Annotated in this window: 32 protein-coding genes (1 of these 32 only partly in view); 5 read left to right on the plus strand and 27 right to left on the minus strand. The window is 46.6% G+C overall.

Going from position 1 to position 44,929, the window contains the following annotated elements:
* From AB1K83_RS08250 to AB1K83_RS08265, 4 genes are all read right to left on the minus strand, one after another.
* A protein-coding gene (locus tag AB1K83_RS08250; RefSeq protein WP_413057701.1) for a TAXI family TRAP transporter solute-binding subunit crosses the window boundary here: on the minus strand, positions 1-49 show its 5' portion. The gene continues 950 nt to the left of window position 1, outside the view; 49 of the gene's 999 nt are visible here — the first part of the coding sequence; the start codon lies at positions 47-49; its stop codon lies off the left edge, out of view.
* Positions 50-121: 72 nt separating this feature from the next.
* Complete coding sequence (locus AB1K83_RS08255; RefSeq protein ID WP_413057702.1) at positions 122-1,504, minus strand: aspartate aminotransferase family protein; 1,383 nt, start codon at positions 1,502-1,504, stop codon at positions 122-124.
* 354 nt (positions 1,505-1,858) lie between these two features.
* Entirely contained in the window at positions 1,859-3,142 is a 1,284-nt protein-coding gene (murJ, locus tag AB1K83_RS08260; RefSeq protein ID WP_413057703.1) for a murein biosynthesis integral membrane protein MurJ, read from the minus strand.
* Positions 3,135-4,241: a glycosyltransferase gene (locus AB1K83_RS08265; protein ID WP_413057704.1), complete on the minus strand. Its 1,107-nt coding sequence runs from the start codon at positions 4,239-4,241 to the stop codon at positions 3,135-3,137. Before AB1K83_RS08265 ends, murJ begins: the two co-directional genes overlap by 8 nt.
* Positions 4,242-4,750: 509 nt before the next feature.
* On the opposite strand from AB1K83_RS08265, the gene AB1K83_RS08270 reads away from it, so the two are divergent.
* A complete protein-coding gene (locus AB1K83_RS08270; protein WP_413057705.1) occupies positions 4,751-5,650 on the plus strand; it encodes an NlpC/P60 family protein in 900 nt (299 codons plus the stop codon).
* 157 nt (positions 5,651-5,807) lie between these two features.
* The gene (locus AB1K83_RS08275) at positions 5,808-7,514 is read left to right on the plus strand and encodes an N-acetylmuramoyl-L-alanine amidase (protein ID WP_413057706.1); all 1,707 of its coding nucleotides are present in this window, start codon (positions 5,808-5,810) and stop codon (positions 7,512-7,514) included.
* Positions 7,515-7,956: 442 nt separating this feature from the next.
* Here the strand turns inward: AB1K83_RS08275 and AB1K83_RS08280 are convergent, their stop codons facing one another.
* From AB1K83_RS08280 to aceA, 3 genes are all read right to left on the minus strand, one after another.
* Positions 7,957-9,123, minus strand: a complete 1,167-nt coding sequence (locus AB1K83_RS08280) for a pyridoxal-phosphate-dependent aminotransferase family protein (RefSeq protein WP_413057707.1) — start codon at positions 9,121-9,123, stop codon at positions 7,957-7,959.
* Between the two features lie 120 nt (positions 9,124-9,243).
* Positions 9,244-9,372 carry a protein YhfH gene (yhfH, locus tag AB1K83_RS08285; RefSeq protein WP_413057708.1) on the minus strand — a complete coding sequence of 43 codons (129 nt, stop codon included), beginning with the start codon at positions 9,370-9,372 and terminating at the stop codon, positions 9,244-9,246.
* A 77-nt stretch (positions 9,373-9,449) separates the two neighbouring features.
* Positions 9,450-10,733, minus strand: coding sequence for an isocitrate lyase (gene aceA, locus AB1K83_RS08290; protein WP_413057709.1), 1,284 nt, complete (start codon positions 10,731-10,733; stop codon positions 9,450-9,452).
* A 221-nt stretch (positions 10,734-10,954) separates the two neighbouring features.
* Here aceA and AB1K83_RS08295 point away from each other — a divergent pair, with 221 nt between their 5' ends.
* Positions 10,955-11,605 carry a LytR/AlgR family response regulator transcription factor gene (locus tag AB1K83_RS08295; protein ID WP_413057710.1) on the plus strand — a complete coding sequence of 217 codons (651 nt, stop codon included), beginning with the start codon at positions 10,955-10,957 and terminating at the stop codon, positions 11,603-11,605.
* A gap of 239 nt (positions 11,606-11,844) precedes the next feature.
* Here the strand turns inward: AB1K83_RS08295 and AB1K83_RS08300 are convergent, their stop codons facing one another.
* From AB1K83_RS08300 to AB1K83_RS08310, 3 genes are all read right to left on the minus strand, one after another.
* Positions 11,845-12,990 carry a polysaccharide pyruvyl transferase family protein gene (locus AB1K83_RS08300; RefSeq protein ID WP_413057711.1) on the minus strand — a complete coding sequence of 382 codons (1,146 nt, stop codon included), beginning with the start codon at positions 12,988-12,990 and terminating at the stop codon, positions 11,845-11,847.
* 103 nt (positions 12,991-13,093) lie between these two features.
* Positions 13,094-15,349 (minus strand): S-layer homology domain-containing protein, encoded by a 2,256-nt coding sequence (locus tag AB1K83_RS08305; protein WP_413057712.1) that lies wholly within the window; start codon positions 15,347-15,349, stop codon positions 13,094-13,096.
* A 136-nt stretch (positions 15,350-15,485) separates the two neighbouring features.
* The gene (locus AB1K83_RS08310) at positions 15,486-16,949 is read right to left on the minus strand and encodes an O-antigen ligase family protein (RefSeq protein ID WP_413057713.1); all 1,464 of its coding nucleotides are present in this window, start codon (positions 16,947-16,949) and stop codon (positions 15,486-15,488) included.
* Positions 16,950-17,137: 188 nt separating this feature from the next.
* On the opposite strand from AB1K83_RS08310, the gene AB1K83_RS08315 reads away from it, so the two are divergent.
* Complete coding sequence (locus AB1K83_RS08315; RefSeq protein WP_413057714.1) at positions 17,138-19,141, plus strand: S-layer homology domain-containing protein; 2,004 nt, start codon at positions 17,138-17,140, stop codon at positions 19,139-19,141.
* Positions 19,142-19,501: 360 nt separating this feature from the next.
* On the opposite strand, the gene AB1K83_RS08320 is transcribed toward AB1K83_RS08315, so the two are convergent.
* From AB1K83_RS08320 to AB1K83_RS08375, 12 genes are all read right to left on the minus strand, one after another.
* The gene (locus AB1K83_RS08320; RefSeq protein WP_413057715.1) at positions 19,502-21,769 is read right to left on the minus strand and encodes an S-layer homology domain-containing protein; all 2,268 of its coding nucleotides are present in this window, start codon (positions 21,767-21,769) and stop codon (positions 19,502-19,504) included.
* A 95-nt stretch (positions 21,770-21,864) separates the two neighbouring features.
* Positions 21,865-22,278 carry a hypothetical protein gene (locus tag AB1K83_RS08325; RefSeq protein WP_413057716.1) on the minus strand — a complete coding sequence of 138 codons (414 nt, stop codon included), beginning with the start codon at positions 22,276-22,278 and terminating at the stop codon, positions 21,865-21,867.
* 67 nt (positions 22,279-22,345) lie between these two features.
* Positions 22,346-23,299 carry a hypothetical protein gene (locus AB1K83_RS08330; protein ID WP_413057717.1) on the minus strand — a complete coding sequence of 318 codons (954 nt, stop codon included), beginning with the start codon at positions 23,297-23,299 and terminating at the stop codon, positions 22,346-22,348.
* Positions 23,300-23,449: 150 nt separating this feature from the next.
* Positions 23,450-24,034 (minus strand): 3-isopropylmalate dehydratase small subunit, encoded by a 585-nt coding sequence (leuD, locus tag AB1K83_RS08335; RefSeq protein ID WP_413057718.1) that lies wholly within the window; start codon positions 24,032-24,034, stop codon positions 23,450-23,452.
* An 18-nt stretch (positions 24,035-24,052) separates the two neighbouring features.
* The gene (gene leuC / locus AB1K83_RS08340) at positions 24,053-25,462 is read right to left on the minus strand and encodes a 3-isopropylmalate dehydratase large subunit (RefSeq protein ID WP_413057719.1); all 1,410 of its coding nucleotides are present in this window, start codon (positions 25,460-25,462) and stop codon (positions 24,053-24,055) included.
* A 15-nt stretch (positions 25,463-25,477) separates the two neighbouring features.
* Positions 25,478-26,578 carry a 3-isopropylmalate dehydrogenase gene (gene leuB, locus AB1K83_RS08345; RefSeq protein WP_413057720.1) on the minus strand — a complete coding sequence of 367 codons (1,101 nt, stop codon included), beginning with the start codon at positions 26,576-26,578 and terminating at the stop codon, positions 25,478-25,480.
* Positions 26,579-26,713: 135 nt separating this feature from the next.
* The gene (locus tag AB1K83_RS08350; RefSeq protein ID WP_413057721.1) at positions 26,714-28,252 is read right to left on the minus strand and encodes a 2-isopropylmalate synthase; all 1,539 of its coding nucleotides are present in this window, start codon (positions 28,250-28,252) and stop codon (positions 26,714-26,716) included.
* A complete protein-coding gene (gene ilvC / locus AB1K83_RS08355) occupies positions 28,239-29,273 on the minus strand; it encodes a ketol-acid reductoisomerase (RefSeq protein WP_413057722.1) in 1,035 nt (344 codons plus the stop codon). The genes AB1K83_RS08350 and ilvC overlap by 14 nt, the downstream gene beginning before the upstream one ends.
* A 32-nt stretch (positions 29,274-29,305) precedes the next feature.
* Complete coding sequence (gene ilvN, locus AB1K83_RS08360) at positions 29,306-29,827, minus strand: acetolactate synthase small subunit (RefSeq protein ID WP_413057723.1); 522 nt, start codon at positions 29,825-29,827, stop codon at positions 29,306-29,308.
* Entirely contained in the window at positions 29,824-31,548 is a 1,725-nt protein-coding gene (gene ilvB / locus AB1K83_RS08365; RefSeq protein WP_413057736.1) for an acetolactate synthase large subunit, read from the minus strand. The genes ilvN and ilvB overlap by 4 nt, the downstream gene beginning before the upstream one ends.
* A gap of 462 nt (positions 31,549-32,010) precedes the next feature.
* Positions 32,011-33,678 (minus strand): dihydroxy-acid dehydratase, encoded by a 1,668-nt coding sequence (gene ilvD, locus AB1K83_RS08370; protein WP_413057724.1) that lies wholly within the window; start codon positions 33,676-33,678, stop codon positions 32,011-32,013.
* Positions 33,679-34,644: 966 nt separating this feature from the next.
* On the minus strand, positions 34,645-37,437 hold the full coding sequence (locus AB1K83_RS08375; RefSeq protein ID WP_413057725.1) for an S-layer homology domain-containing protein: 2,793 nt from the start codon (positions 37,435-37,437) through the stop codon (positions 34,645-34,647).
* Between the two features lie 378 nt (positions 37,438-37,815).
* Between AB1K83_RS08375 and AB1K83_RS08380 the strand changes: the two genes are divergently transcribed.
* The gene (locus tag AB1K83_RS08380; protein WP_413057726.1) at positions 37,816-39,135 is read left to right on the plus strand and encodes a DUF6612 family protein; all 1,320 of its coding nucleotides are present in this window, start codon (positions 37,816-37,818) and stop codon (positions 39,133-39,135) included.
* A 44-nt stretch (positions 39,136-39,179) separates the two neighbouring features.
* Here the strand turns inward: AB1K83_RS08380 and AB1K83_RS08385 are convergent, their stop codons facing one another.
* The 5 genes from AB1K83_RS08385 to AB1K83_RS08405 all read right to left on the minus strand — a co-directional run bounded on the left by AB1K83_RS08385 (position 39,180) and on the right by AB1K83_RS08405 (position 44,381).
* Positions 39,180-40,241 carry a hypothetical protein gene (locus AB1K83_RS08385; RefSeq protein ID WP_413057727.1) on the minus strand — a complete coding sequence of 354 codons (1,062 nt, stop codon included), beginning with the start codon at positions 40,239-40,241 and terminating at the stop codon, positions 39,180-39,182.
* 17 nt (positions 40,242-40,258) lie between these two features.
* The gene (gene menC, locus AB1K83_RS08390) at positions 40,259-41,371 is read right to left on the minus strand and encodes an o-succinylbenzoate synthase (RefSeq protein WP_413057728.1); all 1,113 of its coding nucleotides are present in this window, start codon (positions 41,369-41,371) and stop codon (positions 40,259-40,261) included.
* Positions 41,368-42,204, minus strand: a complete 837-nt coding sequence (locus AB1K83_RS08395; RefSeq protein ID WP_413057729.1) for a GNAT family N-acetyltransferase — start codon at positions 42,202-42,204, stop codon at positions 41,368-41,370. Before AB1K83_RS08395 ends, menC begins: the two co-directional genes overlap by 4 nt.
* On the minus strand, positions 42,201-43,061 hold the full coding sequence (locus AB1K83_RS08400; RefSeq protein ID WP_413057730.1) for a MurR/RpiR family transcriptional regulator: 861 nt from the start codon (positions 43,059-43,061) through the stop codon (positions 42,201-42,203). Before AB1K83_RS08400 ends, AB1K83_RS08395 begins: the two co-directional genes overlap by 4 nt.
* Positions 43,062-43,244: 183 nt before the next feature.
* Positions 43,245-44,381 carry a M20 peptidase aminoacylase family protein gene (locus tag AB1K83_RS08405; RefSeq protein ID WP_413057731.1) on the minus strand — a complete coding sequence of 379 codons (1,137 nt, stop codon included), beginning with the start codon at positions 44,379-44,381 and terminating at the stop codon, positions 43,245-43,247.
* Positions 44,382-44,929 lie beyond the last annotated feature (548 nt).

Raw genomic sequence — 44,929 nt, forward strand, 5'->3', positions numbered from 1 at the left:
TGAGCATCAGGGCAGCCAACACCAGCACTATACTTCCTATTTTTCTCATTTATGGAACCCCCTCTTGTAATGAAAAACTTATAACCTTATTCTTATTCGATGGCTAGTACAAGCATGTTGTTCATCCAAATAGCGTTGTCAAGACAGTTTCATAGGCTTCCAATGTCCGGTCGATTTCTTTTTTTCCGTGAACAGTGGCCATGCTGTAGCGATTCAGCGGTTTCGTATAAATGCCATGCGCTAATAAATGATAGTCCACTTCTTTCCGCACTTTAAAATTCGCCGCCTGTAGATCACGGTAATCCCGGATGTCGCTCTGTTCTGTGATGACCGGATTGAAAATGGATCCTTCCCCAACCATCAATGCTGGCACCCCTTTGGCAGCAAATAAATCTGTGATCCCCTTCTTCAACCGCTCTGTGTTCTGAAGAACGGATGCCATTTCCTGCTCCAGCAACTCGATCGTCGCCAGACCTGCCGCCAAAATCGTCGGGTGCCCATTGTATGTCCCACTATGAAATAGGACATCTTGGGCGCGGGATTTTTTGCTTTGGCTACTGTCAAATACATCCGATGCCGCCGAAGGAGCGCTGATTTCCATGATTCCCTTCTTCCCGCCGACCATGCCGATCGGAAAACCGCCTCCGACCACTTTACCCAATGTCGTCAAATCCGGCCGGACACCATACACTTCCTGGGCCCCTCCCAGCCCTAAGCGGAAACCGGTTTTCACCTCATCGAAAATGAGAAGAATTCCTAACTCGGCGGACAATTTGCGAAGGTTCTCGACAAATGGCCGTTTGGCGGGAATGAAACCACTTTGGATCGGCTCCATGATGACCGCCGCGATTTCACCTTGTCGGTTGTTCAAAATCTCTTTCGTTTCGTCCCATTGATTGAACGGCAAAATGACGGTGTGCTCAGCGTGGTACGGATGCATACCTTTTGATTCCGGCACGGCTGTAGGATTGCTCTGCGGTCCCGCTAAATCCAATGGCGGGTTAACACTAAGCAACATCTGATCGTAGCCGCCATGATAATGCCCCTCGAATTTCGCAATTTTCGCTTTGCCTGTGTACGCGTGAGCAATCCGGGTGGCGAGCAATGTCGCCTCCGTACCGGAATTCGTATAGCGCACTTTTTCCATACTCGGATATAATTTCTGGATCTTCTCCCCCATCACCACTTCCCATTCATGCGGTGTCCCGAATAAGTACGTACCATCCTGCGACAATTGTGCCTCGATCGCTTCCGTGATTTTCGGATGCCCATGCCCCGTCATCGAGGCACCGTAGGATAGCAGATAATCGATATATTCATTGCCATCGACATCCGTCAAATACGCACCCGATCCGGATTTCATTACGATGGGATATGGTTCAAAAAACTTGATATTCGCCGTCACACCACCCGGCATCACCTGCTTCGCCCGCTGAGAAAATGTGTATGAGGTCTGTGTCTTCTTCTTAAATGCGTCCATTCCCGAAATATTCTTCATTTGCATCGGCCGTCCCACCTAATTCATATTTCATTGCCTATCCCATTCATATGAGAGGCGAGGGTGGATTATCACTTTAGGAGAAACGTTGGGAAGTTGGAAGGAACCGTTATGAGGTTAAATCAAATGTGGTGAAGTGCGATGGTGACGTGTGGAAGTTCATTCAACATATTGTGAAGTTCGATGAAAACGTTGTAAGGTGTTGAAACGTTGGGAGGATTATTGAAAACGTTGCAATGTCGTGGCAATATGTTTCGAGGTTCGTCGATAGCATTACGAGGTGTGTGGAAAATATTGAGAGGTCCATTAAAAATAACCCCCATCCGCTGGAAAAATACCGAGGGATGGGGGTCAAACAAATTATAGTTTCCATTTCCATCTCGCATACGCTGTGAGCATGAGAAAGTTGACAGCGGCACTGATGACGGTGCCATAGGCGATGGCTGTCGCGCCGAATGAGTCGATCATTAGGTAAATAACGGCGAGGTTGATGCCGAAAACGTTGATGAGGCTAAAGATGACGGGCGTCATCGAGTTGCCTTTCGCATAATAAAACCGAGTGACATACGTCGTGGCAGCCAAGAAGAACATGGACCAGTTGAAGGCCTGGAACACTGGAGTTGTGGCCATGATTTCCTCGTGGTCAAATTCCCCGCGCCCGTATGCGAGCGTTATGAGCGGCTCGGCGAAGAAATAGGCGATCAAGGTTGTCGGCAGGAACAAGGCGACCATGTAGAGCAACCCTTTTCGATAGAGCGACCGCACTGTCTTATCGTCTCCCTCCCCTTCCTTCTTGCTAAGGAGTGGATAAATGACAGTCGTTACGGCGGTCATCATGATCGCTTGAGGGAACGCGCTCAGCTTGGAGGCGTAGTTGACGACGGAGATAGCTCCCCCTCCAAGCGGTGATGCCGCTATCCGGTAAATGACATTGTAAAATTGCAGCGAGGCGCCGCCGAAAAGAATCGGCAAGGCGATGACCCACAGACGCTTGACGTCATCCGACATGGCAAACGACGGCTTCAATGAATAGAACTTCGATTTCTGCAACCCGGCGAAAAGGAAAATCCCCATAAGCAATGCGGAGACGAACGCGCCAATTCCATAAGCCTGGACGCCGAACGTACTCGTCAGGGCGACTGCAATGCCGACAAATGCTGCATTGTAAAGCAGGATGGCCATGCTTGATAAATTGAATTTGCCATTGATATTGAACAGCCCGCTCATCCACGTCGACAATACTAGGACGATGGTCGAAGGCATCATCCATAGGTACAGCTCCCGCGTCAAAGTGAATTCTTCTTCATTCATATCTTTGAAAAATGTATGCAGGACCGGGTCTGTCAATAATAGCAATACAACCGTAATTCCGACAGCTGCAAGAAGGACTGTTCCAAATGCCTTCCGGACGTATTCCCCTTTATCCGATTTGGAGGAATGATAGACGGAGATGAAGGCCGTCGTCAGAGCTCCTCCGACTACTAAATAGATAAAGTTCGGGATTGTGTACGCGGTGAAAATGGCGTTGGCAGGACCTGTTGCTCCATATTCATTTGCGATTGCCACTTCCCGCAGAAAGCCAAAAAGACGTGCCACAATATTGATGACCGCGACGGCTCCGATGATTTTCAGGAATTTATTCACGGTCGTTCTCCTTCCCGACAGCCTTATAGATTGACAGCAAGTTATGTAAGATATTGTCATAGGAATGCTGTGCGACAGTTTCCCGCATTTTATTTTCATCAATCGGGCTCGGACCATCTGCCAATGCCTTCCGCAAACCATCCGCTAACGAATCGGGTTGTTCCGGCTGGACAAGGATTCCGGCTTGATTTGCCAATAAATAAGAGAGTCCCCCGACATCCGTACCGACGACTGTTGTTCCCGCGGCCATCGCTTCGAGCGCGACTAAACCGAACCCTTCATGATGCGACGGCAAGGCGAGTACATCGGCCGCCGCCATCCATCGTGCCAGAACCGGCTGGCTCAAGGGGCCTTTGAATTGGACATCTTTAATCGCCTTTTCTTGAATGAATTGCTGCAGCTCCTCTGTAAAGTTTTGATCCTTCTGGGAGCCGGCGATGAACAGCACAGTGTCCGGAAAGTCCGGTTTGATCTTTCCGAATGCCTCGGCGAGTTCCAATAGCCCTTTCGCCCTGATGACATTGCCGACAAACAGGATAATCCGCTTGTCCGCTTGAAAACCAAGCGTTTCCTTCGCCTCGAGTTTTGGGATCGGCTTAAAAACGTCCGTATCGACGCCCATGCTGATCAGATGAACACGGCTGTCCGGAACACCGAACCGGTCGATGACTTCTTTCCGTAATTTTTCCCCAACGACGATGACCGCTTGTGCTTGTTGTAAAATCGATTTGGTCATCTTAGCGATGCGCGCATTTTTCGCAGCCATCTTGTCGATATCTCCACCATGCACGGTGACGACATATGGCAGCCCGAGCCACTTCTTCCCGATCAATGAAAGAAGGCCTGTCGGAAACGCATAATGAGCATGCGTCAACGAAATCTTCTTCTTATTTTTCATCAAGTTGGCAAGCGAACGAAAAAACCAGCCTGCATACTTTTTCAACGTTTGAATTTTTCCTTTTCCCGGTTCCTCGATTGCAATAACGTCTACGTCGAGTCCCGCTGATTTCAGGAGATTAACCTGATTTTTGACAAAAATTCCGTACGTCGGATGGTCGGACGACGGATACATATTGCTGAATACGACGATTTTCTGCATAACACATTCATCCCATCTTTTATTAAATGCCAATCGAACAGCGCAGGGTTCGATTTGCCGTATTTCCGTGCATTTTGCGGAAATTAAGGCACCGCTCTCGAACAGCGCAGGGTTCGATTTGCCGTATTTCTGTGCACTTCGCAGAAATTAAGGCACCGCTTTTGAACAGCGTAGGCTGAACAAAGATAAATTGGCATTTTTCACATTGCATCATTTTAACACATATCTCGACAGAACGCTTTTTCTGATTTGAATCTACCGAACTCGTAATGCCTCTCACATCCTTGTAATCTCGTTATCCCATCTACAATTTTCTCATAAGAAAAACCGCCACCCGCAAGGCTTGTGGCCTGCTTGATGACGATTTCATAATTCGCTCAATTCTAGCATGTTTCATTGTAATAGTTTTGTAATGTAACTGTAACCGAGTTGATAGTATTGCTATGCTAATATGTTCTCATATAAAGCACAGCGTACGTATATGTGCGAAAGGGGAATTTGAGAACCGCATGAAACGATTTTTGTTTTTTGTCTTGGCAAGTTTAATCATCTCGTCGTCACTTCCGTCCATGGCTTCCGCAAATTCTGCGACTTCGCTCGTAAGTACTGCGAAATCTTATATAGGTGTGCCTTATTCTTATGGAGGGACAACCACTTCCGGTTTCGACTGCTCAGGGTTTATCCAATATGTATTCAAAAAAGAAGGTACTTCGTTACCTCGTACAACCGGGCAACAGTATAATATGGGAAAAGCTGTTGCTAAAAACGCACTAAAAACTGGTGATCTCGTATTCTTCAATACGAATGGCCGCGGCGTATCACATGCCGGCATCTATATCGGAGCGAACAGCTTCATTCACGCCTCTACTAGTAAAGGGGTCATGATTTCTTCCATCTACGATCCGTATTATTGGGGTAAACGTTATATCGGCGCCCGTCGAGTGACAGATATCACTCCTGAAAAAGCGGTTGCCGCAGCCGATACAGTGAAAAAAGTTAAGTATGCAACTCGTGCTGAAATTGCTGAAAACATTGCCAAAGAAGTCGGATTATCTGTTCCGGAAGGACAACCTGTATTCTCTGACGTTCCTGCTAACCACCCGCAAGCCAATGCAATCGGTGCTGTGGCGGAAGCTGGTATTTTTTCAGGCGATAATGGAGAATTCAATCCCGACGGACTCTTGACTCGGGCTCAAATGGCGAAAGTACTTGTAGAAGCATTCAACTTGGAAGGTACTTCCGATGCCAACTTCAAAGATGTACCAAGCAACCACTGGGCTGCAGAATATATTAACATTCTCGCCCACAACAATGTCACTTCAGGGTATGGTGACGGAAACTATGGATTGAACGACAATGTTACAGCAGCACAACTTCAAAAGTTCATGAATAAAATTCAAAATCAATGACCCTACTTAACCGGATGTGCCGATCGAAACGGGCATCCGGTTTTATGATGCAAAGGAAATTAAAAATAGTAACATATCATTATGGAAATGGACAAGTATTATTGGTAAACTAAACCTAGAACTCTAGTAAAAACTAGAAGAAACAAGGGAGGACAAAATGAGAATATTTAAGTGGGCAGCAGTTTCCCTGATGCTCTTCACTCTGTTATCCATAGTCCCGGGCCAATCATCAGCACAATTCAAGTTCTCTGACGTCAATGCCAATGATGAAGCTTTTGAAGAGGTTCATTACATAGCAGACCTAGGCATTATTAATAAAGTGGCGAAATTCAATCCAAGCAACAATCTGACACGCGCCCAAGCCGCCAAAATGCTTGTCATCGCTTCAAAGAAACAAAATATCCCGACTCCGGCCATTCAATTCAATGATCTGAAACCCGGAACGGAACAGTATGACTATGCGAGCCGCGCCGTTTCACTCGGCTATTTTAAAGTCGATTCGGACAACCGTTTCAAACCGAACGAAAAACTGAAACGCGACGAAATGGGTTATGCGCTGGCCGTCGCCTTTAATTTGAATCAACCGATCACAATCGACTACCCAATGGTATTGACCGATATGGCAAATCATACATATGCGGAACGCATTAACGGTTTGTATTATGGCGGAGTCACGCAAGGTGATGCTGGCAAATTCTTGCCGAATGATTACCTGACACGCAAGCAATTTGCTTTGTTCGTTGCACGTGGATTGAATGATAAATATAAATTACCCGTAAAGCCACCTGAGCAAACCTCGAGAACCTACTTTGTCAAAGTCGACACGAAAGGCGACACATTGAATGTCCGCTCCCTCCCCTCCATTAATGGTGCAATTTTAGGCAGCCTACAAGATGGAGCGGTAGTGGAAGTTGTCGGCCAATCCGGCGACTGGCTACTCGTTCTTCTTGAGCAAGGTGAAGGATATATTAATGGAAAATACACAACCGAACTTGGCGCGGACAAGCCAGAGCCAGATGTTCCGGGAGACAACGATGTTTCAGAGGAACCGAAACCAGTGGAACCAACTGAACCTGTTAAGCCGGAACCACCTGCTGTTACAGGCAACTTAATCGGGAAAGCGACAGTGAACAATTTGAATGTCCGGTCAGCTGCTAGCGGTACTGCAAAAGCCGTCGGAAAGTTGAACCGTGGACAAAAGGTCGAAGTCATTTCAATCGATGGCTACTGGGCAAAAATAAAATTCAACTCCCAAACGGCGTATGTCCACAAATCCTATTTGAAATTAATCAACACATCCGGTAATCCTTTGAAAGACCGCGTAATCGTGATTGATCCAGGACACGGAGCACATGACCCGGGTGCAACTAGAAGCGGATTAACCGAAAAGGGTGTCAACTTGAAAGTCGCGAAGTTGGTTGAAGCGAAGCTGAAAAAAGCAGGAGCCAAAGTGTTAATGACACGCTCCACCGACACTTTCCTGTCCCTCGAACAGCGGACGGAATTCGCGAAAAAGCATTACGCAGAAGCCTTCGTCTCAATCCATGTCAACTCGGCGGGATCCAGTTCAGCGAAAGGTACGGAAGTCTTCTTCGACTCCTCTGTTAATGAAAACTCGGCCGAAAGTAAACTACTCGCGACCGCAATTAAAAATAACATCGTGAAACGAGCAAACATGAATGACCGCGGTGTGAAAGACCAACGTTTCTATGTTATTCGAAACAACAACGTCGCAGCGGTTCTAGTGGAGCTAGGCTTCATCTCCAACTCAGAAGACTTCAACAAATTGGCAAGTGATAAATATATTGAAATCTTCGCAGAATCCATTTACCAAGGACTCGTCCAATATTATTCTGCAGAATGATTCAAAAAACCGGAAAGAATGGTATGCCATTCTTTCCGGTTTTTGTTTTAGATAAGGAGCGTTCCCCCCCCATCCCCTGCTTGCGGCAAGATATAGCGGCTGTACTGAGTTATGATCCCTTGCGCAAAGTTATGGGCGTTTGCACGGAGTTATGATCGCTTGCGCAAAGTTATAAGCGGTTGCACGGAGTTATGATCGCTTGCGCAAAGTTATGGGCGGTTGCACGGAGTTATGATCGCTTAACGGGAATTATGAGCGATTCTCGTAATATATGATCGCTTGCACCATACGTTATTAGCAACCGGCTCTTAATTCACCAAATGTAATAGTTGTGTAAAATTCAGGGGATTCTTTTTATGAGACGGAAACGTTACAAGCTCAATTAATTTCCTCACAAATAAACCAGCCGCACCGTTGCATCCCGGGAAGGCTGGTTTCTGGCTTATACGACAACAGATACTTCTTCTTTGAATCGTGCTACAGCTTTCTCGATACTTACTTTAACTCCAAGTTCGTTCAGAGTTTCACCAATCTTCTCAATGGCTTGTCCGAGCATGATATCGGTCGTATTCCCCATGTGGCCGATGCGGAAAGCTTTGCCCCCTAGATGGGCGAGCGCTCCTGCGACGATGACCCCTTTTTTGGCGAGGGCTGCTCGGAAAGCTGCGTCGTCTACGCCATCCGGATAGAGGATGCAGCTTAATGTCGAAGCGGCCGCTTCTTCATCAGCCAACGCGGACATGCCATATTCGGATAGTGCCGCACGGACGGCTTTTCCGAATGCGTTATGACGGATAACCCGCTTTCCCATTCCCTCTTCGAGAACGAGGCGCATTCCTTCATCATAGGCATAGATCAGGTTCACCGGCGGGGTCGCGAAATATTTGGACGGATCGTGCATGATTGGCAACCAATTGTAAATATCGCAATAGTATGCCGGCACCCGTTCGATTTTTTCACGGGCTGCCAAAGCGGTTTGATTGAACGCAACAATGGCAAGGCCCGGCGGCACTCCTATCGCTTTTTGTGAACCGGTCAGCACGACGTCGATCTTCGCATCCGAATCCCCGTATGTTTTGCTCATATCTTCGTCCATTGCAGCAGTTGCACAAACGCCATCCAGAATTACGAGCGCCCCATGTTTCTTGATGACCGGAACAAGCGCATCCAAATCTGCCGCCACACCGGTCGATGTATCGGCATGTGTCAAGGTGACCGCTTTATAGCCGCCTGCAGCCAATTTCCGATCGACTTCATCCGGATCGACTTGCCGACCCCACTCCGATTGAATAACATCGACTTCAATACCGAATGCTTCCCCCAGTTTAATGAACCGGTCGCCGAAATACCCTTGGCTGACAATTAAGATCTTCTCCCCGGCCGCCACTGTATTAACGAGTGCCATTTCCATCGCAATTGTCCCGGAACCGGAAATGACGAACACCTCGCCATCCGTGTTCAACATCTTCCGTGTATTTTCAATCGCATTTTTATAAATGGCGACGAAACGCGGATCAGTGTGCCCTCTTGTTTCACTGGCCATCGCATCGTAGATGGAATCCACGACAGGTGTCGGTCCAGGTATGAGGAGCATTTCTTCGTTGCGCATCTTTCATCCCCCTTATTCAAGTATGTTACCTATTTCAATAGAAGAAAGTTAAACTCCTTCATTTTAGGACTAAATGAAGAAAACGGCTTACTCTCCTAGGAGAATAAAGCCGTTTCCCTCTCACTGCTCAGTTGTGCCGATGCAACGTTCACATTCATATAGATAGGATTCGACCTGCTCTACAATTACGCATCCGCACTCCCGGCAAATCTTTTTCGTATATTCTTTCTCATTTTTCATTGTGTGCATAACGATCTCCTCCAGTTTTTTATATTTTATCCCTTGCTTAATAGGTGATCCCTTCACCCATTCCCCTTATCACCGAATCAAACGAATTGAGCTGTTTCTGTAGAACCTGCCATTGCTGTTGTGGAAGATTGGCCTTCTGAAATGACTTGTGCCACTTCGTCAAAGTATCCTGTACCCACTTCACGCTGGTGACGAGTTGCTGTGTAGCCTTTTGCTTCGTTGTCGAATTCTGCTTGTTGAAGCTCGGAGTACGCACCCATTCCGCGCGTTTTGTATCCGTGTGCCAATTCGAACATGCTGTGGTTCAATGTGTGGAAACCTGCAAGTGTAACGAATTGGAATTTGTAACCCATCTTGCCAAGCTCGACTTGGTACTTTTCAATCGTTTCGTCATCCAAGTTCGCTTTCCAGTTGAATGAAGGTGAACAGTTGTATGCCAACATTTTTCCTGGGAATTTTTCGTGGATTGCATCTGCGAATTCTTTCGCTTCTTCCAAAGATGGGTGAGATGTTTCACACCATACAAGGTCAGCGTATGGAGCGTACGCAAGGCCGCGAGCGATTGCTTGCTTGATGCCTGGTTTTGTTTTAAAGAAACCTTCTGGAGTGCGCTCACCTGTGATGAAATCTTTATCCGCCGGATCGATGTCGCTTGTCACCATGTCCGCAGCGTCCGCATCCGTACGAGCGATGATCACTGTGTCAACACCTAGAACGTCGGCAGCTAGACGAGCAGCAGTCAAGTTGCGGACTGCGTTTTGTGTCGGAAGTAGAACTTTCCCGCCCAAGTGTCCACATTTTTTCTCGGAAGCGAGCTGGTCCTCAAGGTGAACACCTGCAGCACCTGCTTCGATCATGCCTTTCATCAATTCGAAAACGTTCAATGGTCCACCGAAACCAGCTTCCATGTCTGCTACGATCGGAGCGAACCAGTCAAAACCGTCTTCGCGCCCTTCTGCATGGTCGATTTGGTCAGCACGTTGAAGCGCTTGGTTAATGCGTTTTACAACAGCCGGCACAGAGTTTGCCGGATATAGGCTTTGGTCAGGATACATTTGGCCAGCGAGGTTTGCATCCGCTGCCACTTGCCAACCACTTAGATAGATTGCTTGAAGGCCTGCTTTGACTTGTTGAACTGCTTGGTTACCAGTGAGTGCGCCTAGTGCATTGACGAAATCTTCTTCATGAAGAGATTTCCAAAGGCGAGCCGCACCTTTTTCAGCCAATGTATTTTGAATTAGAAGCGATCCACGTAACTTGACAACATCCTCAGCTGTGTAATTACGTTTAATCCCTTTCCAACGACTATCTTCCGCCCAGCTTTTTTCGAGTTGTGCAATTTGTTCTTGTCTTGTTGACATTCCAATCCCGCCTTCCAAAATAGTTGACTTCATTTAGAATTAAAAATAATTCTTTCGGACTGTTTCACAACAGTTGAAGTTGTTATACAGTAATATATAACAGGTTGTTTTAAAAGTCACAACATTTCGATGAATGGCGGTAAATTAAGGATGAATTGGAAATAGAAGTGACGAATAAGAATTTTTCAGACTAGTAGAAATGTTGAAAAGGGGAGTTTAAGATGGAGAAGAAGGTTTTGCAACAATACACTGTGCTGATGGAAGACTGGATTCCAAAGGATGCATCCCTTGCTATCGCGGCAGGCGACCGTTATATCTACTATGCTTCAGGCATCCATGACATCCGACTGAAAGAGGGGCAAGCAGTGCCGCCTAACAGTCTAGCGGAGCGGACCATCCGAAAAGGGACCAAAATGGAAGATTTGATGGATGATACATTGTTCGGCGTCCCCTATTACGGCATCAGCTATCCGATTGATATCCAAGGAACGCCCGGTGCTTTGATCGTCATCCTGCCGCCCAACTATCATGTGTTAAAAAGCGAGCCGTATCGGTTTCTGACGGGCAAGCAGGAGGACGAATGGTGTCCGATCGCTATCGAACAGGTCACCCATATTGAAAGCATGCAGAAGAAAACATGGTTTTATGCAGACGAGGAGCAGTACAGCACCAATCGAACATTGAAAGAATTGCATATGCGTCTTCCAAACACTTTTCTGCGCATACACCGTTCCTATATCGTTAACATTTCATATATCGAAAAGATTACGAGAGACTTTTCCTCCAACTTTGTCATTCAGCTGAAGAACGGTACAGAATTACCTGTCAGCCAGAAGTATATGAGCGGCTTGCGGATGACGCTTGGATTTTAATGAGAATTAAACTTAAGGGAATGGGGACAGGAATGGAAATGCAGGAATTGGAAGGGAGTTATGGGCGGTCCACGAAAGATATGAGCGCAGACCAGGAGTTATAGGCGGTCCGCGGAATATATGAGCGCGAATCAGGAGTTATAAGCGCTTCACGAAATATATGAGCGTAGACAAAGAGACTATATCTCCATCCAAATGAAAAAATCCGGAACAGCACTCACCTGCTGTTCCGGATTTTTTCATTTTTTAATAGCATTTCGAAATTGGTCGGTTCCCTTCATCGCTTCCTCATAGAGTCGGATGGACAGCTCTTTTGTGCGGTCTGCAGTCTCTGTCCAGCTCCCTTTCATTTCATTGAAAGCCTCCAAAAATAAAGTACGATCTTGATTCATTTCTGAAATTGGGAAAGCGAATCGCTCCAAGTCTGCCAGTTTCATGAAATCATGTACTTTCGGATGATAGGAAATCGCCATGACGGGCGTTTCCGTGCAGGTAGCCAATATTAAGGAGTGCAGGCGTGTCCCGATGACGATATCCTGCTGTGCCGTTATCTCCAAAATCTGATCCGGCAATAAATTCTTATCGAGGATCGACGTTTTATCCGCATGTGTCATCTTGGCTTGGATATCCTTCGTCACGTCGGCGTCCTGTGGAAATTTCGTAGCGAAAAAATTGATGTTCACATTATGGTGCTCTGCCAAGTGGTCGAGGTTTTTCGCCATTCCTTCCACATAATCTTCATATCTCGAAACATCCTCTTCCGGCCAATAGCCGGCGTGATAATAAGGAACAGCTGTCACACCGATATTCACCGGCGCTTTCGACGGCTCTCGGGAGTTCTCTCCCCTTAACGAGAAGGCCGGATCACCAATAATCCGAACAGGCTCCTTCACGCCGATAGAGCGCAGCAACTCCATCGATTCGGGATCTCGGACCGAAACGCTATCGGCGTTCTTGCACATATAGCGGATGAACCATTTCCCTAGCCCTGTATGCAGAGGGCCGGCACCACAGCCATAGACGATATACGGTACCCTGCTATTTTTAGCCATCATTGCATAGGATCCGAAGAGCGGCGCTTCCCGTCGATACAAATCCATAAGAATCCCGCCACCTCCGATGATGAGCAGGTCAAAGGTTTTTACAATTTGCTTATTATTCGAGTACGTTTTCATGAAAGTCTTCACAGCGTTCCCATTTTTATAATAAAGAGGAAAGCTGGTCACGCCATAGCGCGTTGCCGTCTGCTTCGGATTATTGCTGAAGACAGTCAAATCACTGTGACTGATATCGAACGTGGCTGTCACCTGCTTGATGATGCTGAGCAGGATCGCTTCGTCCCCATTATTGTCATTTCCATAATTTCCGACAATCCCAATTTTCATTGAAAAACTTCCTTCATCAAATATTTCCTTGATTATACCACAGCTTAAGGCATCCATATAAACAGGAGGACCGCTGTCTTCAGCAGTCCCCCTTCTATTTTTCTTATCGATTCATCGCACGGTAGAGGAAAGCGCTGAACTGGGCTCGGTTGACCGGCTTGTTCGGTTCGAAATTGCCTTTTTCATTCCCCGTCGTAATATTATGGTTTGCTAGAATATGAACTTGCTTGTGTGCCCAGTGGCTCGATGGGACATCTTTGAATTTCTTCGCAGACTCGCCTTGCAATTCATAAGCTTTGACGAGGATAGCCGCCATTTGGGCCCGTGTCAATTGTCCGGTTGGATCAAATGTGCCATCCCCTTTACCGCCTACTAAATTAGCACTGGCAATCGCGTTGATTTCATTGAAATAGCGATGCGTGGTAGGGACGTCTTTAAATCTCTGGGCTCCTGCTTTCGTTGTATCCAAATTGAATACCCGGCTCAGGATGACAGCCGCATGTTCACGCGACAATGTTTGGCCCGGATTGAATTTTCCGTCCACATCCCCCTTAATGTAGCCAAGCTCTTTCAAATAACGAATCTCGGTATAGTATGCGTAATCAGCCGGAATATCTTTGAAGGCTGGTGTCCCGTCCCGTAACTCGACCGGGATGCTCGTCGTTTTCGTTCCGAGTGTCACGTTTACTTGGCCTTTGCCAGGCTTGGTGGAAGCTTTGAAACTGCCATTCTGTGAAATCGTTCCGATATCGCCCGTGACACTCCATTTCAATTGTTCTGGTGAATAAATGATTGGTTTTCCTTGGGCATCGGACGCCGTTGCTTTGAATGTCACCGTTGCTCCCGGTGCAATATTGGAAGAAGACGGTGTCACAGTCAAGCGGGCCGGCGCATCCACGACGTTGATCGGGAATGATTGCTCCGCGTTTTCATAACGGACGAATAGGCGGTCAGAACCTGCTTTTGTCGCTGTATACGTGAGACCGGATCCCGTCAAGTTGCCTTTATCCGATTGGATGACGACCTGATTGGCATCCACTTTCAACGGGTTATAATACGCATCCAACACATGGTTTACTTTAATAGAAGCTTTCGATCCGACCAACATATCCCCGATCTGGGAACGGGATACGCTGAGAATCGCTGGATCGCTCACCGGCGCCGTGCTAATTGCCTCGATAATAGCTGAAACTTGCCGTTCCGCTGAATTCGTTGTTCGATTTGCAAGGACAACTGTATTGCTTCCGTGATTTCGGACGCCCATTGCCGTCGATCCGCCGCCGTCGAAATTCAATGCCCGATCATATCCTTGTGCGGCCAAATAATTGGCAAATTGGGTCAGCGACATGCCGTTGCTGTAACCGCTTCGGTTATCTACCGTTACGAGATGAACCTGCTTTTTATCTTTGCTGATCGCAACGGCCGTACGGGCTGTCCGTGCGGTCGAACGTGAATTGGACGTGTTCATTGTAATATGCGGCTTGCCATCTTTCAACAGCATCGGACCGCTCGCCAACATGAACTGGGAATCCTTCCATTTGTCATCGATGGATAGGGAGAGGGTCACTTCCTCTCCAATCTGCATACCCTTAAATCGATCAAGTCCCGGTTTTCCGTGGACTGAGAGGACAAATCCCGTTTTCGGAATTTCCAGTTTCTCTTTCGATCCATAATCCCGTACTTTGACTACTTTCCCGGTTACCTGTTGCCCGTAATGAGTGGATGTGATCGGTTGTCCTGTGTCGACAACCACTTCCATTCCAAATTGGTTGGAGTTAGTGTATTTATCAATATATTGCGGCGTGAAGATGATCATTTCATTATCTTGCCGTTGGCGGTTCAGCCCCGTCAACTGATAGTTTGTCCCTTTGTAATTCAAGTGGACGTTAAAATTGAAATGATCGATTTCAGCGAGCCCATCCTTCGTGACACCGAAAGCGATCGGCTGGCTCACGTAATAGCTCGAGGACTTGGAAATGACACCACCGTTGATAATTTCATTCCCTTGGGAAATCAAATACATCGGCAGGCCAGTCGTCATATCGAAAAACGAAGCGTTGATCGCACCGACCACGCGATGGCCGTCCTTGGAATCCCGGTTTGCCAATGCCGTAGTGGTTGCCCGTTTAGCGATTGGCGAAGGCAATCCGATACCTAATTTTGTATAGGTATCGCTTAGATCCACCGTGATGTGATTCATATAACTCGATCCCGAATATGTATATTGAGAATAGGTCACGCCGGAGGAAACCGGGTAACTTTTCGTCGATTGCTGTTTGGCAGATGCTCCTGTCGGTATGGACAAGAGAAGAGAGGCAGCAATCGCGGCCGTGGCTATTTTTTTCCCTAAACCTTTCAATGAAACTGCTGTAGTAGTGATAATGGTGCACCTTCCTTTCCTATCAAACTACAGCTTAACAAAAGAGGTTGGACAATGCCATGCTCCATAAGAAGGAAAAAGCTGTCCAAGGAAATTAATTCCCAGGACAGCTTGTTCATTCTTTTGTTCGATAAAGTTTAACATATTGGCCTGTTTGAGAAGCAAAGGCACCGAATAGGAGAAAATAAAACATCGTGTACAACTTTAACTCCCAAATATTATAGTAGAATCCGGAAAAGCCGGTTGCGAACCAGAAAGCGAGCATGAATTTCCCGAACACGGTCTTCCGCTCTTTCCAGAACATCGCCAACATCCCGAGGAGGAACGCTGCAAATAGCACTACCCCGATGACGCCCGTTTCTGTTATGACCTGGATGTATTGATTATCAGAGTAGAAATATTTACCTCCGTAGATATCCGAACGAATGCCGTAGTGATTGTAAATCGGCGAGCCGTAGGAAAGCGTGGCGGAACCGCCGAATGAACCGAAGCCAGTCCCCATGACCGGCGAATCCTTAAATATCTCAAATCCTTTTTTAATATAGAAGAAACGTCCGCTCTCCGTCATGAGCGCCAAGTTCTTCTCATCAAACGTTTCGCCAAATCGTTCCCCGATACTTCCCGGCCCTGTTTGTGGTGCTGTCACTCCAAGCGACTGAACGAGTTGAACTCCCCAGTTGACTGGATAATAGATTAAAATGACAGAGGCGATTCCCGCGATGACCAGCTTCTTTAACATCGGCCAGCTCTTCGTGGAGAGAATGAAGATCGCTCCGAAAATAAATGCTGAAATCCAAGTCCCCCTTGAATAGGTGAGAATCAAGACGCCCATGAACAGCATCAGGTTGATATTCAAAAACCATTTATACTTTTCGGTCTTATAAACGGATTGCAAGAAGAAAATTGCGAGAATCCCGAAGAACAACAGCAACGCAAGCGAATTCGGATTTCCAGGCAATCCATAGATCCTGACAAAGTTTGTGGCGGATAATGTTTTATATTTCCAGGCTTCCGGCAAGAGAAGCTGGCGCATCGATAGTTTCTCGATCAGTCCATGAATCGATGATATCAAGCTTGTCCAGACAACGACCCAGGCAAATTGCCGATACCAGCTTTCCGGCAGCAGCATGCGTGAAACGATATAGTACAACATGTACATGATGAGGAATGTCCGAATCTGGAAGATGACGGATGCCGGTATCACATTTTGCAGCATCCCACTCACCGAACCGAAGATCAGGAAGGCAAATAATGCCCATTCAAACCACTTGAACGCAAAGAGCGATTTCCAATTCCTCCCGCTAGAGACGACCAATCTAATGAATGCTATAAACGTAATTAAGTCTCCGATCAGCTTCAAGCCCGAATTCATTTCCAATAAAAACGGCCGAATGCTGACATAGACGACTAAAAAAAGAAGGCTCTGCTGAGGTTTGACAAACGCGTAAAATAAAAAAAACAGCGACGTTACGACAAGTGCAATTTTAGCTGGCAACACCATCGCAACGAGGACAACTGCCAGTGCAACAATGAAAAACAATGTATCTTTTTGTTTCATTTTCTCTTGTAAGGTAGACATGAACAAAATTTCCCTTTCTACGACTACTCGCTTCTTATATGGTGGATCAAGTCCTCCATCATTATAGCATTTTATCTGACGCTCGGGTGTCTTGTTTTGTTTCATTATTATTAAATGGACTATTGCACCTTATGAAATCGTTCCCTTTCTGGTACTATAGAAGAAGATTACCAGAAGGGGGTTACTAGGTGAAAAAATTAGTAACGTTCGCTTTGATCACCATGCTTCTCTTTTCCCCGCTCTTCCAAGCCAAAGTGCAGGCGAGCGATATTAACGGACATCAGATGCAAAGCGAATTGGAATATTGGATAGCAAAAGGTGTCATCCGCGCGGATAGTAAAGGAAATTACCGTCCGAATAAAGCAGTGACGCGAGGAGAGTTTGCTTCGTATATTGCCCGAGCCTTGGATTTGCCGGTTTCAACCAAGTACACGTTCAAAGATATGCCGAAAAACTCCAGCTTGACGGTTGAAATACAGAACGCGGCAGGCGCTGGAATATTAGCCGGCTACCCCGACGGCACCTTCCGGCCAAATGACAAGATCACCCGCCAACAGATGGCAGGGATGATGTTTAAGGCAATGCGCCATATGAATCTACCGGCGTCCACGGCAACATTCACTTTCAAAGATTCGAAAAAGATCTCTCCGAACTTTGTTAACGCCGTCTCTGCCGCAGTGAATTTGAATATTATCCGGGGGGATCACCGGAAAGATGGGGTTTATTTCAACCCACAGGATCATGCAACAATCGCTCATGCATCCGCGTTTCTATTCCGGATGTTTGCGGCTGCGGAAGTGCTGAAGCCGACAGAGCCAAGCACGCCAGGTACGCCAACTGTTCCGGATGTCGACCCGGAAGTGTACAAAGTGAGCACGATTTCCAATGGACAAGTCATCCCGACAACGGCTCTGTACAAAACTTACGAAGAAGCATTGGCAGTGTACAATGCTTCTTCGTCCATCCGGGCCATCCAAAAGAATAACAAGATCATTAAGATGAAATCGGGGCGGGCATTCGGCTCGGAAAATCCAAGACAACTGACGTCCCTTTACGATAACTCCAATATGCGGAATGAAGTGACCTATATTCAAAAAGGACGCGAAATGAAATATATCGGCAGCAGTGCCGACCATGTTATCGTAGAAGTAGCCGGCTCCACATTTTACGCGAAGCAGAACGAAGTGGACCTCGTACCAACGGAACTCGTCACCGGCTATGATTATTACGAAGTCCAGGGAGGCCTCCTCGTTCACCATACGTACGATAATTTGAGGAAAGCCCGCGGGACTTACACGGTAGGTCCCGCCGCGAACTCGATGCGAAATGGAAAACGCTACACTAGTTTGGATGGCGTGCATTTTTCAGAAGTCGGAGCGAACAACGTAGTTACGTATTATCCATATTTCCAATTCCAATCGGTGCGTCAACCGACTTCCTATAGCGGAATCGAACTGGAATACTATATTCAGGAAATCTTAAAGGATCGCGAGAATACGGGAATCGCCCGCTATAAGGACGCCACGCTGAAGTCCAAATTGATCGGTCTTGGCAATTACTTGAAGTTGATGGAAGAGACACATCATGTGAATGCGATGTTCATCTTGGCAACCGCCATTCACGAAAGTGACTACGGCATGAGTGTCAATGCCCAGACGAAAAACAATATTTTTGGAATCAAAGTCTTTGATTCTTCACCGGAAATGGGAGAAATCTATATCCATCCGACGTACAGCGTTGACGCCTTCATTTCACGTTACATGAATTTGAATTACGCGAATCCGTTCGGTGCCCATACCAACGGCGCAGTGCCAGGCAATAAAGCGGTCGGGTTCAATGTGAAATATGCGTCTGACCCGAACTGGGGAAGCAAAATTGCGGGCCATATGTGGCGCATCGATTCCCTCCTAGGCAAACGCGATATCCATCAAGCAAACCTAGCTGTCATCTCATACAAGGGATCGACCGGCGTCAATGTCCGGACAAGCCCGGACACAACCAGCACGAATAAACTATTCACGTACAAACCAAAAGATCCTGGCTACAACGCTGCATTCGGCTATCCACTCGTCATTGTGGACGAAACGAAAGGCAGCGACGGCTATATCTGGTACAAAGTGTTAGCGGACATCAATCCGCCCGCCGACTACGGTTGGATCCGGTCCGACCTCGTCAAAAAGATAACATATTAACCAAAACCTCCCTGGGCTCTTTGAGTGGCCAGGGAGGATTTTTTGTTGAGGTCATAATTTATGAGACGCGCTCATATCTCCGCGCAAGCGATTATAACTCTCGAGAAACGCCCATATCTCCACGCAAGCGATCATAACTTATGGCAACCGCTCATATCTCCACACAAGCGATCATAACTTCCGACAACCGCCCATTCCTCTGCTCAAGCGATCATAACTTCCGACAACCGCCCATATCTCCGCGCGAGCGATCATAACTTCCGACAACCGCTCATATCTCCGCGCCAGCGATCATAACTCCATCCGAACAAAAACACCATCTCTCCAGGTTTCCACCGGAGAGATGGCGTTTTCACGATATTAAAGTGCGTCCGTATGCTCGGTCCCGGCCGGTAGTAGCTCCGGCAGGCCGATGCGTTCCAGGCCTTCTTTGATTTTCGTCGTATAGCCTTTTTGATTTTTGTCCATGTATCCGGCTTTGGAACGGATCATTCGCTCGAAGACCGGAAGTTTCGACTCGTCGATAGCGGACCACATTTCATAGGAATGGATCAGATCCTCCAATGTCAAATGCGTGTAATCTCGTCCGACAAATGTATGGTCCGGATCTACTTTATACCAGATATCCCCGTCCGGGCGAATCCACTTCTTCTCGTCCTTAACTACCGCAGATTGAATGCTCGTCGCGGTCTGCAAGTAAACCGGATCGCCAAATTCCTGGTAGGCGAGCAACAGGATATTCATTCCACCTAGCAAATGGTTCATGGACGTGTGGGTCTTCACCTTTTGCTTAACCGGGAAATAATCCGAAATGTAATACGAATCCTTGTCGACAGAAATGATATTCCCTTTTGCTTTTTGCGACACAAGGAGGTCTGCATAATTTTTCAACCCCACATTATAATCCGAATGGCCGAATGCTTTCCCTCCATTATAAAGGAACAGCGCAATCTGCTCGTTGAATCGCGTATCCACGAAAGGAGCGGTAATGCCGTACAGATGTTTCAAATACGTGCTCGTCACTTCCGTTTTCCAATACGTCGAATCGCCGCGGAAAATATCCAAGTTGGCAAATGAATTATAAAGCAGATTCTCAAAATAGCGTTCCTTCGTTTGGTTATACAGCAGCATCACTCGGTCTTCTTTAACTAACAGAAGGTTCCGGCCGTACCCTCTACCGGATTTCGGCATTGGTTCAATGGTGGTGGCCATTTTGTTGTAAGGCCCTTTTGCCGTGTACCATTTGTTTCGCTTCTTATAGTACACCGCTGATTCCCACATCCAGGAATCCATGTTTTTTCGATCCGCGAAGAGTCGATCTTCAGAAGAGAGGAACCATTGGTCAACAACGTCAAATCCACGAGATTGAAGACGATAAACCGATAGCTGCGTCTCCCCGAGTTTAATTCCACTAAATGCTTCTATTTCCGCATCAAGTTCTCTCGTATAGCTAGCCGCGCCGTTCGGATAGGTCTGACTCAGTTCCCGCGACCGGTACGCTTTGCCGATCATTCGCTGCTCCGTTTTCCCATCCGTTCCAATTTTCTCTAAGATGCCCGTCGGATACGTCGTCAAATCAAACCCGAACGTATCATCCACCTCTTTTTTGATCTGGTGTTTACCATAAGAATGAAGTACGGTTTTCTGCAATCCATTTTCCGTCTGAATCAAATCGATTGTCAGAGGCATCCGCTGTGGATTCCGTAGCTCCGTAAACACGAAATAATCGCCGTTCGGCAATTCCCTCTTCGTCACTTCCACTTTCGCAGGAGAATAGCCACCTACTGCATACGTGTAAACGATATCGGTCGCGTGAGGATGTGGAACTTCTTTCTTTCCGGTGAATTGTAAATAGTAGTTCGAGCGTAAATAAGTCTTGCTCGTCGAAGATAGTGGTACTTCCGTAAATTGCTGTTCATGCCGGACTGATTTATAGTCGCCCAATATTTCGGCTGATTTGAAAGCCGTAGGGGACCGTTTCTCAATCAATCCTTTTTCCGCCATGGCCCGATGGAGGAATACGACGTATGTTGCGCGATTGACAGGCGTTTTCGGATCGAATGTCCCGTCTTCTTTCCCCGTTGTAATACCATGTTGGGCCAACACCTTCACCCCAAATTTATGGGAGTCGCTTATCCGATGATCATCTTTAAATACGATGTCCTCACCCGTATCCTTCAGCTCAAACGCACGGACGATAACCGTCGCCATCTGCTCACGGGTCAAATAATCACCGACTCCAAAAGTTCCATCTTCCTTCCCTAGGAAAATCCCGGCTCCATATGTAGCCATTGCGCCTTTCAAATGGGACGACTTCGAACTGACATCTTTGAAAATCGGCTGATAAGGGGTTTCCGGCAAACCGAGCGCATTGGTCATCAAGTTTGCGGCCTGCCCTCGCGTCACTTCCAAACTTGGCCGGAATTGCTTGTCCGGATAGCCGTTTATGATATTCATATCTACGAGCTGGGTCACTTCATCTTTCGCCCAAAATTCATTATGTACGTCGGAAAAACTTGGATCAATCGGATTGGCGCTTACCGCCTGTGTTCCAAAACCGAAAAACGTCAGAGCGATGGAAAGGCCGCCTGCCCTGAGCAAGTCGCTCGGTTTTCGTTTCGTCAGCATTGCATCGGTTCCCCCTCTTCCCAAACTATTGTTATATTATTATCATATCATATTCCGCGAATAAAACCCCTCCCACAAAATGGAAGAGGTTCCTTTCAGTCTATTGTTTTTTGGGCGAATGTTTCACCATTCTTACGAGCTTGTACATCAATCTTGTACTCACTATATTTTTCTTTAATTTTGTCCGCAAATTGATCGGCCAATTTCTGGGCTTGGTCTTCCTTCATATCCTCCGTGACGGTGAAGTCAACTAGGACAAAGCCGCCCGCATCCTCTGTCACGATGATGCTGACCGAGGAAACTCCTTCTTCTTTGCCGAGCTCTTCTTTCAATTCATCGTCCGATTTGGCAGTATCCGATTTATCAACCGCCCCTTGTTCCTCCAAGTTATTCGCCGTTTCTTCTGTTTCGGTCTCGACTGCAGGCTCGTCCTTCTTCTCCTTATCTCCACAGGCTCCAAGTAAGAGAGCTGACCCTAACAATGTTGCGAAGATGATTGACCTTTTCATGAGCAGGTCCCCTCCTTTGTTCCGGAATATGTCTCATCCTAACAAAAAAAAGTGCGAGCTGCAAGGCTCACACTAGCTGATATTTTCGTTGTTTCGCATTTTGCGAGAGTTGGTCTAGCAATATATCTTGCACTTTATTTGTAGTCATTTGCTCGCGATGTTCAAGTAAAGAACGCCCCAACGTTGGGACATCCGGGACTCTGAAAGTTTGTCCGACCCGAGTGGAAACCCGTTCCGTGTCGATGACATCTGGTCGTGACACACCAATGTCCTTCTCCGCTTCCTTCACTGTCTCTTCTATGACTGATTGGGCTATTGTTTTGGTAGCTTCAGCAGCAAATGTGGTCGATGCCACACTCCGCTCGTAAGCCCCGGCGTTCACTTTAGCCGCGATTTTTGCAATATCAGGCCGGACCTGCTGGACAGCCTCCAATGCAAATGCCAATTCTTTTGGATGGTCAATAAAATACGCATTCTCATACCAATATTCATCTTGGAAACGGCCTTGCGACGCGACTAGCGCATTGTTGTAAGGTGAGTTATACCAGTCCGTGGATGGTTTCCCAATACCATGCCCGGCAGCGAGCTCTGGATCCTTCGCAAATGCTACGACATGAGGCACCTCACCAGGCGCATTTTTGAAATCGGCAATTGATTCTTCCAAACGTGCCTTCCGCTTTGCAATTTCTCTTTCATCATTGCCGGCAATCGCCTCTTGTAGCGAACGATGCTGTGTATCTATCAAATTTCCATAATAGACTTTATTCGGCTTATAGTCGCCGTTCACCTTATCGTACCAGGCCGGATGCTGCTTTGCCTGGAAATTATGATAAGCGGACCAGTCATTCGTCCGGATCGCTTCCTGGATTGATGCGTTGCGCGCCTGGTTGACTGCCGCAAGCGGATTGATTGCTGCCGCCTCTTTTCCCCACACACTGCGCCAAGTCTCATCTGACGTACTCCCCGCGTCCCGGGTTTTCATCACAAACGTCTCCCGGTCGTTCAATGCTGAAACAAACACTTGCCCACCTCTTTTTCAAATCTCACTATCCGACAGATGTTTCCTCTATTATATAGGATAATCATGACAAACGAAATGGGTTTTTCGGCATGACTAAAATCAAAACCGTCCTAACTTCCCGATATTCGGAAAACAGGACGGTCCATTTGATCAAGCATGTTGTTTTTCATAATTGGCGATATGCTCTTCATATTGAAAGGTCAATGATATTTCATCCCAGCCGTTCAAAAGCATTTGCTTATAGTATGGGTCGATATCGAACGAATAGGTTTTGCCGTTTTGCCCTTTCACCACTTGCTGTTCCAGATTCACTTCGACAGTGTACGGTTCTTTTTGGCCGTTCGCCAACAGTTCTTCCACTTCTGCGACACTTAACCGGATAGGCAGGATGCCGTTCTTCATGCAGTTATTATGGAAGATATCTGCGAAGCTTGGCGCGATGACGACCTGAAAACCGTAGTCCAGAATAGCCCATGGTGCGTGTTCCCGTGAGGAGCCGCAGCCAAAATTATCATGGGCGACGAGGATTTTGGAATCTTTGAATCGTTCATCGTTCAGGACGAAATCTTCCCGTTCCGATCCATCGGCATTGAAGCGCCAGTGGTAGAATAAATACTGTCCGAAACCTGTGCGCTCGATGCGCTTCAGGAACTCTTTCGAAATGATTTGGTCGGTGTCGACATTTTTATGGTCCAGTGGTGTAATGACACTCACTACTTCATTAATCGGTTTCATATTAATATCCTCCCCTCATTACGCCTCGATGGATTGCATTTCTCTGACGTCTACGAAGCGGCCCGCAATGGCGGATGCAGCTGCCATGGCAGGACTCATCAGATGCGTACGGGAACCTGCCCCCTGCCGTCCTTCGAAGTTACGATTGGACGTGGAAGCACAGCGCTCTCCTGCTGGTACGACATCATCGTTCATCGCAAGACACATGCTGCAGCCCGATTCGCGCCATTCAAAGCCGGCTTCCAGGAAAATTTTATCGAGTCCTTCTTCTTCCGCTTTCTGTTTCACAGCATAGGAGCCTGGAACGACAATAGCTGTCACAGATGGATCGACTTTCTTCCCTTGGATGACGTTTGCTGCTGCGCGCAGGTCGCTAAGACGGGCATTCGTACAAGAACCGATGAAGACATGCTGAACTTTGATATCCGTCAGCGGCATCCCTTCCTCCAGTCCCATATACTCCAACGCTTTCCGTAAAGCATCCTTATCAGATTGCTCTTCGAAATCAGAGGCATATGGAACTCGGGAAGAGATTCCGGATCCCATGGATGGATTCGTTCCCCACGTGACAAACGGTTCGATTTCATCCGCGTCAATTTCTACAACGCGATCATACGTCGCACCTTCGTCTGACGCAAGAGCCAACCATTTGGCTGCCGCTTCTTCAAAAGCTTCGCCTTCCGGCACATAACGACGACCTTTCAAATAATTGATCGTCGTTTCATCCGGGCTGATCAAACCTGCTTTCGCACCCGCTTCAATGGACATATTACAAATGGTCATCCGTTCTTCCATCGTCAGATTACGGATCGCTTCACCCGTATATTCCACGATGTGGCCGGTTCCCATATCGATGCCGAATTTCGCAATGATTGCCAAGATGACGTCTTTTGCCGTCACGCCGAAACCGAGCTTCCCATTGACTCGGATTTCCATTGTTTTCGGTTTGTTTTGCCAGAGTGTCTGAGTGGAAAGGACATGTTCCACTTCACTCGTCCCGATACCAAATGCAATTGCTCCGAACGCACCGTGTGTCGATGTATGGCTATCTCCGCAAACAATTGTTTTTCCCGGTTGTGTCAAGCCGAGTTCAGGTCCGATGATGTGAACGATTCCTTGGTCGGGATGATCCATATTCGCAAGCGGAATGCCGAACTCATCGCAGTTCTTTTGAAGTGTATTGATTTGATTCCGGGCAATCGGGTCTTTGATTTCATCTCGGTTGCGTGTCGGAACGTTATGATCCATTGTTGCAAAACAAAGGTCTGGTCGACGGACCTTGCGATTTGCCAGCCTCAATCCTTCAAATGCTTGGGGAGAAGTCACTTCATGTATGAGATGAAGGTCGATGTAGAGCAAATCGGGCTTCCCTTCTTCTTCGTACACGACATGCTGATTCCATATTTTTTCGATAATGTTCTTAGCCATATGTCTCTTCTCCTTTCACACGTATGAATACATAATGCTATTTGAAACGAATTGCAAATCCAATTCATCGACAACTTTTGCAGTCCAATCCGCCGTGGATAGGGCACGTGTGCCTTCCGTTGCAAGGTCACCCGTGAAATGGCCGTCTTCGAATACAGTATTGACCGCTTTCTCAATGGCAGCCGCTTCTGTTTCCATGCCGAATGAATATTTCAACATCATCGCAGCGGATAGAATCGCAGCAGCCGGATTCGCCAATCCTTGACCCGCAATTTCAGGCGCTGTCCCGTGAACCGGCTCGTATAGTCCGAACCCGTCGCTCCGGACGCTTGCGGAAGGCAATACGCCCAGGGAACCTGTAATGACGGACGCCTCATCGCTTAGAATATCGCCGAACATATTCTCCGTTAAGATTACGTCAAAGGCGGCCGGATTGGTGATCAATTTCATCGCAGTAGAATCTACAAGCATATGCTCCACTTCGATATCCGGATAGCTCTTTTTCTTCTCGTCTACGATTTTACGCCAAAGTTTACTCGTTTCTAATACGTTCGCTTTATCGACGGAAGCCACTTTTCCTCGGCGTAATCTGGCCAGTTCGAATGCTTTCTCGACGATTCGCTCAATTTCTTCGCGAGTATATAAAAGTGTATCGATTCCTGATTTATCTGTGTGGCGGCTCGGCTCACCGAAGTATAATCCGCTAGTCAATTCCCGGACGATCAGCAAGTCAACCTCTTTCGCCACTTCTTCTTTCAAAGGAGAAGCATGGAGCAAAGATGGGACCGCACTGACAGGACGAAGGTTGGCAAACAGGTCAAAACGTTTACGGATGGCTAATAATCCTTTTTCAGGACGCAGTTCAGCAGGATTTTGATCCCACTTCGGACCACCGACTGCACCAAGAAGGATCGCATCGCTCGCTTCACAAATGGCTACTGTTTCCTCAGGAAGCGGATTCTGATAGCGGTCCACCGCTTCCCCGCCGATTGCTCCATGTTCAAACTTGAATATATGGCCGAAACGTCTTCCGATCACTTCCAGCACCTTTACTGCCGCCTCTGTAACTTCCGGACCGATCCCGTCACCTGGTAATACTGCGATCTTTTTCTCCATAGTACTTCTCCTCCTTGTTTTGATAAAATCCTTTCGGTCATGACTTGCTGATTCTTGCAGTGTAGACGATCAATTAAACCACACAGCAGACAGTATGCAATATATCAGGTTTTATTAAAAAATATGATTCACTCTTCAGACAGTTTCAGCTGCAAGGACACGATCTTTGATCAGTTTTCTATTGATAGCGTTCAAATAGGCCTTAGCGGATGCTTCCAAAACATCTTGTGCGACGTCTCGACCTGTGAACGTTTCCCCATTAAAACTTAAATTTATGACAGCATCGCCGAGTGCATCGCGGCCTTTGCCGATAGAAGTGACACGATAATCCAGAATATGGACCTTACCATTCACCAGTTTTTCAAGCGTATTAAAAATTGCTTCCACTGAACCGGAGCCCGTGGAGGCAACCGTTTCAGTTACTCCATTCGGGACGACCGCTGTCACAGTCGCAGTCGGTACATTAGCTGTTCCATATTGGACTTGCACGTTTTCCAATTTGTAAATCGGCATATCAGAGTAATCAATCTGGCGCTCTGTAAATAGGACATATAAATCATCTTCCGTAATTTCTTTCTTACGGTCGGCCAGTTTCTTGAATTCCATGAATGCTTCATTCAACTTCTCTTCGCTTAGATCAAAGCCCATGGAGATAGCACGGTCTTTAAACGCAGCTCTGCCTGAATGTTTGCCCAATGCAAGGGGTGCAGTCGTTTCCCCGATCAACTCCGGAGTGAAGATTTCGTATGTTTCACGGTTTTTCAAATAGCCATCTTGGTGTATGCCCGATTCATGCGCGAATGCGTTTTTCCCGACAACCGCTTTATTCGGCTGAATGACAACGCCTGTCAATTGACTGACTAGCTGGCTTGTGCGTTTGATTTCTTTCAAGTTCACGCCAGTTTCCAAGTTATAGAAATCTTTTCGGATGTGAAGGGCTACTGCAATTTCCTCAAGGGCTGCATTCCCTGCACGTTCTCCGATTCCATTAATCGTCCCTTCGACTTGGTCAGCGCCGTTTTCAATCGCTGCGATCGAGTTGGCGACCGCCATGCCAAGGTCATCATGGCAATGTGCAGATAGCTTCACTTTTTCCACGCCTGTCACGTTCTCTTTTAAGTAGCGGAACAGGTCGCCGTATTCATGCGGCGTTGCATATCCGACTGTATCCGGGATATTGATCGTCGTTGCACCCGCTTTGATCACTTCATTAATGATACGGACAAGGAATTCACGATCGGATCGGAAACCGTCTTCCGCAGACCATTGCACAAGCGGGAAGAATTTACGAGCATATTTCACTGCTTCCACTGCCGCTTCTACGACTTGATCCGGAGTTTTTTGCAGTTTGTATTCCATATGGATTGGCGAGGTGGCAAGGAAGACATGTAGATGGGGTTGTTCGGCACCGCGAAGTGCTTCCCACGACCGATCGATATCATGCTTCATCGCACGAGCCAGGCCTGTCACCGTCGAGTTTTTCACTGTATTGGCAATTCGTTGTACCGCCTCAAAATCACCGGGGGACGAAGCAGGAAACCCTGCTTCGATTATAGTCGCCCCGAATCTTTCAAGCTGACGTGCAATTTCCAACTTCTCCGCCGTATTTAGATTAATACCGGCAGATTGTTCTCCATCACGTAGCGTTGTATCAAATATGTCAATTTTTCGCACTACCCACCACTTCTTCCTCTTTGGATTTTGCTCCTTCGCTGATGAACGGCATCATAGCACGTAGTTTTTGACCGACTTTTTCAATTTGGTGCTCCGCTTCAGCTGCTTCAATTGCATTGAATTTCGGACGTCCGTTTTCGTTCTCTTCAATCCATTCTTTCGCAAATTTACCGGATTGGATATCAGTAAGAATGTCTTTCATGCGCGCTTTTGTATCAGCATCGACTACGCGTGGCCCGGATACGAAATCGCCCCATTCAGCAGTGTCTGAAACGGAGTAACGCATTCCAGCCATACCGCCTTCATACATCAAGTCTACGATCAGTTTTACTTCATGTAATGTTTCAAAGTATGCCAATTCTGGCTGGTAACCCGCTTCTACTAATGTTTCGAATCCTGCTTTAACAAGTGCTGTCAAGCCACCGCAAAGTACTGCTTGCTCACCGAATAGATCCGTAACTGTCTCTTCTTCGAATGTTGTTTCAAGAACACCGCCACGAGCAGATCCGATTGCCTTTGCGTATGCAAGTGCAACGTCTTTTGCTTGGCCGGAAACGTCTTGATAGATTGCGAACAATGCTGGAACACCTGCGCCTGCTTCGAATGTTCTACGAACTAGGTGACCTGGTCCTTTTGGAGCTACTAGGAATACGTCAACGTCTGCTGGTGGTTTAATTTGACCGAAGTGTACGTTGAAACCGTGAGCGAATACGAGTGATTTTCCTGCAGTCAAAGCTGGTTCGATTTCTTCGTCGTATACTTGTTTTTGTCTTTCGTCTGGAAGTAGGATCATGATCAAGTCCGCTTTTTCTGCTGCTTCTTTCACTGTCGTTACTTCTAAACCGTCAGCTTGAGCTTGCTCAAATGATTTACCTGGGCGAACACCAACAACAACATTGAAGCCTGAATCTTTCAAGTTACGCGCATGTGCGTGACCTTGTGAACCGTATCCGATGATTGCGATTGTTTTATCCTGAATTAGTCCTTCGTTGATATCCTGGTTATAGTACATTGTAGTCATGTTAATTTCCTCCTGTAATGTCGATTGTTTTTTTATTTTAAAATTGATAATTGTGGTGCCTGATTTTGGTTTTTCTGCTGTTCCCGAACAAATGCCGTAGCGCCTGTTCGAGTCAGCTCCTTGATGCCATAAGGCTTCAAGAGTTCAATGAACGCTTCGATTTTGTCTGTCGTTCCGGTCACTTGGTACGTAACAACGTTTTTCCCGGAGTCAATAATTGTAGCCCGGAACGGCTCGATGATGCTGTTCATTTCACTTCTAACATGAGGCGGTGAAATGACCTTCACGAGGGCGAGTTCCCGAAGGACGATCGCTTTGTCCGTGATGTCGTTTACCTTGATGACGTCAATCTGCTTTTGCAGCTGTTTGACGAGCTGCTCGATTTTCCGCTCGTCTTCCACATGCACGATAAACGTCATTTTAGACATGCCCGGCTGTTCCGTATGGCCGACCGTGATGCTCTCGATGTTGAATTGTCGTTTCATGAGAAGCCCGGTTACCCGGTTCAACACCCCGCTCTGATTGATGACTGTTACCGTAATGACTCGTTTCATCCTTTACTCACCCCGATCATTTCATTTAATCCTTTTCCTGGAGCAACCATCGGATAGACATTTTCCAACTGTTTGACGCGGCAATCAATGAGGACCGGCTCATCGGAAAGCAATGCTTCTTGAAAGATCTCCTCCGCTTCTTCCAATGTACGGATCCGGTATCCTTTAATGTCGTACGCCTCTGCCAGTTTCAGGAAGTCCGGCTGTACTGGGATCAAAGACTGGGAGTATCGCTCTTCATAGAACGTCTCTTGCCATTGACGAACCATGCCCAGTGCTTCGTTGTTCAAAATGACGACTTTTACTGGGATACGCAATTCTTGTAAAAGGGACAATTCCTGTGCCGTCATTTGGAAACCAGCATCTCCAACAATGGAGACTACGCGCTTTTCCGGTTTCGCGAGTTGTGCCCCAATAGCGGCCGGGAAACCGAATCCCATCGTTCCAAGCCCGCCGGACGTCACCCAGTGATCCGGATTATTCAGTGAATAATACTGTGCCGCCCACATCTGGTGCTGGCCAACGTCGGTTGTAACGATTGCATCTCCACCTGTAATCCGATGGATGATTTGAAGAGCTTGTTGTGGAAGCAATTCTTTTTCATCCGCCTCGTACCAAAGTGGATATTGTTCCGTCAATCCGTTCAAATATTCGAGCCAGTCGCTTGTATCCGGTGATGTGAAGGATTGATCCAATAAGGCTTTTAATGCTTCCTTCGCATCTGCAACAATTGGAATTTCCGTCGGTACATTTTTACCGATTTCAGCTGGGTCGATATCGATATGGATGACTTTTGCATTTGGTGCAAAGCTATCCAGGTTTCCTGTCAGGCGGTCGTCGAAGCGTGCTCCGATATTAATCAAGACATCACATTCGCTTAAGGCAAGGTTCGATGTAACAGTGCCGTGCATGCCCGCCATGCCAAGGAATAATTCATGATCTCCCCGGATGCCGCCCAAACCGAGAAGTGTATTCGTTACAGGGAGGCGATGTTTCTCGACGAATTCTTTTAATTCATCCATCGCTTGTGCATGCAGGATGCCCGCCCCTGCTAAAATCAACGGCTTTTTCGCTTCGGAAATGGCTTGCGCCGCTTTTTGGATTTGCAAGTAGTTCGGTGTTGTCGTTGGCTGATACCCCGGTAGATTCACTTCGCCGTTCCAATCCGGTGCCGGCTCGAATGTGTTCGTTGCAATATTTTTCGGGATATCGACAACGACCGGACCAGGTCTTCCGGTAGAAGCGATATGGAATGCTTCTTTGATGATGCGTGGAAGGTCCGAGACATCATTCACTTGATAGTTATGCTTTGTGATCGGCTGGGTAATTCCGATAATATCCGCTTCTTGGAAAGCGTCCGTCCCGATGACGGTATTGGCGACCTGCCCGGTGAAAACTACTAGCGGAATGGAATCCATCATCGCATCCGTAATGCCTGTGACCAAGTTCGTCGCCCCTGGTCCTGATGTCGCAATGACAACGCCCGGGCGTCCGGAAACCCGTGCATACCCTTCCGCCGCATGGATGGCACCTTGTTCGTGGCGAGCCAACACGTGGCTGATCGGGTTTTGATAGAGTGCATCATAAATCGGAAGTACGGCCCCTCCAGGGTATCCAAAGATGATTTCGACGCCTTGATCCTTTAATGACTGAATGAGGACTGCGGATCCATCCAATGGTCCATTTGACTGCTGTTTCGATTGTTCAGGTACAATTTCCATGGCCTCTTCCATTTCAGCTTGTTTCATTTGAGCACTCGCACTCATTGATGAACTCCTCCTTGTTTCGATATTATTTATATTTCGACAATTTCATTTATAATTGTCCTACTCGTTACCGCTTCAGGCTGACAACTTGTAAGAACTACCTATATGTGAATGAAAAAAGCCTTCTCAGCCCACGCAAAGAAATATGTTCTTCACATAGGGATGAAAAAGCTTTTCATGGTACCACCCTTGTTCGCAGCAAACTCGCTGCCTCATGAATAGACACGGTCTATTCGGTCATAACGAGCACAGAACGAGTCTACGCCCGGGGCTGCCTACACGTCGAAACTTCAACGGCCCTCTCCGAGGTGATGTCGTAGATGGTAGTATTGCCGGTTTCCACCTATACCGGCTCTCTGGGAATACAACGGTCCATCCACTTTATCCTCATCAATGATTTATCAATATTTTGTTGTTTTAAATTTTCATGACGCCGCCTGTACTTGCGGATGTTACGAGCGCAGAGTAGCGGGCGAGATAGCCTTTTTTGATCTTCGGTGTGAACGGTTGTAACGCCGCTCTTCTTTCATCAAGCTCTTCTTCCGAAACTTCCAATTCGATTGTCCGATTCGTCAGGTCGATGTTGATAATGTCATCGTTTTGTACTAAGGCGATCGGACCACCTTCTGCCGCTTCCGGTGAGATATGCCCGACCGAGATGCCTCGGGATGCTCCGGAGAACCGGCCATCGGTAATGAGGGCCACTTTCGTTCCTAATCCGCGACCTTGGATAGCGGATGTCGGTGCCAACATTTCCGGCATTCCCGGTCCGCCTTTCGGACCTTCGTATCGAATGACTACGACATGACCTTCTTGGACCGTTCCGTTATCGATGTTCTCTTGTGCATCTTCCTGGGACTCAAACACAATCGCTTTCCCGCGGAATTGCTTGATGGACGGATCGACCGCACCGACTTTGATGACTCCGCCGTCCGGAGCGATGTTTCCGAATAATACGGATAAACCTCCAACCGGGCTGTGCGGATTATCTTTTGTTCGAATTACCTGATCATTTGTAATATGGTAATCCTGTACATCTTCCCTCATCGTCTTACCAGTGACGGTAATCCGGTCAGGATGGATTGCACCAGGAATTTTTGTAAGTTCATTAATAATGGCACTAACGCCGCCTGCTTTAAACACATCATCCATTGAGACATCGGAAGCTGGCATGATTTTTGCCAAGTATGGCACACGCTCTGCAACTACGTTGATATCTTCAACATGATATTCAATCTCCGCTTCATGAGCGATAGCTAAGGTATGGAGGACAGTATTTGTCGAACCACCCATTGCCATGTCCAGCGCGAACGCATCGTCTATTGCTTCCTTCGTGATGATGTCACGAGGTTTGATATCCTCTTTGACCATGCGGACCAAGTGCTTCGCCGCTTCTTTGATCAATTTGTGGCGTTCATCAGAAGTGGCAACAATTGTACCGTTTCCTGGCAACGCAACACCGAGCATTTCCATCAAGCAGTTCATGGAGTTTGCGGTGAACATGCCGGAGCAGGATCCGCAAGTCGGGCAAGCATTGTTTTCAATATCGAGTAGTTCCTCAGCCGTCATCTTGCCTGATTTATAGGCGCCGACCCCTTCAAATACAGAGGTCAATGAAAGTTGGGCTCCTGTGGAAGAGACACCTGCTTCCATCGGTCCGCCTGATACGAAGATAGAAGGAACGTTCGTCCGCACTGCCGCCATCAGCATACCTGGAGTGATCTTGTCACAGTTCGGGATGTAGAACACGCCGTCGAACCAGTGTGCGTTAATGACTGTTTCCGCAGAATCAGCAATCAATTCCCGGCTTGGCAATGAATAGCGCATTCCGATATGTCCCATGGCAATCCCGTCGTCCACACCGATCGTGTTGAACTCGAACGGAACGCCGCCTGCTTCCCAAATGGCTTCTTTTACAATTTCAGCAAATTTATTCAGATGCTTATGTCCTGGAATAATATCGATATAAGAGTTACAAACACCGATAAAGGGTTTTTCTAAATCTTTCGTCTTTATGCCAGTCGCATAGAGCAAACTTCTATGGGGTGCCCGATCGACACCTTTCTTAATCATGTCACTTCTCAATTGCTCTCTCTCCTTATCAATCACTCATAATTCGAGTATCTGGCATTCAAACAGTTTGTGAACACCGTCACGAACCGATTTGGATTGTTGCTATCATATCGCGGAAAACTCTAGTAGTCAACAGCGATTTTTGAAATAGTAGGGCAACTATGAATATCAGAATATGACTGGGAACGCTTACATATGCAATATATCGCGGATTACGAATTGATCTACAATTAAAAAACTTTTTTATTTTTTACGTGGGTTCTGTACGTCAGGTAGGGGTTTTAGAGAGTTTGAAGGAGGAAGTTTGATGGTTGCAGTTGGGCTAATAACCTGAGCGCGGCGATATTTTTGTGGAACGCTCGTAACTTTGGATTTGCGATTATAATTTTTGAGGAACGCTCATATCTTCGGGGGAGCGATCATTACTTTGGCGGAACGCTCATATCTTCGGACAAGCGATCATAACTTCTGGGGAACGCCCATAACCCGGCGCAAGCGATTATTACTTACGCGGTACGCCCATAACTCCGGGCAGGCGATTATAACTTGCGCGACACGCTCATATTTCCGGGCAGGCGATCATAACCTTCGTGAAACGCCCATAACTCGGCGAAGGCGATTATAACTTCGACGGAGCGCCCATAAACCCAGTCGCAAGTAATCACGTCCATAACTCGCGACAAGCTATTACAAGATCTCCATTGGATCAGCACAGCTCGGCCAAACCTCACGTCGTTTTCTTCATGGCATTACGCTTGTCTCCCTTGCAGCTTTATGCACTATTTCTATAGAAAGAACTCAATAATTAATGCAGACTTATGCAAGTGCCCTTAAGTTTGTTTATACTTTTTCACAAAACTTGCAACCACAAATTTGAGTTTAACTATTATTAGGTAATGAAAAAGCTGTTCCCCGAATCAATAAGTGATTCAGAGAACAGCTATTTATATAGAAGAGATTTAATTCAACAAGATTGAATTATTGTTGAACCGCAACTGTTAGAGGCAGGCGGACTGTATTTCCGCTAGCGTCTTGGATATCGAGTGTATCCTCTGCTTTTAATTCTAACCCTTTTGCAAGCTCTTCAGCTGTCAAAGCTTTATTCAAGCTTACTTTAACAGTCGAATTGCTAACATTACTTGTTGTGACAGTGTTAGAGACCGCTTTTCCACCGACTAACAAGGAGAAGTCGATCGCGTTTGTTGCGTCAGTCACCGCTTCAGAGAAGGTGATAGTAATCTCTTTCGTACCTGTCAATGCAGCTTTTGAAATAGTAGGCGCCACGTTTTCCACAAGGTCCACCGCGTCTTCATATTTCTCCATAGCTACTGCAGAGCCTTTTGCTTTGACGTTTTGGATCACGACATTGCGCTCGCCAGTGAACGTGTTAGAATCAGCTTTCAATTTCAAAGTTACTTTTTTAAGGTCATCGGAATTTACAGTAGCTGTTTCCACCACTGCGCCATCGATTGCATAGTTTGCAACGTTTGTTGCTGTTGCTGCATCGACTGCTTTATTGAATTCCACAACAACAAAGTCATTCGTTTCGCCTTGTTCAATGCCAGCTACTTTAATTTTGACTTCTGTTTCCGGTTTACCATCTTTTCCGCGTACGAAAGATGCGTTCGTATTAGATGCATTTTCCCCTGCAGCGCTCTTCACATTAGTGAATTGGAGATCCACTTTATAGGATGCACCTTCCACGTCCTTGCCGGAAAGTAATGTTCCAAGTGCAACCCGGATAACCTTCTTGCTGTCTTTTGCATCTTTATAGACAACTGTTTTTGGAGCTAGATCGCCATTTGCCAAAGTTGTTGTAACGAAGTCTTTTACATATGAACCGCCAGTGATGTCGACTGTGGAATTTTTGCCAAGTTCCACATCTTTGTCAAACGCGATTTCCAAATACTCTTTCAAGTCTTTGTCATCCGTTACTACTAGGCTGGAAACAACTTTCGGTGCATCAACATCTTTCACAAATGTGACGACTTTGCTAACTGCTTCTCCTTTTTCCCCACTTAGGTCAGTGAAGTTTGAAACAGCAATTGTTTTTGCACCATCTAGAACATTATCTGTTTCCACAGTATAGACCGTAGGATTCTTTTCATCTTTTACTGCAGTTTTAGTATATCCGTCCACTTTTACAACCGGTACTGAGATAAGTTCTTCAGAGAACTGGATGGCAATTGTTTTTGCTCCCGCTTGTGTGATGGAAGTGACTGTTGGAGCTACACCATCTGCAGCACCTTTCGTGAAGGAAACTGTAGTTGGGTTTGGTGAAATCAAGTTGCCTGCTTGGTCTTTTGCACCAATGATTGTAGCAATCACTTCTTCATTAACTTTTACGTCGCTTCCGATTGTGAAAGTAACTTCTGAATCGCCCGCAGTGAATGATTTCGTGACCCCGTTACCGCCTTCTGCAATTTCAGTACCATTCGCTAGTTTGTATGAAACTGTTCCAAGAGAAGCAATCGGCTCAGTAAATTTCACTTTCACAACAGAAGCTGAAACTTTTTCAACACCCACGATAGCCGGAGCTGTTTTATCCTCAGCAATTGTAATAGTTGCTTCGTATTTATCAACTGCTGCACCTGTTACAGTTTTCACACCGTCCACTTTGACGTCATAGCGTTTCGAAAGGTTGTTTTCTGCAGTAAGAATCAATGTTTTACCATCGGCGCTTAACTCGCCAGTCAATTTACCTGCATTGACACCATCTAGAGATCTCATCGTTACGTTCGCTTTGAAGTCGCCTTCTTTGCCATTAACGAATAAAGATTCCTTATCCACAGCCGTGCTGAATGAAATCTGAACTTGTGTAGCATTCAACGATTTCACTTCTGTAACGAAGCGATCATCAGCTGCGAATGCGAAGTTGACAGCGATTGTTTTTTCAATTGTTACTTCACCTTTTGTCAATGTAACGACATACTCGTTTGCTGTCGCACCGGCTGCTACTTTCGCTGTCACGCCTTCAATTGTGACAAGTCCGTTTACATACGATTGAACAGCTGCCAATTTAGCTTCAGCTGTTGCAAATTCGCCGCGTGCCACGATGACATTTCCGGCTTTCAATTGTGCTGCTGCCGCTTCAACAGCTAGCTGATCTTGGTCGACTTCCGGCTCTTTTGTCGCTTGTTCACTTCTATAGATGAAGGAAGCCATTTGGCCACGAGTGACGAGAGCGCTTGGCGAGAATGTCGTTGGTGTCGTACCTGTCGTGATTTGATTTGAATAAAGAGTTTGAATGTAGTCCGCATGCCATTGCTTATCATTGATATCCGAGAATGGCAGGTTTCCAAGCTTTTCTTCTTCGAATTTGAAACCAAGCACAATCATTTTCGCCATATGTGCCCGGGAAAGATTAGCTGTTGGTTTGAAAGTGTTATCTTCATAACCTGAAATGATTCCCGCTTCTACTAGAGCAGCAATATGTCCGTAGTAAGGGTTCGACTTGCTGACATCAGTGAATCCAGGATCTTTGACGTTTTTTGTATCCAATCCTAGTGCAAGTGCCATGATTTTCGCAGCATGCATCCGGTTGATGTGTTGCCCCGGACGGAATGTGCCATCTTCGTAGCCATTGATAACACCACGTTCTGCTAAGCTTGTGACGGCTTCATAGAAGTGATGGGAAGGAATATTTTTTACGTCAGAGAACGTTGGAGCCGCCGCTTGTGCAAATGCCGGTGCAGCCGTAACGATTGCCCCTGTTGCTACAGTTGTTGCCAATGTAGCTCGTAGTATTTTGTGAGAACTTGATTTCTTCATTTCCAAACCTCCAAGTTATGTACTCGCCCACCAATCTATTTGGCGGTGCATCAATATCGTAGCATGCCCTAATTACTCTACCACCATCCAATTTCTGGGGGCCACCGGAAATAGAATGATAGAAGAGGTGGACTAAACTTTACTTAATAGAATAGTATAAGTGTATTTATATCTTCTATTAGTTAACCATTTTTAAATAATTTCGGAAGAAACCTAACGAAATACCCATCAAATCATCTATTAACTCATCTTTCTATTGTAAAATTAAGATATTGTTGATTTTTCATGAAACCTTTCTGGAAAATTTACGTATTACTTAATATACTTACTAATATGGTAAGTAAGATGTACCAATACTATTTACTGGAGGTCATGAGTTTGAAGAAACTAGCATCATGGTTATTTGCATTTGCTCTGCTGTTTTCATTGGCATTGCCGACAGCAGCTTCTGCAAATACGGACGCAATGAAGTTCCTGGTGGACGGTGTGGAAGTGGAAGGCTATGAACAACCGTTCATGTCTCACGGTGATGTACTCATCCCTGTAGAGAATTTATTCGAGGAAGCAGGATTTAAAGTAACAAAAGGAAAGAACAGCGCGGTTTCCGTGACGAACACGTATTTGACAGTCGACTTCAATGCGGCTGGTAAAAGCATCACAGTAAACGGCAAAAAAGCAGCTACTGAATTCCCGTTGACATTGAAAAATGCAGGAAACTACATCTCCGGTGAATTCCTTGCCAGCTTGGAAGGCTTTGACGTAGAAATTTCTGAAGACGAGAAAACGGTCAACGTAACAACAAATCGTGTGCAAGACGTGGATGCGTTCTTGAAAAAGACGATGGAAGCAGACTTGAAGAGCTTTTCCGCAGACATGAAGATGGACATGAACATGGAAACTGCAATCGAAGAGCTAGGTTCCGTGGACATGCAGATGGATATGAAGATGGACGTTATCCAAGAACCAATGGCTATGTATATGGCAATGAATATGCTAATGAAAGCCGCTGGCGAAAAAGAGAACATGGATATGGAAATGTATTTCACGGAAGATGGCGTCTACCAAAAGTTTGATGACGTTTGGGTTAAAGACGAAATGTCCCAAGAACTTCTTGAAGCACAACTAGACAGCGCCAATATGCTAGAGCAATTTGAATTGCTTAAAACTTTCATGAAAGGCGTTCACGTATATGAATACGCTGATAGCTATGTAGTAGTTCAAAAAATTTCAACAGAAGATCTTAAAGAAATGATTTCTGAAGTAATGGCTCTATTGCCTACCATGCTACCTGCCGAGCTACTTGGCGGTGACATGGAAATCCCTGAAGTGACAGAGGAAGAAGTTGAAGGCGTAGAAACGACTGAAGAAGAATCCGACGAGGTCGTATTTGAAGAAGAATTACCTTTTGAAGATCTAGATGGTCTTCTAGAAATGCTAAACCTTGATATTAAAGAATTCTATACGGTTTCCACATACGATAAGAAAACACTTTTCCCACACGACATGTCAGGTACGGTTCATATGACAATGAGCCCTGAAGGTGAAGATGTTTCTATTAAAATGACTATGTCCGGAAAGTATAAGAACCACAACAACGTTAAGGAGATCAAAGTCCCTGCAGATGTCATCAAAAATGCAATCCCAATGGAGCAATATTTTGAAGACCTCTCAAAGGAATTTGAAGCTCAAGCAAAATAAGATAAAGCGGAACAGGCCGATGATCAGGCCCGTTCCGCTTTTTTCTATCCACGCTCTGCCACTCTGCGCTTTTTCATAATCCAAGCAAACACAATGGCCCCGATCAATGTGAATCCTAAATAGCCCATTGTCGGATATACCGTTCCGACGAGTGTAATGAATCCGATAAAACTGGCACCGAATGCAACAATACCGAACAGGACGGCAAACCCTTTGAACTTCGGTGTATCCGTTTGAACTAACCGTGCCGTAAACGCATAGAGCATTCCTACCGCCGTATTGTAAACCATTCCAAGTAACACGACAGACATAATGACTCCGACAAGGGGAGACATTTGATTGGCCAAGAATAGCATCGGCATAGGGACTTCTGAAATTTCACTCAATTTAGTCAGCATTGAGATATTGATCAATAAAATAAGAACTCCAAGACCGACTCCTCCGATAATTCCGCCCCAGCCTGCCACTTTCTGATCTTTCACCGTACCTCCCATGACCGTCAACATCGCTGCACCTGCCGCGATATTATATGATACATAGAGGAACGCCCCTAAAATCCAGTTTGCTGCAGCTGGTTTTTGCTGTGCGACAGCAGCTGCAATATCGGCAGATGCCGCATCGAAATTCATCAAGGAATAAACCATGATAATGATAACGAGCACTAATAGGAATGGTGTGACGGCACTGATCAACGCAATGACCCGTTTCACATTCAACGTAATCGATAAAATTGTCAGTACCGTCATCACAATACTTCCGATAATGCTTGGAACACCGAACTGCTGCTCAAAAATGGCTCCCGCGCCCGATAACATGACGACCGTCACGCCAAACAAGAAAAAGGTAATAATGAAATCGACGATGACACCAAGGTACCGACCGCAAATGTGATAGATGACATCCTTATGGGAAGCCGATTGCAGCCGGCTCCCCAATTGTGTCAAATTCATACCGATAAAGGCGAAAAGTGCGGTGGCCACTAAACTGCCTGCGATTCCAGCATAGCCAAAACTCGTAAAAAACTGCAAAATCTCTTGGCCGGAAGCAAACCCGGCACCGACAATCAAACCAATGAACGCAGCCCCGATTTGGAAACTCTTTTTCATACAAAATCCCCCGTCTATTATTTCGCCGTATAATTCATTTCTTCCACCGTGAATTTGTCCATCACTTCAAGATTCGGTTCATAGCCGATTCCGTAAGCGGTCGGCACGGTGATATATCCATCTTCGACGACGACTTCCGGCGAGATGATGTCCTCTTCCCAGTAGCGCGAAGAGCCTGCCGTATCACCTGGCAAGATGAAGTTCGGCAACGTCGTTAAGGCTACATTATGCGCGCGGCCGATCCCTGATTCCAACATGCCGCCGCACCATACCGGCACGCCGCGTTCCATGCAGTAGTCATGGATTTTCTTCGCTTCGGTCAAACCGCCGACCCGGCCGATTTTAATATTGATGATTTTACAGCTTCCCAGCTCCAGCGCTTTCCGTGTATCTTCCAGAGAGTGGATGCTTTCATCCAGGCAGACCGGTGTTATTATTGCTTTTTGTAGCGTGGCATGGTCGATAATATCATCCGATGCAAGCGGCTGCTCGACCATCGTCAAGTTGAATTCATCAAGCTGCTTGAGCAAGTCGATATCCTGTAGCGTGTAGGCCGAGTTGGCATCCGCCATCAACGGGACATCCGGGAAATGGTTACGGAGCTCCCGGATGACTTCGATATCATAGCCCGGTTTGATTTTCACTTTGATGCGCTTATAGCCTTCTTCCACATAACCGCGAATCAATTCAACCAGATCCGCCACATTCTCTTGGATGCCAATGCTGATGCCGACTTCTATTTTATCGGCTTTGCCACCTAATGCTTCCGCAAGTGTCAATTGGTTGCGCTTCGCGTACAGGTCCCAAATCGCACCTTCAATCGTCGACTTCGCCATATTATTTTTGCGGATGAACGCAAACAGCTCATTCACTTCATCCGGATGCCCGATTTCCTCTTCCAACACGAGCGGAATCAGAAAATCTTCTATTATATGTAGATTCGTTTCAATTGTTTCTTCGTTGTACCAAGGGGAGTGGAACGCAACGGATTCGCCCCAACCGGAATTGCCCAGTTCGTCCTTCACTTCCGCCAGCAGGAATTCTTTTTCCTGCATTGTTCCAAAGCTGGTCGTAAACGGGTGTGTCATCATCATTTTCATTCTGCGGATGTTCACTTCTTTAATAATCATTGCTCTTCTCCTTTAGGTTTGATTGGAATGAAAGACTTTTTGACGCATTGATAATAATGAACATGACCTAACGTGCGATTGACTCCTACTACTGCATAGCCTTCCGCGAACAGTTGTTGGAAAATGGCTCGGGTCTTCCTTCTCCAATCCATTGCCAATTCAGGTTCGCTCCCTTTTATCAGTTGGAAATGTTGGGGGATCGGCACTTCGATTCCAGAGCGGGCCAAATCCAAATTATTCTCGTCAATACGGAGAACCGGGTTCCCTTTTTCAGTTTCTCCTACTTCAAACGGCCGGTGGTATTCAGAGATGGAAGGATTCCATTTCCCTGTTACCCTTTCGCTAGTAATCCACCAAGAGATTTGGAAACGGTCTGTAGGTAATCCTTTATTCAACCCATCCTCCATTTCGCCGTAACAGTTTTCCAGATAAGTGTCGCAAATGCCGTACAGCTTAGAAGTATTGAGGTACGCATTCCGACTTTCGAGCGGATCAAATGTCCATGTAATTAAATCATAGCCCATGCCCCGCGCCGTCTTCATCTGCTCGTCTTTTAACAGTTTCCCGATTCCCATTAGCTGGTATTCCGGGTGGACGCCGAGCATATGGGAGCATAGATACGTCTTTCCGTTTGAAAAACCGGTAAAGCTGTATGAAAAACCGACCAATTTCTCGCCATCGAACGCCCCGAGCATGATGCCGCCATTTTTCACAGCCGTCACGGTTTGGTGCGTCGGAATCGGCTCCATTCCCCATACTTCCCGCTCCAATTCCTGGACAAGCCGCATCTCATCGTTCGTTTTCATTAGACGGATTTTCAATTCTGTCGTCATTCTCCGTCCACTCCTTCCATAAATAAAAAATCGCTTTCGATTGTTCGGTAAGTTCTTTTCCGTTGCTCGAACGAATCTTTCTCCATCACGGACAATCCGGCCACAATCGCATTCAGAAATGAATACAAAGCAGCCGTCGCATCGATGGTCGACTTATTCGGCGAATAAATAGGGAATAAAAGATCACTATATTGATGAACCGGCGCAAGCATTGAGTCCGTAATTCCGACGAGAAATGCCTTTTGCCGACTTGCCAGTTGTGCAATCTGGAGCGTTTCTCTTAAATACCGGTGGAACGAGATCACGAGAACGACCGAGCTTTCATTCATTTGGCTAATGGTTTGAATGACGTCTTCCGCCTCCGGTCGGATCAGATGGACCCGATCTTTCACTAGACCGAGCATGAGTGAAAGCCAAGTCGCGGCTGCATAGGAGGAGCGCAGTCCTAAAATATAGATCGTATCCGCGTTGGACAGTTTTTGGATTGCCGCTTCATAATCCGCTTCTTTGATCTGTTTCATCGTTTCCTGTATGGCAAACCGATCTTGCTCCATCACTTTTTCATAGAAATGAGGGGCTTCTTCGAGTGCCAATTTGGATTGCTGGTAGGCGAACAAACTGCTCTCCTGCGTGAAAAGCTGTTGCCTCACTGTCTTCTGCAACTCGGCATAACCCGACATCGATAAACTATGGCAAAACCGGATGACCGTCGTTTCACTGACCCCGATTTTCTGGCCGATTTCCTGCGCGGATGCAATCGCCACGTCATGCGGATGTTCCATCACATGCGTCGCCACTTTTCGTTGCCCTTTCGACATTTCGTGAAAGTGCTGCTGAATCAATTCCTTCAATGGCATTGCGGAATCATCCCCTTTTACGAAGCTGTAACTTTATTATTTTCTAAATCTGAAGTTTATACTTCATTAATGGTTGGTTATCAATATATCATACCTTCCTACAGAAAACAATCAGTTTTCTGAACCTTCTGCTTGATTCATAATGAAAAAAACCCCTTACTAAGTAAGAGGCTGTAAAATTAATTATTTTGCTGTTTCCAATTGCTCAAACGTATGGATCACCGTTCTCGCCATGATTTCAATCCCTGTCAGAAGGCTATCCCGGTTGAATGTCATCTTCGGATGATGAAGGCCTGGTGACAGATCGCAGCCCAATCCAAGCATGGTTGCCTTAATGTTTGAACGCATCAATGTATAGAAATGAAAATCCTCCCCGCCCGGTGTGACGATCGGCTCCTCAACGAAATCTGATCCGAGCGTGTCCTCAATTGCTTGTGCCATCAGTTGTACAGCGCCATCATCCACTTCCGCTGCCGCAATCGCTTCGGATGCTTCGTATTCAATCTCAACACCGAATAACGCAGCAACCGATTGAATGGCATTTTGCACCTTCTCCTCCAAGTCAGCCATTGTGACATTGGTTTGGGCACGCAAATCCAAACTGAAGACGCCCGTCCCCGGGATGATATTGCTCGACTCGCCGCCCGCTTGGAACATGGTCATCTTCGCGGAGTGCGGAACGACCGGATCGACGTGGATGGCATGGATACTTTGGACCAGCATCGCCGCCACCTCAATCGCATTTTGCCCGAGATGCGGTCGTGCTCCATGCGCTTCCGTTCCGATGATTTTCCCCTTGATCATTTTAGCGGCGCCATGTAGAATGGCCGGCGCAGCATAGCCATGGCGAATTTCCTGGATCGGACGCAAATGAAGACCGTATAGATAATCAAGATCATCGACAATCCCTTTATTGACAAAGGCGAGCGCCCCGGTCCCTTTTTCTTCTGCCGGCTGGAACAGGACTTTCAATCGTCCCTTTTTTGGAATTCCTAACTTTTTTAATAAAAGCATGGTACCTAATGTAACCGTCATATGCGCATCATGGCCGCAAGAATGGTTCGCCTGGTATACGCCATCCACCTCTTGCCAAAGGGCGTCAATGTCGGATCGCAATCCTACGCAAGGCTCGCCTGTGCCGATTTCCGCCACCAGTCCGGTCATGTCATCAAACGTGGTCACCTCAAATCCTTCCGCTTCCAAGCGACCCTTCAAGTAGCGAGTCGTCTCCACCTCTTTCCAACTTATTTCCGGATGAGTATGTAAATGGTCAAAAATCTCTTCTACGTCGGACTGAATTTGTTGAATTAAGTCTTTCATCAAGAATTCCACCTTTATCCCAAGTTTAACTTGTTTAATTAAATCATAACGCAAAATAGACTGCTATTAAAATTATTTCTCCTAAGGACTGCTGGCGGGGGATTGGTCTGATACGCGATCATAGGAGTGCCCTTACAATTCGGGGGTGCCCCATGACAGTTTCGATGATTGTCCTTACAGTTCGCGGATTCCCCATGACAGTTCAGACTTTTGCCATGACAGTTTCCCCGGGACATGACAGTTCCGAGGATTGCCCTTACAGTTCGCGGATTCCCCATGACAGTTCAGACTCTTGCCATGACAGTTTCCCCGGGACATGACAGTTCCGAGGATTGCCCTTACAGTTCGGAGATGCCCCATGACAGTTTCGGCTTTTGCCAGGACAGTTTCCTCGAGACATGACAGTTCCGAGGATTGCCCTTACAGTTCGTAGGATTCCCCATTACAGTTCGGACTTTTGACATGACAGTTGTAAGCGTCAATAGAACAACACCTCCTTTCTATGTCTGCCTCGTGAAATAATGGGGATAGATTTTAATCCGGAAAGG

The organism is Sporosarcina sp. 179-K 3D1 HS (assembly GCF_047228905.1).
Taxonomy (GTDB): Bacteria; Bacillota; Bacilli; order Bacillales_A; family Planococcaceae; genus Sporosarcina.

Excerpts from the sequence above, each read along its gene's own strand:
- AB1K83_RS08255 (WP_413057702.1), bottom strand. The coding sequence starts at position 1,504 with ATGCAAATGAAGAATATTTCGGGAATGGACGCATTTAAGAAGAAGACA.
- AB1K83_RS08265 (WP_413057704.1), bottom strand. The coding sequence starts at position 4,241 with ATGCAGAAAATCGTCGTATTCAGCAATATGTATCCGTCGTCCGACCAT.
- AB1K83_RS08270 (WP_413057705.1), top strand. The coding sequence starts at position 4,751 with ATGAAACGATTTTTGTTTTTTGTCTTGGCAAGTTTAATCATCTCGTCG.
- AB1K83_RS08275 (WP_413057706.1), top strand. The coding sequence starts at position 5,808 with ATGAGAATATTTAAGTGGGCAGCAGTTTCCCTGATGCTCTTCACTCTG.
- AB1K83_RS08280 (WP_413057707.1), bottom strand. The coding sequence starts at position 9,123 with ATGCGCAACGAAGAAATGCTCCTCATACCTGGACCGACACCTGTCGTG.
- yhfH (WP_413057708.1), bottom strand. The coding sequence starts at position 9,372 with ATGCACACAATGAAAAATGAGAAAGAATATACGAAAAAGATTTGCCGG.
- aceA (WP_413057709.1), bottom strand. The coding sequence starts at position 10,733 with ATGTCAACAAGACAAGAACAAATTGCACAACTCGAAAAAAGCTGGGCG.
- AB1K83_RS08295 (WP_413057710.1), top strand. The coding sequence starts at position 10,955 with ATGGAGAAGAAGGTTTTGCAACAATACACTGTGCTGATGGAAGACTGG.
- AB1K83_RS08300 (WP_413057711.1), bottom strand. The coding sequence starts at position 12,990 with ATGAAAATTGGGATTGTCGGAAATTATGGAAATGACAATAATGGGGAC.
- AB1K83_RS08310 (WP_413057713.1), bottom strand. The coding sequence starts at position 16,949 with ATGTCTACCTTACAAGAGAAAATGAAACAAAAAGATACATTGTTTTTC.
- AB1K83_RS08320 (WP_413057715.1), bottom strand. The coding sequence starts at position 21,769 with ATGCTGACGAAACGAAAACCGAGCGACTTGCTCAGGGCAGGCGGCCTT.
- AB1K83_RS08325 (WP_413057716.1), bottom strand. The coding sequence starts at position 22,278 with ATGAAAAGGTCAATCATCTTCGCAACATTGTTAGGGTCAGCTCTCTTA.
- leuD (WP_413057718.1), bottom strand. The coding sequence starts at position 24,034 with ATGAAACCGATTAATGAAGTAGTGAGTGTCATTACACCACTGGACCAT.
- leuC (WP_413057719.1), bottom strand. The coding sequence starts at position 25,462 with ATGGCTAAGAACATTATCGAAAAAATATGGAATCAGCATGTCGTGTAC.
- leuB (WP_413057720.1), bottom strand. The coding sequence starts at position 26,578 with ATGGAGAAAAAGATCGCAGTATTACCAGGTGACGGGATCGGTCCGGAA.
- ilvC (WP_413057722.1), bottom strand. The coding sequence starts at position 29,273 with ATGACTACAATGTACTATAACCAGGATATCAACGAAGGACTAATTCAG.
- ilvN (WP_413057723.1), bottom strand. The coding sequence starts at position 29,827 with ATGAAACGAGTCATTACGGTAACAGTCATCAATCAGAGCGGGGTGTTG.
- ilvB (WP_413057736.1), bottom strand. The coding sequence starts at position 31,548 with ATGGAAATTGTACCTGAACAATCGAAACAGCAGTCAAATGGACCATTG.
- AB1K83_RS08375 (WP_413057725.1), bottom strand. The coding sequence starts at position 37,437 with ATGAAGAAATCAAGTTCTCACAAAATACTACGAGCTACATTGGCAACA.
- AB1K83_RS08385 (WP_413057727.1), bottom strand. The coding sequence starts at position 40,241 with ATGAAAAAGAGTTTCCAAATCGGGGCTGCGTTCATTGGTTTGATTGTC.
- menC (WP_413057728.1), bottom strand. The coding sequence starts at position 41,371 with ATGATTATTAAAGAAGTGAACATCCGCAGAATGAAAATGATGATGACA.
- AB1K83_RS08395 (WP_413057729.1), bottom strand. The coding sequence starts at position 42,204 with ATGACGACAGAATTGAAAATCCGTCTAATGAAAACGAACGATGAGATG.
- AB1K83_RS08400 (WP_413057730.1), bottom strand. The coding sequence starts at position 43,061 with ATGCCATTGAAGGAATTGATTCAGCAGCACTTTCACGAAATGTCGAAA.
- AB1K83_RS08405 (WP_413057731.1), bottom strand. The coding sequence starts at position 44,381 with ATGAAAGACTTAATTCAACAAATTCAGTCCGACGTAGAAGAGATTTTT.